The following is a 57,671-nucleotide window of genomic DNA, read 5'->3' as shown; positions in this document are numbered from 1 at the left end:
AGCGCCAGGAAGCCGACGGCGAGCAGCAGCGCCCAGGCCTGCGGGGAGTAGTAGTCCTGGCCCACCCAGTTGATGACCTCGGCGAGCATCGCGGCGGTGACGGCGGCCCGCTCGGTGAACTTCATGACTCGGGCCAAACCGTAGATGCACGCGGCGAGCACCACGTGGATCATCGGCGCGAACACGTGTGCCAGCGACAGCGTGTCGTAGCCGGTGACGTGCTGGAACCACGCCGAGACGAGGAAGAAGCTGGGCCACTCGCTGTAGATGTCGACCCCGCTCGGGGCCAGCCGGTTCAGGTCGAGGACGAATTCGGTGACGGCGACGTGCTTGTACGTCCAGTCGTAGATCGGTGCGGACGTGATAAGTGTGACGGTGAATCGTTGCACCACGATGGCGAGGCCGACCGCGACCATCATGGTGCGCAGCTGATTCCGCCGCAGTGCGATCAGGAATGCAGCGATGATCAGGACCATGCACAGCACGAGCCCCGGGCCGGTGCCGGCGGTCAGCAACCCGAACTGCGAGTACGTCGCTCGTTCGAGACCGGGCAGCATCGGCAGCCACAGAAAGAAGGCCAATGCGAGAATCAGGCCGGCAACGTTGCGGCGCAGTGTGTCTCGGTCGGTCAGCACGAACTTGGTCGACGCGAAGGCCGCGGCGCGTGACGACGGTGAGACGACCGCACGTGTGTGCACGATCCACTCGGGCAGGTCGGGACGACCGTGCTTGCGGTACCACAGCACCGACGAGCCGATCAGGGCCAGACACAGCCACAACGTCCACATCCGGGGCGACCAGCGGTATCCCCACATCGCCGCCGACACCATCAGTGTCACCACCGAGATGCTCAGAATCGGCAGGGCAGCCGGAACCGCGGTGCGGGGGATGCGAACCCACGACAGAATTGCCGCACCCGGACCGAAGAACAACAGGACGGTGAGCAGCACGACGCGAACGAGCGTGGGCAGCGCGATCATCGAGGCCAGACCGGACCCCGCTGCCAGAACGGCGATGTCGGCGTAGCGCAGTCGACTGCCCGCGCGTCGCGTCGTGCCGGCAGCGGTATCGGTTGTGCCGACGGGCCATTCGAAGGTCCAGTCGGACGGGACGAACAGCTTGTGCCGCAGGTCCCCGAGGGACCGGTGGCCGGAATCAGTCGAGGACCGGCTCACGACTCACCCCCGCCAACGGAGTGCGCTCGCGACCTTCGCGCCTGCTGCGCCGAATGGCCGCGGGGCCCTTGGCGATGGACAACAATTCCATTTGGCCGATGCCGTCCGGTAGGTCGGCTGCGAGATCGTCCGGAGGTGACGCGACCTTGCTCATTTTGGCCGACAATCGAATTGCGCTGCCGAGCCGGCGGAACGCCACCGTGGCCGCGAGCGTCGCAGATCTGCGGTTCGTGGCGACGGTGTACAGCCAGGCACCGAGGCCGAGGCCGTAACCGCGGGCCTGCACCGCCAATGCCTCCGAATCGGCGCGGTGCCGGTGCCACACGATGGCCGCGGGCTCGTACACCAGCTTGTCGCCCGCCATCAGTACTCGAAAGAACATGTCGAGGTCCTCACCGCCGTTGGTCGGGGAGCCGACTCCCAACGCCTCGTCGAATCCTCCCAGATCGAACATCCGTCCGCGGTCCACGGCGAAATTGGCCCCGGTTCCGTACATGCCGACTTGGAACGGGAACAGCGGTACGTCGTCCGGGGGGTTCTTCAGGTCGTAGACCCGAGGCGTGACCGAACTCGCCCACCCGACACGGCGGTCGAAGTACGCCTGAGCCTGGGTTCTGATCTCCCCGCTCGGCACGATCCCGGACACGCACGTCACCCGGTCGGCTCGTGCGAAACCGCGCGCGATGCTCTGCAACCACTTCGCATCCACCGCGACGTCGTCGTCGGTGAACGCGACGATGGTGTTTCTCGCCGCACGCAAACCCGTGTTCCTCGCCCTCGACAGCCCTGCCGTCGGTTCGGACACGACGCGAATGCGCTTGTCGCTCAGACCGTGGACGTACTGCTGCGTCGCATCGGTCGGAGAGGCGTTGTCGACGACGACCACCTCGAAATCCGGGTATTCCAGAGCGGACACCGATGCGAGCGCGCCCTTCAGGTGATCGACCCGATCACGGGTGCAGATCACCACCGTGATCGGGGGCAGTGACCGGCCGGGTTCCGGCAGAGCCTCGGGCATCGGAACCTGCGCGAGAGACATGGCCGCTCGTCGCGCGTCTTCTGCCGCGACCGCGCCGTCGACGACATCGAGTTCGACGAAGCCGAGCGGGTCCAGTCCACGTCGGATCAACAGCCGGGCACGCCGATAGCCGTCGGAATCGTCGAGGGCGAGAGACTCCGGAAGATCCTGCTCCAGGTCGATGTCACCGATCCACACGGCACCGTCCCATTCGGGAGACTGGAGTCTGGGGAGCGCGGGAGGTAACACGGGAGGGGATCCTTTCGGGTGACACACATAGGGCAGGTACTGCGGTCTCAATCGGTGCGATACCGCACCCAGTCGACCGCCATGGTCGCCGGGAACGGCGTCGAATTGTCGGTGGGCCCGGGCCAGTCGCCGGCAACGGCGACGTTGAACAGCAGGAAGAACGGCTTGTCGAACACCCAGTAGTCGTCTCCGCCGACGAGGTCGGCCGGGGTGACGGTAGCCAAGGTGGTGTCGTCGATGCCGGTGGTCACGCGGCCCGGTGAGCGTTCGACCCAGTAGGTGTGGAAGCCCTCCGACAGCGGCTCCGGTGGAATACCGCCTGCGTCCACTTTCTGGCTGGTGAGCGAATTCGGCTGGGGCGCATGGATTCCGGTGTGGTACTGGTCTGCCTGGTTCAGGGTCTCCATGATGTCGATTTCGCCGGAGAGGGGCCAGCCGACGGAGTCCAGATCGGTACCGAGCATCCAGAACGCCGGGTGCAGTCCGGCTCCGGCAGGCATCTCGATCCGAGCCTCGACGCGGCCGTAGGTGAACTCGAACTTGTCCTTTGTGGTCACTCGGGCCGAGGTGTAGCCGTCACCGTTGCGCATGGCGTTGATGACCATGTGGCCCTGGCCGTCGAGGGAGGAATTCTCGGTCGAGTCGGTGTAGTCCTGCTTCTCGTTGTTACCCCACCCGGTCCGACCGACGTCGTGGCTCCATCGGTCGTCCGCCAACGCATCGCCCGCCGTTCCCGAGAAGTCGTCGTAGACGGTGTATCCGGGCTTGGCTGCCGCGGTGTTCGACGCCGACGTCGTGGAGGTGGCGTCGACGCCGCCCTCGGCAGTGGATCGACCATCGGACTCGGATCCGTTCGAGCGATGCGCAATTCCGTACACGGTGCCGGTGACGACCAGTCCCAACACCACGAGAAATGCCAGCACCGACGGCCAACGGCGGCGCGGACGCTCGACGAGCAGACCGGAGCCGGGGAGCCGCGAGACCTCGACGGTCCCTGTGCCGGACTCCCCGCCCGATGCGGAGTGACGGCTCACGCGGACTCGTCGAGGGTTTTCGGCACTCGCGTCGCGTTGAACTGCGAGACCGAGAGGATCAGAACGCCCACCAGAAGGGAGTAAGTGGCGACGCGTTCCATGGAGCCGATGCCGAGTCCGAATTCGTGACCACCCATGTAGGCGAAGTACCCGGCCAGACCGACGGCACCCAGCGCAGTGACCACGATGCGGATCGTTCGTCGCAGACTCCGGTGCCCACCGGCGACGACGAGGCCGAAGTTCCCGAAGATGAAGAACACGGTGGCACCGAACGAGTGGATCGGGTAGTTCACGCCTTGGTTGACGACGCCGGCCGTGATCGCACCCGCACCGGCAACGACGAAGAACGAGGCTGCCCTGCCATCGATCCGGCGAACGATGTACCACGATCCGCCCACGGCCGCGATCGCCACACCGAACAGCACCATCGAGGCGTTCAGCAGGACGTAGAGCTGGCTGCACGGCCAATCGCCGACAGGACCGCAGAAGGGGATTCCGAGTTCGCTGATGTAATTGTTGCGGTAGCTGTAGAGCCCACGCCATGTGGCCGAGACGATGTACTCGACAAGGACGAACTGCACCACCGACAGCCCCGCCCACCGAGCGACATGGGCAACGAAGCGCGATCGTTTCGGTGCTGCGGTCGGCTCGGCCCGCGCCGTCGCGGCGTTCACTTCGGATTTCGCTTCGGTGGTCATGCGGTCTTCTCCTGAGGGGCGAGCAAGGCGAGGGGGTCGGCTGCCACGAGATCGAGTGCTGCCTGCACGGTGTGACTGTCGAAAACATTGTCGTGGAACGATGCCGAGACGAACACGACCGAATCGATGGTCTCCATCGTGATCATCACCGACTCCGGTCTACCGGGAGCCGCGATCACGAAGAACGCTCGGTCGGCAGGTTCGGCAATCCAGGAAACCGGCTCCAGCTGCCTGACTCTACCGACATCCGAGAACATGAGTTCGACGTTCGGCCGCACCGGAACGCGGTCGTCGAACACACCGGAGACAGCTCGATGCTCACGCTTGTACTTGATCGTGCTGATCGTCGCGGACGCGATCGGACGGCCCTTGTCGATGGCACCGGACAACGCGTCGTTCACCTCACCGGGCGAGGCGGGATCGATATCCGTGAAACCGATCCCAGCGGCGAAATTGCCGAGCACCGTGGTCGACGGCGGGAGGTAGCGGCGGCAGTCGAAGAGAAACCCTGCGGATCGAGCGACCGAAAACGATGTACGCACGAACGCCGTGGACACGGCCGCGCACATCACAGCACTGACACTCGCGCCGGGCAGATTGGATTCTCGCCACCGACGAATCGCGGTGGTGGTGCCCGCCGGCGTCACGGCAACGGCGACCGCGGCGGACGGTGTCCAGGGCACAGATACCGTCGGCGATGCGGTGCTGGATACCTCGGTCGATTCCTGCTTCATGCCGGGACGAACGCGGCCGTAGATCGTGTCGAGAACCTTCCGGGGATTGCGAACAGCCCAGTGCAGCAATGCCTTCCGCAAAGGATGGCCCTCCACTGCACTGCCGGCCCAGGCCGGAAGCGAAGCGTCAGGGGTGGCGTCGGCCAAGTAGGCGAACAGGTCGACCGGCAACAGAGCGTCGCCGAGGCCGTGATTGAGATCGAGGAACAGGTACCGACCGGCCAGCCGGATCCGAACGGGAACCTCGGCAGCGGACGCGTGCGAGAACTCGGTCAACTCCTCGGCCAACTGCTCGTGGTCGACGTGAGGGCTCTCGGTGATGTGCTCGACAACCCGCTCCGGCTCGAAAGCCCATGCCGCCGACGACTGTTGGGCACGCAGGCCCAGCCGAGCTGCCGGACCGATGGACGCCAACGCGAGTACGCGGCTCTGCACACGTGCGAGATCGCCGAAATCCGCAGGCCCCAGCACGGTCACGATGCGTGAATCGGACCGAAGCATGTCCAACGAACTTGCTCGATAGATCTGGGTCATGGCGCCGTCCTGTGTTGAGCGTGCACCGGAATGCGACGCGGCGACGGCTCTTCGTGTTGCCGCGGCGCGTCCTGTGGCTCGCTGTGACGAGGTCCGCGATCTCCTGTTTCACCGTGTCGGGGTTCCCGTCGACTCTCGCGGGGGGAGCCGCCGTCACGATCGTCGATCGGCCCGCGTGGACCGGGATGGTCGGGCGATCCAGCATCGGTGCCGGACTGACCGTTGCTGCCTGCCGACAGCTCACGGATCCACCGAATCAGCGGCACGATCAGCACGAGTGCGCCGAATGCCTCGGCAGCGAGGTAGGCCCAGCCCACGGCCGCGATGCCCATCGACGACGACAGCCCGATCGATCCGCCGATGATGAGCGAGGTGGCCACGACCTGCACGATCACGGCCAATCGCATGCGTCGACGGACCCGAGCCAAACCGTCGTAGAGGGAACCGACCACCGAGAGCGGAATGGTGAGCGCGGCGAGCTGCACGATGATGGTGCCCTGGTCGCGGTAACCCTGGCCGATCAAGCCGAGGCCGAACGGTGCGATGAAGGCCAGGAAGATCGACCCTCCGACAGCAACGATGCACACGAGAGTCATGAACCGTTTGGTCAGGCGGTGGAACTGTTCGGGATGTGCGGCGACCTCGGCGACATACGGGCCGATCAGCACACTGATCAGAATGTAGAGGGCGCTCACGATCGACCAGGTGAGGGAGAAGTATGCGTTCTGCTCGGCTCCTAGGGTGGCGACGACGATCATCGGCACGAGCAGTGGAGCGAGCGAACCGAGTGCGGTGATGCCGTAGGCCGAGCCGAAGTAGGCCCACATTTCGCGTCTGGGCGGCAGATCCGGCTTGCCGGCGTACCGCTGTTCGGTGCGCACGTTCTTGAAGATGGCGCGCAGGACGAAGATCGATGCCACGATCGCGGGGACCGCCCACGCAGAGATGATCGAGGTGCTGCGCTCGGTGGTGAAGAGCGCCAACAGGAGGATGAACTTCAGGACGGCGTGGAAGACGTTCTTGCCGGCCGCCCAGCGTGCGACACCGAGACCGGACGAGGTCTGATCTTGGAGCGCGAACACCGCGAGCACCGCGACGAAGAACGGGAACGTCACGATTTCGGCGGTGTTGGTGAACATCTCGTCCCTGGGAGCCACCAGGAGGAAGCCGCCGCCGAGCACGAATGCGAACGCCGTCACGGTGAGGTAACCGCGCACGATGAACGATTTCGCCAACCGGCCCGAGACCGGAAGGAATCGCTCGTACATCGAACCGAGGCTCAGGTTGGAGAGCGTCGAAAGCATCACCGCGGACGTGATGACCGCAGACGCGCTGCCGACCTCTGCCACGGGATAGAGGCGGCCTGCCGCAGCCCAGAACAGCAATCCGAGCGCCCCGGTTATGGCCGTCGAGAGCATCAGTGCCAGCGAATTGAGCGCGAGGTTACGATCGGACGCCTTCGAACCCGGACCCGATTCGGGTACCGACTTCACGTCGGCTGCGGCGAGGTGATCGGGGTTCGTATCCAACACGCGGACCGAATTGTGACGTGGCACGGTCGAAACCGGCATCGTCGGACTGTTCATCAAACCCATGTCGAACCGCGCAGGTTCGACCGGATACCACCGAAGTTGTTCGAGCTGCTCGTGTTTGGGTGGCGCGATCCTGGGAGCGCGGTGCTTCACAGCCGGACCCGCCCCACTGCGACAGGCGGCGACGGCGCGGAGATCTCGATGTCGAACGCAGCGGAGGTGGCCGCGATCAGTTCGGCTCTCACGTTCTCCCGTAGATCGCGGCCGTAGAGCGAATGATCACCGGACTCGAAAGACGTGACGGTGGGGACGGATGCTCGACGCTGCAACCGGCGCATACCTTCCGGCCCCCGGTTGGTCTCGAACCAGGTGGCGTCGGAGGGAGAGAGCAGTACCTGCGTCCGAACGCCCCGATCGCTGAGAAGGCGCAACGAGATCTCGGGCACCTGAATCAGCCCGCGCCGTCCGAGCCAGATCCAGAGGGCATAGGGAATCCGCGGCTGCAATGCATTCTTGGTCGCGACACCCCAGTGGTGCAGTCGATCGAGTACGCGCGCCCGCAGTCCTGTCTCCTCGGTGTGCATCGAAGAGCGTTTGACGAACTCGAGTCGACGAGTGGTCCAGTCCAGCGTGTTGAGAAGTACTGCCGACCGCACTCCCATCTCTCGGGCAGCAAAGCTGGAATACCATGACCCCGAGCACATTCCGGACACCAGCACATTGTCGGGGGAGGTACCCGACTGCTGGACGGCGGTGAGGGCGTCCTCGTTTCCTTCGGAACTGTAGAGCCGAGTCACCTCCCCATCGGTGACGGCACCGGACTCACCGGTGCCACGCCGATCGAAGCGCACCGTCGAGACTCCGAACCAGGGGAGCAGCCGGGCCAGTTCCACCCACATGCGCACCGGACCGACGCGATGCTCGTTCGCGGTGGGGTAGAACACCACCGTCGGCCCACCGGGTAGGCAGCGATCCGAACTGGAACGAATCGCGAAAAGCTCCTGCGCACCCAGGAATTCGATGCTCTCGGCGATTCCGTCGACCAGTGATCGCGTTCGACGCAGCACCTCGACGTCGTAGGCGGGTCGGCTCGGGAACTTCGACGCCGTCCAGGTGGCGAGAGTGGCGATGTCCGCGGCCGGGATGATGACCTCGAAGTCGCTCGGCTCGAGAAACTCGTCGTGATCGGACAACGTGTGCTCGTCGGCCGAGAGTGCGTCGACCAGTCGGCGTACCGGCTTCGAGTCACCGCGCTCGGCGCGAGTGGCGACCAGTACCGGTGCGTCGGTCGTCGTCTTCGCGGCGTCGAGTGCGGCGAAGTCTGCGACCGAATCAGGATGCAGCACAGCGCCGATGATCGACACACGGGGATCGGCGTCGGAATCGGTGGTGACGCTCACCGAATACAGTGCGCGCTGCTCGTGCAGGTACGACCGTCCGCGGACGACCGGATCCCACAGCGTCAACGAGGTCAGTGGCCCACACTCGGCGGCGACCGAACAGGCCAGGAGTGCGCCCATGCGGAGGCCCACCAGCCCGACCTCGCCCACACCGCAACTGCGCACATAGGCAACGGCCTCGACGACGCTGCGCTGCCAGTGGCCGACCGCGCCGGGCCCGTCCTGATCTCCCCACGAATCTCCGGTGCCGCGGTAGTCGAATCGCAACACCAGAAGTCCCTGCGCACAGAGCTTCTGCGCCAGCAGAGTCATGCCCCGGTACGAGTCCACTTGCTCCTTGCCGAGCGGCGGGCACAGGACGACGCCTCCGCGAGCCCGGCCGTCGGACGGCACGTGGACGGTACCGAACAGCGGTGAATCGGACGGACCGAACCACGTCGGGTACTTGCCGCCCGGGGTACGCGAGGAGGACTCGGCGGGAACGGAGCCGATGCGCCGAGGAGCGGTGCGGGAACTGTTCACTTCAAATGGTCCTTCTGCGTACACGGGTGAAGCGGAATCGATCAGGGGCGCAGTGCAGCCGGCCACGCGGAGCGATCGAGCCCGTGGGTGCGGAGCATCGCCAGCGCGATGCGTTCCATACCGAACCCGACGCATGCACTGTGAGCCGGTTCGCCGCCGACGGTGGCGATGTCGAAGGTGTGCCCGAAGTGATCGCGGTGGCAGTTGCACGAGACGACCGCGGTGCCGTCGTCCAGATCTCCGTAGAGCTTGACGACCAGTTCGGTCTTGAGGTTCTCGTTGCGCTGGTTTGCCGCGAGCATGCGTCCGGCGCGACCGAAGAATGGATCGTTGGCGATGACCGCCTCGGCTTCGAGTCCCAGATCTGCCAGCACCTGCAAGCCGCGCGGCACCCAGCGTTCGCGGTGCTCGATCGCCTCGTCGGGGGTGCCGACGCGGACGAACTCGTGCATCCGAAATGCTTGCATCCGAGCCGGATCGACCGCAGGCTCGTGCCGGAAGCAGAAGCCGTAGATGTCCATCAGGGCACCGTCGGCGGGCAGTGTTCCGGTGAGCATCGAGTACGACGGGTGGCAGGCCGCCGAGACCAACATGGTTCCGGCGGAATGCAGAAAGTGATCCCAGTCCTTGCCGTCGGATCTCTCCGCCAGCAACGCTGCGTGCTCCTTGTTGTCCCCCTCGAACGTATTGATGGCACCGGTGAGATTGGGGAACGACGCGATGTAATCGGTGCGCTCGAAGGCCTCTCGGGGGAAGACCGGAGCGAAGCGGAATCGCTTGGCCCGATAGCCGTGCTCGGTTGCCCCGGCCGCGACGACGCGAGAATCGATGAATTCGATGATGTCCTCGAATTCGCCGCTGCGCCCGTACAATCCGGGAATCGAGCTGGGCACCAACAGGCCCGCGTCGATGAGTTCGACGCGGAAAGCTGCTCGGGCTGAGTCGAGTTCGCTGAGTTCGGTCTCCGGTACGGACTGTGTGGTTGTCATCATTTTCCCTTGTAGACGAGGGAGAGCTGCGAGTTGTGGCCGAGGATGCGCTCGTTGCTCACCATGATTGCGGACCCGTGCGCATCTCGGAGGTGCCGGCCGATGCTGAGCTCACCGTCCTGTCGGTAGCCGGAGATGCCGCAGATCTGCAGGGCTTTGCCGACGATGTCGATGACGAGCGTCGACGCGGTGACCTTGACATTGTTGATCTTGAGCGCAAAACCGATGGCTCCGAGCTCGGCCGGACTGTCTGCGACGGCCTCGAACTTCGCCGCTGCGCCGAACACCGTGTCCACCAGCTGCTCGTGAACCACCATCAACTCCGCCAGACGCAGTGCGCTCGGCGGCGGTGTTCCCGGTGTCTTGCGCGCGGCCTTCTGTACGGACTTGCGCGCCTTGGTCACGGCGGCGTCGGCTATGCCGAGCCAGGCCGATCCCCACAGCACGTGTGCCACCGGAAGCATGGTCTGCGCGGAGATGTCGCCGTAGTTGTCGCCCAGAATGTTCGACGTCGTCGTGCGCGCGGCCAGCATGAAGCCGGGACTGCAGGTGCCGCGGAATCCGAGGGTGTCCCAGGTGCCGGTCTTCTCGAGCGTCACATCGGGCTTCTCGCACACCACGAGGACCTGGTCGCTCGGCGGGCTGTCGACGCTGCGTCGCGCCGTCGCCAGCACGATCTGTGCGTACTCGCCGTACGAGATGACAGGCGCGTTCTTGCTCAGGGTGATCCGCTCGCCGTCGTACTCCACCGCACAACTGCTCGAGCGGACGTCGCCGCCGATGTTGATCTCGGTAGTGGCAGAGGCCACCAGGATGCGATCGGTCACAATTCGTCGCTGCAGGTCTGCCATGGCGTCGGACTTGCCGTGGCGCACGATGCTGAGCACCTGCGACTGGTGCATGACGAAGATCATCGCCGTCGATGCGCACTCGGAGCCGAGGGCACGCGCGATGCGGGCGATGTCTGTCAGGGTTGCCCCGCCACCGCCGAACTCGCGCGGAATCCCGACACCGAGCAGCCCGGCGTCGCGCAGCGCATCCACCGATTCGGTGGGGAAACGGGCATCGCGATCGACTTCGTCGGCATAGGTCCGCAGAACGGCCAGCACGTCGGTCATCGACTGGTCGATCGAGCTCTCGTAGACGGTGGTCATGGCTTCAGTCCGTCAGCTGGGCGATGGCCGCGGCGATGGCGTTGATGCTGCCGAACGTCGACTTCTGCAGCATGGTGTCGGGGAATTCGACGTCGAACTCGTCTTCGAGGGCGATCATCACGTTGACGCTCGCGTGCGAGGTCAGGCCGCTGTCGTACAGATCGGCGGCTTCGTCGATGCCCTCCACGGGGACCGGCAGCTTTCCGAATTTCTCCAGAACAGTTCGCACCCGAACCACGTCCTGAGCATTGAGCGTCTGCATCGAAAACCTCCACCGATCGCGTTAATCACGAGACCGGACGGCCTCGTAGTCGTCTCCAGGTCCGCTGGCTGTGCGCCTTTTCGACCCAAAGTCTCCCCAGACCCTCCCAAACAATATCCTAGATTGTTTAGTAGCGTTAGTTCGATGCCCGCATCGGTCCTTCGGACCGCCGTACACTTCGAGTGGAGCGGGGGCTCGTGAGGGCGCCGGATCGGGCGCCGAATCGCAATGTGCAAAGGACTGTCTGGTCGATGAGTGGAGTCTGCGGGGTGTCCGTCGGTACCGGTGCCGTGCGCATCGCGTACATCGCGGACGGCCGCCGCGTCGAAGACTCCATCGATGCAGCGGGTGCACACGACCTGCTGCCCGGCAAGCTGGTCGACCACGGCCCGTTCGAGGACATCGTGCTCGCCGGGTGGGACACCGCAGCCGTCACGGCCCTTCTCGACACTCTGGGCGACCGAACGGTCCCGAAGGCCCGCATGGTCGAGGAATCTCAGGCCCTGATGGCCTATGCGCGCACAGTTCCGGAACTGGCCGACAAGGACTACGTGCTGGTGGTGGACCTGGGCAAGAAGGGGCTGTCGGCCACCGCGCTCGACGTCGCGGGCGACTACATCGAGTGGACCGCACGCACCGTCGACATCAGCGGCGATCGCTTCGACGAGGTGGTCCGCGGCATCGTGATGGCCAAGGGCATCCTGCCTGCACCGGTCGGCCCGGAGGGCGACGAGGAATATCAAGCGTTCTTCCGTGAACTCAAGGAACTCGTCAGCTCGTCGGCGGGTGTCCGGGCACCGAACCGCGGCCCGATGTTGCTCAGCCGCAAGGAATTCGAGCGCGAGATCACCCCACTCGTGTCCGACGCCCTGGACTGGGCGTCCAAGCAGGCTCCCGACGCGGTACTGCTCATCGGCGGCGGCGCAGCCATTCCCGCGGTGCGCACGATCATCGAAGACAAATGGAATGTGCCGGTCCATGTGCCGGACGCGCCGGCAATGGCCATCGCCAAGGGCGCAGCGCTCGACGAGAGGCCCGTTATCGGAGCCGCCGTCGACACCGATGTTCCGGATGCCGCGGATGTTTCGGACGCGGATGTGCTGGACGCGGATGTGGGAATCATCACCGTGCCGGACGACGCGTCGGAGCTTCTCGATGCGCCCCGGACCACGGATTTCGGCGCGGTCGACGAGTGGATGGTCGACGGCCTGACCGTCGATCAGCTCGCCACCGAAGAACTGGCGATCACACCGACCGTCTTCGACGCTGCCGCAGCCGACTCTTCGGTGATCGGGCCTGCGGTTGTAGAGCCTGCGGTCCATGAGCCTGAGGTTCTCGAACCCGATGTCGTCACCCAGCCGGCGCGGCGCTCGACGAGATGGTCGGTGCGGGACGCATCCGTGCTGGCGGCGGTGGCCCTGGTGATCGTCGCGGTGGCAGGTCTGGTGTTCACCCGCGGGAACACTCCGGCACCCACCCCGCTCATCGATGAGCAGATTCCGGTCGATGCCGGCTTCGCTGCCGCGCTCGCCGACGCGGCCGGTCCGGCCGAGGATGCAGCTCCCGGGCCGGCCGAGCTGCCCGTCCAGGGGCCGGTTCGCCTGTCGGACGCGGATCTGTACGAGCGGGCCTTCACCTACGACGGCGAGCTCTACCGACCGGAAATCGGTTCGGAACTGCCGGAATAGACCGCACGACGGGAACGAGCGGCTCCAACGGGGAGCGAGACCCGTATTGCCATGGCTGCTCTGGGGCGCGCGCCCCGTAGTTTCGGTCGAGGCGGTAGCCTGGCGCTCTGGACGAGGTGTACCGCGTCCGCCGTAACTGCCGAACGAAGTGAGGCCGACAACCGTGACTGTGCTGCTTGGGGTGTCCATGGGGACCCGGGCTGTGCGCACGGCGCAGCCCCGAGCCGAGCAGTTCCAGGCTCCCGTCGCCGACGCTTCCGGCCTGGTCACCGACATCGAGCGACCACTGTTCTTCCGCAACGAACTCATCGACAGCGTGGGCGGCGACCTCCCGCATCTGGCCGCCGAGTCGATCGGCGCGGCCGTCGAAACCGAGCCCGAACTCGCCACCGGTGTCGCCTACCGCGACCCTCGGCAGGCCGATGCGCTGCATGCTGCGCTCGCCGGTGCCCACCTGCACAACTACCACCTGGTGCACGAGGTGGAAGCCGTCGTCGAGTACCTCGCAGCAACCGGCGAGGCCCGCGACCACAGGTCGGTCGCGCTGTTCGATCTCGGCAGTTCCGGACTGACGGTCAGCGTCGTCGACCTGGTGCAGCGGACCGTCACCGCCTCGCAGCGATCGGGTGAGTACAGCGGCGACCTGCTCGACGCCTACGTACGTAACAACCAGCTCCAGCGCCTCGGCAAGAAGACGACGGACCCCGACATCTCGCTGTTCGAGAAGCGCTGCCGAATCGCCAAGGAACGCCTGTCCACCCAGGATGCGGTGTGCCTGCCCGATGCGAGCGGAATGATTCTGCTCTCGCGCGAGAACTTCGAGCTGTTGATCACCGACCTGCTCGACGAAGCCATCGAATTTGCGCGCGGAGTGTTGATCGGCGCGAACGTGCCCATCGACGCCGTCGTGTTGATCGGTGGAGGCGCACGCATGCCGATCGTGCAGAATCGCGTCGGGCCGCTGCTGGAACTGCCGTCGATCGTGCCGACCGAGCCCGAGACCGTCGCTGCGCGTGGAGCGGCTCTGGCCGCGCGACCTCATTCGCGCACTCGAACCGATCCGCGACGGAGCCCCGACGCGAACCGGCAGGCGGTACCGCAACCCTCGGATCGGATCGACCCCGCGACTCGCGTCGACTCGGCCCTCGCATCTGCGCCGATTCCGCAGCACCGACCGGCACCGCCGCGTCCGCCGCAGTCGCGGGTGGCGCGGCCTCGGCCCCCGCAACCTACTCCGCCGCCGGCAGCGCCGGTCCGTCCGATTCCGGCTCGCACCGAATCGATGCACGCCGCACCGGCGGTACCTGCTCCGGTGCCGACCGCAACCCGTCCGGTGCCCGCGCGTCCCTGGGTCGCGTCGGCCCCGGTCGACACCACGATCGCCGACGCGGTCGACCCCACGAGTACGGTCGGCGGGTTCGAATCCTCGAGATTCACCGATTCCCTTGTCGATTCTCCCAATTCTCTTGCTGTCGAGCCGGAGTCGTCTCCGGCCGTAGCGGATGATGTTCCCGACGACCACGTGCAGGGGGCGCGGGTCGACGGGGAGGTCGTTGCGTTGAGCACGAATGCCGGGAAGGGCACCGTCGAGGACGCGGTCGACGACTCGGAGGTGGCCGACACTGCTGTAGCGCACAGTGTCACGCAGGCACCCGAGAAGCGGGTCGACACCGAGGCGACGGTCGACGACGACGGTAAGCCGGTTCCGTTTCAGCTGAAGAACATCTACTGGCTCGATGCCGACTACGACGACGACGACGGTGAGGACGATCGAACCCGCGCTCGGCGCAGGCTTCGCACCGGTGGTGTGCTCGCGCTCGGCCTCGCCGCAGTGGTAGGCGTATCCGGGTTCATGCTCACCCACCAGAACACGCCGCAGGTGGTCGACACCTCGGTGAGCCGCACTCAAACTCAGGCTCCGGCCGTCACGACGGTTGCGCCCACGTCGGAGACACCTGCTCCGGTGTTGCCGCCTCCCGCGCCGGAAACCACCGTCGAACCGACCACCGTGCCGTCGGAGACCGAGGTCTACCAGGAGCCGTGGACGCCGGAACCGACGACGACGACCACCACTGCCGAGCCCGCACCGCCGCCGCCGGTCGAGTCCGTCCCCCCGACGACGCAACAGCCGCCGCCGCTGATTCCGGGCTTCCCGGACTTCACGCTGCCCGGCTTCCCGCCGATCGCTCCGGCTGCTCCCTGACCCGATTCACCTCTCTCCGTGAGTGTTTCGCGGTCTGATGTGTTCGAAGATCAGGATCGTCTCGGTTGCGGCGACGGCAGGGTCGGCGCTGAGATTCTCGACGACGAAATCGCGGAGCGTGGCGGTGTCGACGGTTGCCACGTGCACGAGGAAGTCGTCGGCACCGGCAATGAAGTAGATGTTCAGCGTCTCTTTTCGGGAGGCGATCTTCGATCCGAATTCGCTGATCCGCCGTCGAGCATCTGCTTGGAGCCGGACCGAAATCATGGCCTGGATGCCTTGGCCGAGGGCCTCGGGATCGATGTCTGCGTGAAAGCCACGGATGACACCGCGTTCGACGAGGGCACGAACCCGGGCCAGTGCGGTGGACGGGGCCACGCCGGCAGCGGCAGCAAGTGCATTGTTGGGTGTACGGGCGTCGCGGCGGAGCTCGTCGAGCAGGATGTGATCGATCCGGTCCAACGGGATGGGCCGAACATCGTTCGGCTGGGACCCCGTGCCACCCGTCTCGAACGAACTATTACTCACCATTCCAGGATCGTACAGAATTATATTCACTTCCGTTGCGGGTATTCCGTAGATAATTCATAGTTGGCCTACACGGATGGAGCCACGGCTTCACATCACCCACCACCGAGGAGGCCGCCATGAAGATCGGAATTCCACGCGAGATCAAGAACCACGAATACCGGGTGGCCATCACCCCGGCAGGCGTGCACGAACTGGTCTCGCGAGGACACGAAGTGATCATCGAAACCGAGGCAGGAGCCGGATCGTCGTTCACCGACACCGACTACAAGGCCGCCGGTGCACAGATCCTCACCGATGCCGCCGAGGTCTGGGAAACAGCCGAGCTGCTGCTGAAGGTCAAAGAACCTATCGCCGAAGAGTATTCACGCCTGCGCAAGGGGCAGGTGCTGTTCACCTACCTGCATCTCGCGGCGTCGAAGGCCTGCACCGATGCGCTGCTGGATTCGGGTACCACGGCCATTGCCTACGAAACGGTCACTGCCGCAGACGGTTCGCTGCCGCTGCTCGCGCCGATGAGTGAAGTTGCCGGACGCCTCGCGCCGCAGGCCGGTGCCTACCACCTGATGTCCAGCGAAGGAGGGCGTGGAGTTCTCATGGGCGGAGTGCCCGGAGTACGTCCCGCCAATGTCGTCGTCATCGGAGCCGGTGTGTCCGGAAAGAATGCCACTGCAATCGCTTTCGGTATGCACGCCGACGTCACCGTTCTCGATCTCGATGTGAAGGCGCTGCGTGCCATCGACGATCAGTACCGCGGTGCCGTCAAGACTCTGGTGTCGAATGCGTACGAACTCGAACAAGCCGTTCTCGCCGCGGATCTCGTCATCGGTGCGGTGCTGGTGCCCGGAGCCAAAGCTCCGAAGTTGTTATCCAACAGCCTGGTTCAGCGTATGAAGCCAGGTTCGGTGCTGGTCGACATCGCCATCGATCAGGGCGGCTGCTTCGAGGATTCGCATGCCACCACCCACGCCGATCCCACGTACAAGGTGCACGAGTCGGTGTTCTACTGCGTCGCCAACATGCCAGGAGCCGTTCCGCGCACGTCGACCTACGCGCTCACCAATGCCACCTTGCCGTACGTCGTTGCACTCGCCGACAAGGGTTGGGAAGCTGCCTGCGAGGCAGACGAGGGTCTGAAGGCAGGACTGAGCACGCACAACGGTGCATTGTTGTCGGAGACCGTCGCAGCTGCATTCGCCTGAGGAGCGGCTCCGCCGCACTACGCGCTGTGGCGACCCGAGCCCCGCGATCGAGCGGGCTTGGGCGTCCGCGACGACGACGCGCCTTTTCTGGACGAGCTGATCGGCCGGGCGAGCAGCACGGCGATCGCGGTGGTGAGGGGCACCGACAACGCGAGGGCTACACCGCCCACGGAGGATCTGACTATTTCGATCGACACGGCGTCGCCGGTCAACACGTCCTGAATCGACCGATCGGCGACGCTGAAGAGCAACAGCAGCGGCAGCGCGCCACCGGCGTAGGCGAGTACGAGGGTGTAGACGGTACTGGCGATGTGATCGCGCCCCACCCGCATCGCGGCGGTGAAGATCTCGCGCCGCGACGCGGTCTCGTCGACCGATGCCAACTCGAAGGCCGCCGAGGCCTGAGTGATCGTCACGTCGTTGAGCACACCGAGCGAGCCGATGATGAAGCCGGCCAACAGCAGCCCCGTGACACTGACGGTGCCGATGTACGTCTGCACCGCGGTGTTCTGTTCCTCCGACAACCCGGTCAGGTGCGTCATCCGAATCGCGACGTACGACAGGACTGCGGCCAGGCCCATCGAGGTCAGTGTGCCCAGTAGCGCCGAACTGGTGCGCAGATTCACCCCGTGCGCCAGATACAGCACGGCGTAGAGGATCACCGCACCGGCGACGAGAGCGACGGGAATGGCGGGTGCGCCGTCGAGCAGAGCCGGCAACATGAACACCACCAGCACGGCGAACGCAATGAGTAGGCCGACCAGCGCGCGGAATCCCCGCCAGCGGGCAACGACGCAGATGACCACTGCGAACACGCCGACGATCAACCCGAGCGGAAGTCCGCGGGAATAGTCGTTGAAGGAGTACCGGATTCCACCGGAAGGATCTGCCTGCAGAACCAGTCGGATGTCCTCACCGGCGCTCAGCGTCGGTTGGCCGGGACCCGGCGCGATCTCGAGCACCGTCCGCTTGCCCGCGTCCTGGCCAGAGGTGATGTCGACGATGCTGCGCTGACATTCGTACGAGTCGTTGACCGCAGGCGTCGGGTTGCCGGTGAACGCTCTGCCTGCGTCGGGACTCCCGCATGGCCCGATGCTCTGCGACGTGATGGTGCCCGCCTCGGTGGACACCGCACCTCCGCCCGAGGTCTGGAACGGCAGTGGGATGTCGATGTTCTGTTTGCTGGGCCACAGCGCGAATGCACCGGCGATGACGGCTATACCGATGACGACGAGCAGTCCGACGACGACCTTGGCGGCGACCGGGCCGAGCGGCACCGGACTGTCGCTGTGTCCGTGACCGTGGCCCACATGGGAGTCGAGGCCCGGCTTGGTGCCGTCGGGATGATTGCCGTGTGGTTCCACGGTGCAAGGCTAGTACGGGGCCATCTCGGTGGCCGATGCGAGGAGCTCGGTGGCGGGGAGCAGGGGGGGCGTCCCCCGCCACCACCTGACCGACCCGGGGGGGAGGGGACGACCAGGGCTCGCGGGCACCGAAGTGCCGTCCGCCAATCTACAGATCATTCGGCCGTGGGGCGCGCTCCCACCCAAGTTTCTTGCGTCACTTTCAACTACTCGAGCGTAACTTTCGACGTCACTGCTTGTAGGAAGCGAGAAAGTTGCCGAACCTTTCGATCGCCACAGCCAGATCTCGTGCCCAAGGCAGAGTCACGATGCGCACGTGATCGTGACCGGGCCAGTTGAAGCCGGTCCCCTGAACCACGAGGATTTTCTCCTGTAGTAACAGATCCTGCACCAGTTTTTCGTCGTCGTAGATTTCGTGCACTTCGGGATCGAGTCGCGGAAACGCGTACAGCGCTCCCCGCGGCTTGACGCACGAGACGCCATGAATCGCGTTGAGTCTCTCCCATGCGACGTCACGCTGCTCGAGCAGGCGTCCGCCGGGCAGGATCAGATCCTCGATGCTCTGGTAACCACCGAGCGCGACCTGAATGGCATGCTGCGCAGGCACATTGGGGCACAGCCGCGTCGACGCGAGCAGGTCGATTCCCTCGATGAACCCCGCTGCGTGCTTCTTCGGCCCGGTGATCGCGAGCCATCCCGCGCGGTAGCCGGCTACGCGATACGCCTTGGACAGCCCGTTGTAGGTCAGGCACAGCAGATCGGGAGCCAGGCTCGCCAGCGAGGTGTGCTGCGCGTCGTCGTAGAGAATGCGGTCGTAGATCTCGTCCGCGAGCAACAACAGCTGGTGCTTGCGCGCCAGATCGACGATGCCCTGCAGAACTTCCTTCGAGTACACCGCGCCGGTCGGATTGTTGGGGTTGATCACCAGCAGGGCGACGGTCTTGGGAGTGATCTTCGACTCGATGTCGGCCAGATCGGGATTCCACCCGTTCTCCTCGTCGCACATGTAGTGCACGGCCTTGCCACCGGACAGCGTCGTCATCGCCGTCCACAGCGGGTAGTCCGGGGCCGGGATCAGCACCTCGTCACCGTCGTCGAGCAACGCCTGCATCGTCATCGTGATGAGCTCGGACACCCCGTTACCGAGATAGATGTCGTCGACGTCGAGCTCGGGGAAACCCGGTTCGAGCTCGTAGCGGGTGACGATGGCACGTCGCGCCGACAGAATGCCCTTCGACTCCGAGTAACCCTGGGCGACGGGCAGTGCGGCGATCATGTCTCGCACGATCACGTCGGGGGCCTCGAAGCCGAACGGAGCCGGATTACCGATGTTGAGCTTGAGGATGCGGTGCCCCTCGGCTTCGAGTCGGGCGGCATGGGCGTGTACCGGTCCACGGATCTCGTACAGCACGTTCTGCAGCTTGGTCGACTGCTGCAACGTGCGGTAACGCGGCTGGGAGTTGATCTGTGGAGTGGTCACCCGTCATATCGTGCCAGGCGAGCGGTGTCGGTTTCCACAAGGTTGTTTCGGCCGGGTTGTCAGTGGCGAGTGGAACAATCGACTCATGTGCGGACGGTATGCCAGTACCCGGAGTGACACCGACCTCCAGGCGGTGTTCGACATCGCCGAAACAGTGGGCGAGGAGGTGCCGCCGTCGTACAACGTGGCCCCGACGCAGACGGTGCGGACGGTGCTCGAACGCGCACCCAAGGACGAGCCGGAGTCCGACGCCGTGCGGCAACTGCGTTCGGTGCGCTGGGGTCTGATCCCCTCCTGGGCGAAGGACGCAAAAATCGGTTCCCGGCTGATCAACGCCAGGTCGGAGACCATCACCGAGAAGCCGTCGTTCAAGAAGGCCGCGAGCCGTCGACGCTGCATCGTGCCTGCAGACGGGTACTACGAGTGGGAGAAGCGCGACGGCGCGAAGGTGCCGTACTTCCTGCACGAGGACGGCGTATTGGCGATGGCCGGCCTGTACGAACTCTGGCGAGACCCCACCAAAGCAGACGACGACGAAAACCGCTGGGTCTGGTCGGTCACCGTCCTCACCTCGCCGGCAGCCGATGCGCTCGGCCACATCCACGATCGCTCGCCGGTCGTGCTCCCACCGGATCTCCGCGCGAGCTGGCTCGATCCCACCGTGACCGACCTGGGCGCGGTGCAGGACATGTTGGCGGCAATCCCAGAACCCCGGCTCGTGCCCTACGAGGTGAGTACCGCGGTGAACAGCGTCAAGAACAACAGCCCGGAACTGTTGACGCCGGTGTGACGGTGGCTCAGGTGAGTCTCGTTCGGCAGATGTCGAGGATCGCCGCCCGCTCGTCGGGGGACAGATCCTCGGCCACCGGCGAATCGAGAATACGACGCAGCCGCTGGAAATAGGTACGCCCGTCGACACCGAATGCGACGTAGATGTCCTCGTCGCTGCCGCCGCCGTATCCCTGCCAGGTTCGGCCGAATGTCAGAATCTCGTGGTCCACCGATTGGGTAGTGGTCCGGCGCATGGTGTTCCCCCTACTGCTGCTTGTCCTCCATCATCCGGGTCACTGTTGAAGGGCCGGTGAACAACGCGTTACGGCCACGTCAGTTCACTAGGGTGGAGCTCGTGACTGCACTCGCCTTCGGATCCTGGCCTTCGCCCATCACTGCAGCAGACCTGTCGTCCGCGGGCCATCCCGTCGAGGGCGGTCGCTACGTCGGCGACGAGATCTGGTGGTCGGAACTGCGACCTGCCGAACAAGGTCGGACGGCGATCTGTCGCCACGTCGACGGAGAGGTGCAGCCGATTCTCCCCGCACCGTTCAACGCCCGCACCCGAGTCCACGAATACGGCGGCGGGGCATGGACTGCCACCGCAGACGGCGACCTGGTGTTCGCCGAGTTCTCCGATCAACGCGTCTATCGCCTCACCCCCGGCGGGTCACCCGTGCCGCTGACTCCGAAACCGGCTGTGGCGTCGAGCATCCGGTACGCCGAATTGTCGGTGGTCGGTAACGACGTCATCGCCGTCCGCGAGATGCACGACGCCGGTGCGGTATCGCGAGACATCGTGGCGATCGACCTGAGCGGCGGCGGAGTGCGCTCGTTGGTGGCGGGCTCGGACTTTCTTGCGTTCCCGCGCTTGTCGCCCGACGGCACCCGCATCGCTTGGATAGCGTGGAACCATCCGCAAATGCCCTGGGACGGAACCGAACTGCGCGTGGCTTTGCTGGCCGATCCGTCGTCCTGGACGGTGCTGCTGGGTTCGACCGATGAATCGGTGATGCAGCCGGAGTGGATCGACGACCAACGGTTGTACGTCATCAGCGACCGAAGTGGTTGGTGGAACCTGTATTCGGTGACGCTCGACGGAGCTCTAGCGCCGCTGCTGACGCTCGACGCCGATTTCGGGGCCCCGCTGTGGCGACTCGGATCGAGTTGGTACGAGGTGCTGGGCGACGGAAAGCTGCTGACCGTGCGGACCGTCGGTACCGACACCCTCGCCGTGCTCGACCCTGCATCCGGCACTCTGGACGACATCGCGCTCGAGGGTGTGACGTCGGTAGGTCTCGGTGGGCGCCGTGGATCGACCGTGTTGATCAAGGGCGGTGGCGCGCAGGTGGCGAGCGGGCTGTTCGCACTCGATCTCGAAACCCGTGAACTCACGCCTGTGCGTTCGGGTTTCGAGTCCGTCCCCGACGGTGCGTACTTGCCGGAGGGACGTCAGGTGACGTTCCGTGGACCGAACCGCGAGGTGCACGCCATTGCCTATGCGCCGCGCAACCCGTCGTACGAAGGGCTCGACGGGGAACTCCCGCCGTACGTCGCGTTCGTGCACGGCGGCCCCACGGCACACGTGGCACCCGCACTGAACCCGCTGTTCGCGTACTTCACCAGCCGCGGCATCGGCGTCGTGGATGTGAACTACGGCGGGTCGAGCGGGTACGGCCGCGAATACCGCAATCGCCTGCGCGGGCAGTGGGGCGTCGTCGACGTGGAAGACACCATCGCCGCCGTGCAGGGGCTCGCCGACAGCGGCCTTGCCGACCCGCGCCGGTTGGCCATCGAAGGTGGCTCCGCAGGTGGTTGGACGGTGTTGGCAGCACTGACGTCTTCGGATGTATTCGCATGCGGGGCTTCGTATTTCGGTGTCGCCGAGCTCGAGCTGTTCGTCGCCGAGACCCACGACTTCGAATCCCGTTACATCGACGGTCTCATCGGACCCTTGCCCGAGGCCATCGACCTGTACCGAACCCGCGCACCGGTCAACAACGTCGACGGACTCTCGTGCCCGGTGCTGTTGTTGCAAGGACTGGACGATCCGATCGTGCCGCCGTCACAGGCCGAGCGATTCCGAGACGCCATGGTGCAGAAAGGAATTCCGCACGCATACCTGGCCTACGCAGGCGAGTCGCACGGATTCCGCAAACTCGACACTCAGGTGAACGCACGAGAGTCCGAACTGTCCTTCTACGGCCAGGTCATGGGATTCACGCCGCCCGGAATCCCCGAGCTGGAGCTGTGGCGTCCCCCTAGCTGAGGGGCGGGTGTGCGCGCTTCGCCTCGAGAAACTCGAGCAGCGCGCTGGGGATGGCGCAGTACTTGCTGTTGCCCACGGACAACTTGCTGCCTGCCTCGAACGCGGCCTTCGACGGGCCGTCGTTCTCGAGGATCAGTGCGCAGAGGCGCTCGTCGGTGCGGCCCGATTCGCAACACTTCTCGACGTGAGCTCGGTCGTCGGGGGTCAACGCCGCCCACCACGCGTCGTAGCGTCGCCAGAGCTTGTCCGCGTCGTCGGTCATGCCTGCTCCTACTTGTCGGGTATGCCGTGCGTTTCCGACCATACTCACGGTGCCCGATTCGTCCACGTCGCGGGGGTACGACAGGAACTTCACGCCGCATTTGCAGGGTGCGCGCCCCTGCTCCGACGTGAGCGGGGGCGCGCAGTCGGTAGAAAAGGCGCTCACTTACGGTTTCGGGCGCGCTCGGCAGCGTCGAGAATCATCCGATCGATCAGTTCGGGACGGTCGAGGTCTGCCCAGGCGATGCGCACTACCTGACGGCCGGTTGCGCGAATGCGATCCTCGCGACGCTTCTCTTCCCACACCACGTCCGCCGCGGACCTTCCTTCCGGCACATAGCGTCCGTACTTCACCTTGCCGTCGAATTCGAGCACGGTCTCGATCGCGGGCAGGTCGAAGTCCACGCGCCCGACGAAGCCACGGGAATCTGTGATCGGTACCTGCAGCTGTGGGGTGTGACCCAGGTGATGCAGCAACACCCGGGTACGCGACTCGCCCACACTCTCGGACCGGCCGTCCATGAATCGCGCAACCGTGCGGGCCATCCGATTTCCGGGATGGTTCGGGCATGAATCCAGCACTGCAACAATCTGTTCGACGGTCACGCCTCCGGTTCGCGCGGCGACGTCCGCAATGCACACCGCCGTCTCGAACGGAAGCGTGCGAGCGCAATCGGCGACGGTTCGCGCGAGGCCCGTCACCCGCACACCGTCGAAGGTCATGACCTCCTCGTCCGTGTAGGGAGACGCGTGCAGACTTCTGACAGCGCTGCTGCGTCCACCGCCACGGGCGCGATTGCGGGTGATGTGTACCCGGCTCAGATCGGCATTCCACACATCGAGACCATGAAAGACGGCCGCGCTCACATGACTGACGACTGCGTCGGGTGAGGTGGTCGCGTCGAACACGGCCTCCGCGATGACGCGGTGCTTCTCTTCCGCTGTGAGCGAGTCGAACTGTGTCCTGCTCACGAACCGCCCGGGTCGCAGTCGACGCCAGGCCCGCGTTCGGCAGTACCGCTGCAATTCGGCGTCGGAGGTGCCGCGGGCGAGAGCGTCGGATCGCGAGACGATGCGGGTCATGCAGGAATGCTCTCCAGCGCAATCGCTTTGGACAAGCCCCCTGTGCCCGATTGTGGATAACTCGGTGCCTGTGGATAACGGTGCCCGTGTACAGCGTGGCCGGGGACCTCACACCCCTACTGACGACTGCGCGCCCCTGCTCTGAGGTGAGCGGGGGCGCGCAGTCGGTAAAAAGGGTGTGAGGTTACTTTCGGCGACCCGGAACCTTGGCTCCCGGAGCGAATCCGAGTCCACCGGCCTTCGGCTTGGGCGGAGTCCGATCATCCGAACCGCTGGACGCCGCATCGGCTGCAGTGTCCGACTCTTCTGCCTTCGGTGCCTCTGCTTCCGGTGCCTCGGCCGCTGGTGCCTCGGTAGTCGGTGCGTCGGCTACCGGTGCTTCGGCCACCGGTGCCTCGGCTTCCGGGGTCGGCTCGGCCTTCTCCGGCTCCGCCTTTGCCGGCTCGGCTGGTGTCGCCGCAGGTGCAGCGGCCGCCGCACCCGGTGTCCGCGCGCCTGGCTTCTTGAATCCGGACTTCACGGCCAGGCCCTTGGGCTGGACGGTCGGCTTGGATTCTGCTGCAGCCGTATTCGTTGCAGCGGGCTCTGCGGCGGCGGGTGCTTCCGAGGTCGCGGCCTCGGCAACAGGTGCCTCGGAAGCAGATGCCTCAGCAGCAGGTGCCTCGGCAGCCGGAGCTTTTGCCGCAGGGGCACTCGCGGTCTTGGCTCCCGGCTTCTTGAATCCGGACTTCACGGCCAGGCCCTTCGGCTGGACGGTCGGCTTGGATTCGCTTGCCGCAGCGCCTGATTCCGCCGATTCGCTCGCGGTCTCGGGGGCAGGTGCCGCAGCAGTCGGTGCAGCCTCGGCGGGCTTGCCCGGTGCCTTGGCTCCCGGCTTCTTGAAGCCCGACTTCACGGCCAGACCCTTGGGCTTGACGGTGGGGGTCGACTCGGAAGCTTCGGCTGTGGCGGGTGCGTCGGACGCCGCGGGAGCGTCGGCAGGTGCAGCTGCAGGTGCCGACGCCTTCGCGCCGGGAGTCTTGCCCTTCATCTGCAGACCCTTGCCACCGGGTGCCTTGCCTCCGGCCATCCCGAGACCCTTCGGCTTCGGAGCAGCGTCGGCGGGAGCGGCCCCTTCGGTGTCAGGCTCGGCGGTGTCGGCCTTGGCAGCGGAACCGGGTGCCTTCGCCCCTGGTGCCTTGGCCAGACCCTTCATCTTCAGTCCGCCGCCGGCCTTGGGAGCGGGAGCTGCCGGAGCGGTCTTCGCCTCGGCAGGCTCTTCGACGGGTGCGATGCGCTCGGCCTCTTCGACCTCCATCGCCTTTTCGGTTTCGAGCTTCTCCTCCGGAGTGCGCTCACGCGGGATGACCTTGATGTTCTCGGCCAGCACCGAGGACTCGACGCGGGTGATCGACTCGAGCATCAGCTGCGCGACATCGACAACCTCGACGCCCTCGTGCGCGCCGCCTTCCTGCCGGGCAGTGACACCGTCGGTGAGCATGACGCGGCAGAACGGGCAACCGGTGGCGATCTTCTTCGGGTTGGTCGCGAGTGCCTCGTCGACCCGGTCGATGTTGATGCGCTTGCCGATGTTCTCTTCCATCCACATGCGAGCGCCACCGGCACCACAGCACATGGACCGCTCACCGTGACGCGGCATCTCCTTGAGGTTGGAGCCCGACGCGGCCATGAGCTCACGCGGAGCGTCGTACACCTTGTTGTGACGGCCGAGGTAGCACGGATCGTGATACGTGATGTCCTGGCTGACCGAGGCCACCGGAATCAGCTTCTTCTGGCGCACCAGGCGGTTGAGCAGCTGCGTGTGGTGCACCACGTCGTAGTCGCCGCCGACCTGCGGGTACTCGTTGCCGAGTGCGTTGAAGCAGTGGGCGCAGGTGACGACGATCTTGCGCTTGGTCTGCTCGACGCCGTCGAATACGTTGTTCAGCGTTTCGATGTTCTGCATGGCGAGCTGCTGGAACAGGAACTCGTTGCCCGCACGGCGAGCGGAGTCGCCGGTGCAGGTCTCATCGGCACCGAGCACCATGAACTTCACACCTGCGGTGGCGAGCAGCTCGGCGACGGCCTTCGTGGTCTTCTTCGCGCGGTCCTCGTAGGCACCGGCACAGCCGACCCAGAAGAGGTATTCGTAGTCCTGGAACGAGTCGGCGTCCTGGCCGAAGACCGGGATGTCGAAGTCCATCTCGTTGATCCAGTTGAGCCGGTCCTTGGAGTTCTGGCCCCACGGGTTGCCCTTGTTCTCGAGGTTCTTGAACAGACCTGCGAGCTCGGACGGGAACTCGGATTCGATGAGCACCTGGTAGCGGCGCATGTCGATGATGTGGTCGACGTGCTCGATGTCCACCGGGCACTGCTCGACGCAGGCACCGCAGGTGGTGCAGCTCCACAGCACCTCGGGGTCGATGATGCCGCCCTCGATGGCGTCGGCGACGAGCTTGCGATCGGCCTCGTCCCGAGCGGACTGCGGAATGGCGTCGAGCGCCTTCTGGTCGACGTTGCCTTCTGCATCGACGAGTCCGACCTCGTCACCGGCCATGTCCTTCTTGCCACCGGCAAGCAGGTAGGGAGCCTTGGCGTGGCTGTGGTCGCGCAGCGACATGATCAGCAGCTTGGGGGAGAGGGGCTTGCCGGTGTTCCACGCGGGGCACTGCGACTGGCAGCGGCCGCACTCGGTGCACGTGGTGAAGTCGAGCCAGCCCTTCCAGCTGAAGTCCTCGATCTTGCCTGCGCCGAACGCGTCGACGTCGGGATCGGCCTCTTCCATCTCGAGGACCTTGCCGCCGGACATCATCGGCTTGGCCGGGCCGAGGGCCACGGTTCCGTCGTCCATGCGCTTGAAGTAGATGTTCGGGAACGCGGTGAAGCGGTGCCACGCGACGCCCCAGTTGATGCGGGTGCCCACGATGTAGAGCCAGATCATGCCGGACATCAGCTTGATCAGCGCAAAGATCGAGACCATGTTGGAGTTGGCCGGGAGCAGCTCGGCGAGGCGCATCGTGAAGAAGTCGGTGTACGGGTTCGAGTGTCCGTAGGTGGCGATCTTGCCCGCCTTGACGAACACCATGCCCAGGCCCTCGATGAGCACGACGGCCTCGACGAAGTAGGCGGCCTTGAACCCGGAGCCGGCGAAGCGCGACTGACGCTCGGGCTTACGCGGGTGGTTGAGCTGGCGAATGATGATCAGCGTGGTGATGCCGATGACCGTGCCGAGCCCGAGAATCTCGTCCATCAGGTGGTAGATCGCGGTGTCGCCGACGATGGGCCAGTGGAACTCGGGGTTGAACGTCTGTCCGTATGCCTCGAACCAGAACACGGACCCGACCATGAAGCCGATCATCACCAGCCAGTGCGCCCAGCCGACGGTACGGAACTTGACCATCTTGGTGTGGGCGGCGAACTCGATGATCATCTGCTTGAAGCGGGGGACGATCGGTCGCCAACGGTCGGGTGCCGGCTGACCCAGCCTCACGATGTTGAACATGCGCAGGGCCCCACGAATGAAGGCGTACCAACACACGAGGCTGAGCAGAGCACCGACTGTGCCCAACGTGATCGTCAGGGCGTTCATGTCGTGGCCTTTCGCTGTAGGTGGCAGCTGGGACAGCTACCGCTGGTTCAACCCGTCGAGCAGGATTACGGCCTAAGTTACTAGCCAGTAGCAATGTAACTGTACTGATGGGTAACTTAGCATCGATCGGACAAGCGACGCTGGTGGGCGTCGAAATGAGGCCATCCGACGGGCGGGCTGAACTCGTCAGTAGGTTGTCTCGTGGATCACGTTAGGCGTAGGCCTCTCACGTGCTGTCGAGAAGGCAGTCCTTACCTGTCCTTCGTGTTGCCGGATCGTCGCTGCGGTGGGCCCGATTCCGTGTTGGAGCCGGTGACCCTTTCCGGGCTGTATTCGACCGATCGAACGACATTTTTCGCGACATGGTGAGCCCCCACGGCCCCGTGTGCACCGGAAATCGAAAATGTTTGTGACAGTTGGTAACTGATAGGTGTCGGAGTAGTTGCGAAAGGACAACGAACGGTACGATTCGTGCGCTACACTTCGGTCGCACCAAAAGTCGCAAAAGGGTCATCGGGGTGACTTTGCGTTTGACGGTTGCCTAGCGGTACTGCCAAGCACTCCATGCACAGAAACGGAACAGAACTCCACATGAAACTCAGCAAACTGGTCGTCACTTCGGCCCTCGTAGCAGCGGCTATGGGTCTGGCCAGCGGAACCGCTTACGCACAGCCCGATTCCAGCTCGACGACCCCCGACACGAACTACTCCGTCGAGCTCGAAGACCGCACCATCGTCACCACCATCGATGCGGGCGTCTTCAAGGTTGCCGACGACGGCAAGACGGTCGACGTCCTCGACGCCGCCGACAAGATTCTCGTGACGCTCCCGCTGTCGTTCAACCTGGGTGGACTGAACTTCCCGTACGAGCAGAATGTCGATGACAACGGCAAGACCCTGCGCCTGATCCCGAACCTCGACTTCACGAAGGTATCGGCCAACTCGCGCAGCATCGGTGCCACGACCGTCGCATCGCCCGAGGAGAACCTCGCGGCACAGCAGAACTTCTCCTCGCAGCTCGGTATTGCAACCGCTATCGGCGGATTGACAGGAACCGCGATCGGTGCGGCGATCGGTTGCGTCGTGACTCTGGCCGCCGGTTGCATCGCGGGATTGGTAACGGGTGCAGGCGTTGGTGGAGTCATCGGCACCATCACCGCCGGCGGCCCGACTCTCGTTGTTGCAGGCATCGACTTGCTCAACACGCTGAATGCGGCACCCGGCACCACGGTCTGGGCAAAGTAGCCTCCAGCTTCACGCAGGGCCCGCACTCGTCGAGAGTGCGGGCCCTGCGTCGTTCGAAGCGCGTGTGGCTACGACGTGCGAACCGTCAGTCCGGGGTTCTCGGCCAACACATCGTTGATGGGGGTGGCGAACAGTTCGGGTCGCTGGCCCTGCAGCATGCTGAACACCATCGCGATTTCGCACGACGGTTGATCGCCGACATTCGATGCGCTGGCGATGCCGACGGCGAGGGTGCCGCTGACGATCGGTCCACCGCTGTCGCCGCGGAGAGAGCAGATGGAAGTCGAGAAGCTACGGTCCATGACGGCCTCACCCATGGCGACGTTCTGGCCCGTGGACAGGATTGTGCCGCAACTGAATCCGGTTCTGGAACCGGACTTGCACACCGGTGCACCCACGATGGGATCCACCGTTCCGGTGACGTGCAGCGGTCCCGAGCCGGGCACTCGCACCGCATTGCTCTCGAATTCTCCGACGTTGGCGTCGTCGATGTCGATCAAGGCGTAATCGTTGTGCGACTGGCTGGTTCGGTAGAACGAGCCGAACTTCGACCCGACGAGGCTCCCGTACATCGGATATGCGCCTGTCGACGCTGCGGAACCGGTGTCGGCTGCGCCCGGATTGCAATGGCCCGCAGTGATGTTGACCGAACCACGCGTCGGGTCGACGGCATTGAATCCGAGTGAGCAACGCAGACCGAGGCCGGCCGGGGTGCCCGCGAGGAAGCTGTCTCCTCCGAGATAGGAACTTGCACGAATCGGACCGGCAGTGGGCGCGAGGTCGAAGGGAAGCAACTCCAGCAGCGGGTCGACGGCGTCGCGCACTACCTGCGGGATCTCTATCCCGGGGGCGACCGTTACGAATCCGTTGGCCGATGCGGCGTCGGCCACCTCGGCGTGGGTGGGGCCGTCCGCAACCGCGACGACAGGCCGACCGTCCGCATCGAGCCAAGTACCCGTGACAGCTTCGGAACCGACGGCGGAAGCGAACTCTGCCAATCGGCGAGCCGCGTCGGCTCGGTCGAGGAACTGTTGCGGATTCAACGCGAGATCACGGGCAACGGCGTCGGCCAAGTCGGGCGGCAGCACCTGATCTGCGCTCACCACGGGCGCGGCAGTGGCGACAGGAGCAGACACCGCCATCGTGATCAGGCACGACACTGCAACCAACGACAACCCCAGCGCACGGCGACGCATGAAACCCCTCCCCCAAGGCATCCGCGATGTGATGCCGTTCACGACTATAGGGGGTGCGCAGCTGTCGACCTACTGGCTTACTCGGTTCGCAGGGTGGATTCGGTTGCGTCGACGACCTGATCGATGGGAATGCCCAGGCTCGCGGTGCCGCCGTACTGCGCCAACGCCAGGTTCGCCTCGTTGCAATCGGGCGCGCCACCGCTGTTGGATCCGCTGGTGATTCCGAGCGCGAGTGTTCCCGTCACGATGGCACCACCACTGTCGCCCGCCAGAGTGCACGCGGTACTGGCGAATCCACGAACCGTGCGGGAGGTGCCGTCCTCCATGTAGAGCTGTGTCTCGACGCGGTCGGCGGCAACAACGCCACACGTGAACGACGACGACTGACCGGACTTGCAGACCGGCGCTCCGATCACGGGTGCTGCGGTTCCGGTGATCGTGACGGTGCTGCCGTTGGCTCCGCGGACGGTGGGACGGTCGAGGCCGGACGCAATGCCGCTGTCGTTCAGGGCGATCACCGACCAGTCGAGGCCGTCCTGTGCGCCCAGGCTCGACCGATCGAACGACCCGATCTGGGTGCTACGCGCAATGTCCGCCGGATCGGGAAGGTACACCGGTGCGCCGCCGGCTCCGGTCGCCTTGTTCGGATTGCAGTGTCCAGCAGTCAAATTGACGGCTTCGCCGGACTTGTCGACGGCGTTGAATCCGAACGAACAGATGCTGATGTCGGTGGTCGGAGCATCGGCGATGGGCCCGGTGCTGGTGACATAGGTGTCGCCGCCCATGGGAGTCGGGTCGACCGGCTTGTTTCCGCCAGGGGAGAGGATGACCTTGATGTTGGCCAGCAGCGTCGGCAGGTTGAGCGCGCTACCGATCGGGCTGTTCACCAGGTCGATGACGACCTGGTTGTCGATGAAATCGATGGCCGTTCCGTTGATCTGCTCGGAGATCTCACGGGGAAGGCCGGCGATCCAGCCGTTGAGGTCTGCGAGCGATTTCTCCAGCCCGTCCGCCGACACCGGTGACTGAGCGGTGGCATATCCGTCCTTGGCCACTGCCTGTGCTGCAGCAGGGGAGGTGACGGCGACGACGGCGTTGCCGTCGGGTCCGATCCATGCGCCGGCGAAATCGGCGGGGCGGCTGGCACGGAAGTCCGATGCGTAGGCGGACAGTTCCTGCGCACGAGCGGCTCGATCGAGATACTCCTGCGGGGAGATCTTCAGATCGCGCTGCACGGCCTCGACGAGTTCTGCGGGAAGCCGATCGGCGGGAGATTGGACGACGGGCTCGGCGGCCGCTGTTCCGGAAAACGAAGCGAACAGTAGGAAAGCCGTCGAGCACAGCACTGCAGCACGCAGAGCCCCGGTGTTACGCATGAAATCCCTTCATCGGGTGCTTGGTATCAGCGCCCCACCCTAGGGCATCAGTCGCTGAACCAGTGTTTGTGCAGGTCAGGGCTGAGCTGCCGTCGTCGTTGTGGTTGTCGTCGTGGTGGTGGTAGCTGTCGTTGTGGTCGTCGCGGCCGGGGTGGTCGTCACCGGGGTCGTGGTCGGCACCGGGACGGTGGTGGCGACCACGGGCGGGGGCGTGGGGATCGGTGCCGGCGGCGGCGCAGGCAGCGGTGTGGGTTGGGGCGGGGTGTACGGCTCGTACGTCGGTTCGTCGACCTCCTCCGGCACGACGACGGCTGGAGCGGGAGTGACGGTAGTGGTCGACGGCGTGCGGGTCGAGGTGACGACCGGCGAGCCCGCGTCGGTGACGGCCGGGGGCGTCGGGGCCGGCGAACTGCCGAACACGCCGCTGACTGCCGCGATCGCCAGCACGATCACCACGCCCGCCGCAGCACCGGCAATGACGGTGGTGATGGTGCGCGAGCGTTCGCTGCGTTCTTTCTTCGCCTCGGCGGACGCGACAGCCGGGGCAAGAACAGCCGGCACGTCACCGGTGTTCGACGCGTTCTCCTCGGCCGGTTCGACCGGGTGGGACCGGAACTCCGAGGGCTCGAACATCGGTGCCACCGCAGGCAGGGCCTCGGAGAAGGCGAGGGACTTCTCCGGCGGGACAACAGGAATGGCGTCGGTGTCGAGCGAATCGGTGCCGTCGTTGCGGGTGACGATCGGCGCGGCACCGGTGACGAGAGAATTGCCGTCGACATCGTCGACCTCGGCCAGCAGCAAAGCGCCTCGGGGCGCTGCGAGTGGCTCGACAACCAGCGGGCCCGAAGTCCGTTCGGCAATCTCCGCCGCCACCGACTCCAGTTCGGCGCTGCCTCCGGTGAGCACCACGGTCCCGGTCTGCGGCACGTCGAGGGTGCGGACCGAAGGCGCGACCAGCTCGGCGAACTCGGCTCGCGTCACGGTTGTGGACTGCGACAGGCCCGGCAGATCGACCGAGATGGTGGCCTGCTCGTCCGTGCTGAGCGCATGTTTGGCTGCCTCGCAGGAGGCAACGACGCCGGTGAGGGCGGCCAGCACTGCCGCGTCGGACAGATCGATGTGCTCGCGATCGGTGACCACATGATCGAACAGTGCGTCGGTGAACACGTCTCCGCTGACGGCGGTGGTGCGAACCGTTCCGCCTCCGGGATACGTCGAGATGTCGGTGCCGGTGGCACCGATGTCGATCACCGTGGCGGCCGTGCCGGGGTTGCGCTGCGCGAAGGTGCTGGCGGCTTTCGCGTCGGGCACCAGTGCGATTGCGGTGAGACCGGCGTGATCGAGCGCATCACGCAGCAGCGCTACGCTCTCGCGCGGCCATCGCGTCGGGTACGTCATGGTCGTGACGGGTGCGTCGGCCGACTCGGTTGCCGAAGACATCATGGTGACGAGGCAATTGGCCGCGTTGGCCATCAGGTCCTCGGCGCGGTACGCGGCGGCGTCGGGTTCGAGGTTTTCCTGCTGACCGACCAGGTCCACGAACCGGGTGAAGGGCGCGGTGTCGGCGGGTTCGCCGAGATGGGCGCGACCGTCCTCGTCGAATCTCAGAGTTGTCGGTACTACGACGACCGTCGGCTCGTCGTCGGCGCGGACGCGGTGGACCGCCACCGACCTGGTGTTGCCGACGGTGATTCCGAGATGCCCCGCACCGCTCATCGAGTTCCCTCTGTCGCTGCGTCACGTGCCTGCTCGGTCACGGGTTGTGGTTCGGTCGAATCCGGTTCGGTCGTCTCGCCGGTGTCGTCGGCCGGTTCCTCGACCGGGACCTCCGGTTCGGGTTCGACCGGATCGATGGTCTCACGCGGTTCTTCGCGGTCTCTGGTCTCGGGCGCTTCGAGTGCCGGGCGGGTGTCGATCTCGGTCGGGTCCGGCTTGCTTCGAGGGTTCTCGGAGGTTTCGGCCGGGCTCGTTTCTTCGGTAGTTTCCAGCGGAAGAGGTGCGACCGGGGCGATCTCGGCGGCCGGCTCCACGACGACGGTGGGGAAATCGATCGGGCCACCGGCTCCGGTCCCGGACGACGTTGTCGGCGGTATCAGCTGGGCGTTGCCGATGGTGGGCACCGTCGTGTCGGTGGAGGTCCCCAGCTGCAGCGCGATCAGGGACGCGCCGACGATCAACGCCGAGGCGAACGCCGCCGCCGCGAACAGAGGGCGACGGTCGGATCGTGTGGGGGACAGCACCGCGATCCGTTCGGTGACGGCGTCGACGGGGAATTCCGAGGCCAGAATCGCTGCACCGCGCGCCGCGGCGACGGCTGTGTCCCTGCTCTCCAGGGTCGCTCGCACCGACGCATTCCACGCAGCGAGCGCCTCCGCTTCGGCCACCAGCGACACGTGCGCGAGGCCGTGCGCATTCATCGCCGAACGCAACGCGAAGACCTGATCGGCCGTCCAGCGGGCCGGGTAGGTGGCGGCCGCGGCGAGGTCGCCCGGTTGCAGATCGATCGACGACGCCACCTCGGTGAGCAGGCACAACAGGGCCATCGACGTCAGCTGCTCGGCCGGAAAGACGGTGCCCTTGCTGCCGGTGACGCCGACGCCGTCGGCGAGAGAGTCGAGGAAGTGCGTGTACGCCTCCGACTTCTCGTCGGGTGCGTCACCGAGCGAGACGGTGCCGTCGGGATGAGTGTTGAGCACGGTCGAGTGCAGCGACGCCAGGTGCAGCGACGGGCCGGGCGCAATGGGATGCGACACCGCGGCGACGGCGCGTTCGTCGTCCAGATGGAGGCCGACGTCCGGCGTGCCGATCCTCACACTGCCGGGCTGCTCGGTCATGGGCGTGCTGCCTGTTCTGATCGGTTACCGATGGTCGGTCGTTATGTCGCTTCGGGCCCTCACACAGTTACACTGCCGGTCGCTGCGCTGGTGGAGCCTCCGTATCCCATGGCGCGCAGCATCGAGATGAGCTCCGAACGAGACTCCGCCCCGAGCCTGCGCCGTATACGAGCCACATGATGTTCGACGGTCTTCGGGGAGATGTAGAGGCGGCTGCCCACCTCGCGGTACGTGACTCCGAGCACGAGCAACTCGGCGACCTCGGCCTCGCGTTCGCTCAGCGAACCCGTCGGTGTCGGCGTGGTTCCCGAAGCGTCGCGTCGGTGCGAGTTGGGCGGTTGCGATCCGGTTTGACGCAGCGACCTGGCGATGTGCAGCAGTGCGGTTGCGGTCGCGGTATCGCTGACGGTCAGCGCGGCCTCGCTGGCCAATCGGGCTCCGTCCCAGGGCAGTCCGAACGCCGTCAGCGTTCGTGCCGAATTCTCCACATCGGTCGGATCGGGCCTGCCCTGCAACACGCCGAGCCAGGCGCGACCGGCCGCGGCGAGGGCGGCGCTGTAGGGGTGGGTGGGAGCGGCTGCCGCGAGAGCCTTGGCGTGCGGCACCAGCGCGTCCGGAGTCTGCGCCACGATGGCCGCCTGAACCTGATACCAGTGCAGAGCCGACGCCCAGACGGGCGGATCTCCGAGCGCGGCGAGCAGATCGGAGGCCTGCCCCACAAGGTGTTCGACGCGGTCGACCTGGCCGAGTCGGGTTGCAGCCAAGAGTAATTCGCCCAGAGGTAGCAGCGCGAACAGATCTGCCGAGTATTCGGCGATGACGTTCTGTGCACCGGTCCATGCCGTCATCAGCGATCCTGCGTCACCCGATCTGCGGGCCAGGCCTACCCGGATCGCGTGCAGGAAGAGCTGATTACGCATGTGGGACAAAGGAATCCGGAGGGTATCGAGCGCAGAGCTCGTTTCGACTGCATCGCCCCGCAGCATCGACGCCCAAGCCCCCAGGAGGATCAGTCGGGTGTGTGCCTCGGATCCTGGACGCCGTTCCGGCAGCGCCCGCGCCAGGATGGAATCGACGCGAGCGAGGTCGCCGCAGTGCACCGCATGAAGGGCCGCGACGGCCGCGGCGGTGTCGGTGGCACACGAACGATCGGAGACGTTGCCGGTCAACGACATTGACCGCATCAGTGAGTGTGCGGCAGCGCTCGACTCGGCTGCACTGCGAGAATCGATGGACCCGAGGACGCCGGCCACCAGGAAGGTGCCGGACGCAGTGCTCGACGTCGGCGCAAGCGCGGACACGGCGGTCATCGACCGGTCCGCGCCGCCGCGATCACCGGCTGCGGCAGCGGACAGCGCGGCCCACACCCCATCGGGCCCGAGTCGATCCTCGCCGAGCCAGACGAACAGTTGTGCGCTGCGGGAGAGCATTCCGCGCTGCGCGGCAATCGAGGCCGAGACTCGAACCGCTGTCCGCAGATCCGAGGAGTCGCAGACGGCGGCGCTGTCGAGGATCACATCGGCGTAGCGCCCCGCCTCGTCCAGATCGCCGGCGGCGGCCGCGACCTCGGCCCGCCGGGCGGCGAGCACCGCCGGATCGAAACCGGCATCGACGGCGGCATCGTACAGCGCGCCTGCAGTCTCGACCGACGCCGAATCTGCCTGCTGTACAAGAAAATCGGCCAGACTGGCATGAACGACGCCGCGCTGCGCCAACGCACGCGCGGCGGTGGCGTCGAGCAGGCGGGATCGGGCTGCGACGTCGGTGACGGACTGGAGCAGTACGCGGCAGCGCCGATCGCCGATCAGCTCGGTCAAGGGAACCTCGGCGGCCGTAACCAATGCGCCGGTGGAGTCGAGCAAGCCGGAGCTGCAGGCGAGGTCGACGACAGATTCGACCTCGTTCGAGCGCGCGACGAGCTGCACGGCCGTCGCGGGCTCAGGAGCGATACCGAATCGAGCCGCGAGCAGCAGTGCCCGAGTGTCGTCGGCGGTGTCGAGCAACATCCGACGATGCTGTGCAGCAACGGCTTCGGAGACCGCTCGCAGGGGAGCTGGGTCGGAGAGTTCTGCGCCGAGCGCGGCAAGAGCGGCGTCGACGGCGGCAAGAATTCCCCCGGTGGACTTCGCGATCGCATTGGCCAGTGCCGCAGAGATGGGCCGTGCAGTGGCGGCTGCTCGTGCGGCGATCGACGTCTTGTCCAGCGGAACCAGAGTCAGTCGACCGGAACCGGCCGACGCGACCAACTTCTCGATGCGAGAGTCGAACTCGCGCGGAGCCGTCGCCACGACCAGCGTGATATCCGAGCGAGTTGCCGCCGCAGCGATCTCGTCCAACCTCTGCTCCGACAGCAGATGCGCGTCGTCGACGAGAACCGTCGAGCCGGACGGTGCATCGGCGATGCTGCCCGGATGCGGATCCACCGACGCCGCGATCGCGTCGAGAACAGCGGAGCGACCGGAGCCGTTCACTCCGACGACAACATGAAAACCAGTGGTGTCGAGGGCATCACGAACGAAACGATCGGCGCGTTCGACGCCGACGAGGGATGGTCGGATGCTGATCACGGTCGACTCAGCGGCCGGTCAGGCCGCCGACGACTCCGCCGAGCCCGTCGCCGACGCCACCGACCGCACCGCCGAGCCCGTCACCGACTCCGCCGACCACGCCGCCGAGCCCCTGACCCACGCCTTGACCGACATCGCCGAGAGTGGGGCCTTGGTAGCTGGGAACCTGTACGCTCGGGACCTGCACAGCAGGTGGTTGGTAGCTGGGAACCGTCGGGGCCGCGACCGACGGGATGGTCGGCACGGTTGCTGCGCCGTTGTCGGCAGCGGCCGCGGCGGGGGCAGGGGATCCCGCAACCGGTGCGCCGGTGGCCGGATCGATCTGCGTCACCGTGCCGTCGGCGTTGACGACCGTGGTGGGGGTGCCCTCGGATCCGACTGCAGCGGCGTCGTTCTCGCCGGGAGCGGCCGTCGTGGGCTGGGCGTCCGCAACTGCGGAGGTGGTTCCCGGTGTTTGGGTGCTCGAGATCTCGGCGTTGGACTCGGCCGGAGCGGTGTTGTCGGAGGTCAACGCTGTACCCACCGACAAGCCTCCGCCGGCGAGAAGCGCGAGGACGACCACGGATCCGGCGACCAGGCCGGCCTTCTTACGGCCCGACATGCCTGCGTCGGATTCGACGGCAGTAGGCGTCGGTGCCGGTCTGGGGGTTGGGCGCGGCATCGGCGCGGCCGAAACTGTGGGTGCGGCAGAGGCCACGGAGGCCGTGGGGACCGCAGCCAGGGACGCTGCGTCTTCTGCGGCGGTGGCGTCGGCGATGTCGCTTCCGAGTATCGCGGCTCCGATCGCGACGGTCAGTTCCGGACGAGGTCCGGCGACGACGGGGGCGCGCAGTTCGGACGAGATGAGTTCGGCAACGAGGGGGATGGCCGAGCTGCCGCCGACGAGCACCACCTGGTCGATGTCGGTGACCTCGAGTCCTGCGGCGGCCACGGCGTCCCGAACGACCCCCACGGATGCCAGCAGCGATGCGCGTACCAGCTCTTCGATCTCGGAGCGCACCAGGCGAACCTCGGTGTGCAGACCGGGCAGGTCGACAGTGAGCGAGGTGGACGTGTCGTAGGACAGTTGTTCCTTGGCCTGGCCACACCGGGCTCGCAGTTCCACCAGCGCACCCACGGTGTCGGGGTCGAACGGATCGAACTCGAACGACTGACTTCCCGAGACGGTATCGAGGACGTACTGCATGATCGCGTGATCGAACTGCGCACCGCCGAATTCCTGCGAATGGACACCGCTGCCGACGACTCCCGCGTCGGTGCCGGTCCGAATCAGGGTCACGTCGAGGGCGCTGGCACCCAGGTCGTAGATCACGGCGAGGCCGTCTGACTGTGTTCCGCGAGTCACTTCGAGCCAGCGCATCGTGGCAACGGACTCGGGTACCAGCGTGACATCGGCCAGTCCGGCGCGGTCCAGCGCCTCACCGAGGGCCTCCGCTGTGTACGCCGTCCAGCGGGTGGGGTGGGTGACGACGACCGTGGGGGCGGAATCGGCTCCGGCGGACACCTCGGCCACGAGTGCGCGAGCGGCTGTGGCGTACAGATCCTCGGCGCGGTGACTGCGGCCGTCGTCGTCGATGAGTTCCACCGGGTCGCCCACTCGGTCGGCGAATCCGCTGATCAGGTGGCGGGCCGATCGGTCCCACAGCTCGGCCAGGCTCGGGGCCGCGCCGGGGCGAAGGTCGAGTGCCGAACGCTTGACCACCGAGGTCACGGGGTCGGTGTCGAGTGCAGCAGCCGCTGTCACCGAACCGATACGTATGCCGAGCCCTGCGTTCATAGTGGTGTCGCCGCCTTCATCTCGCCCCAGCCGTCAGTGGTACTGCCGTCACTCGCACTGTCGGACTGCGTTCGTTGTTCGTTACGTCTCACAGCAGGTTAGAGCGCGAAACGAGTGAAATCCCCTAAAGCGCCCAGATCCCCTAACGAAAGCCCCCTGGCGACCCCCGGGGTAGTAGGGGGATCGGCCCCGTTGGGCGGGGGCTCTTCGATGCATAGCTTTGTGATCAACCACGAAGTACCACTCGTCAAGGAGACCCAGATGGCTACCAACGCCGTACTCGATTTCATTCTCAGCCTGCTGCGCGACGACCAGGCTGCAGCGGCCTACTGCGCCAACCCCGAGACGACGCTGGCCGCTGCCGGCCTCGGCGACGTGACCCACGCAGACATCGTCGCCGTGGCACCCCTGGTCGCCGAGTCGGGTCTGTTCGCCGGAGCGGGCAGCCAGCTGTCGGCCATCCTGGGCGCAGGCGGATCGGCCGGCCTCGAGGGCGCACTCGCCGGAGGCGCGAGCCTCGGCGGCGGATTGTCGGCCGGACTCGGACTGGCTGCAGGCGCAGTCGCCGGCGGCGGACTGGCTGCAGGCGGCAGCCTGACCGGCGGAATCGACGTGACGGGTGAGATCGCCGCGTCCCTGCAGGCAGCCCTCGCCGCCGCGCTGGCGGTCGGCGGCCAGATCGGCGTGGAGCTCGGCGCTGCATTCGGTGGTGCCCTCGACGCCTTGATCGGCGCAGGCGCAGGCATCGGTGGCGGAATCGGCGGCGGTGTCGGTGGAGGTCTGGATCTGGACCTCGACGGTCTGCTCGGCGGAACCGTCGGTCTCGGCGCTGCGTTGACCGGTCTTCTCGGAGCGGGCGCGGGCATCGGGGGAGCGATCGGCGGAGACATCACCGCACAACTGCAGGCCGCCCTCGACGCCGCCCTCGGCGCGACCGGTGCCGTCGACCTCGGCGCACTGGCCGACATCCAGGGTGGACTGAGCGGCGCGCTCGGCGCGATCTTCGGAGTCGGCGGAACCGTCGGAGCCGAGCTCGGCACGGCGCTCGGTGGAGTCTTCGACGCCGTCCTCGGTGCCGGAGCCGGCCTCGACATCGCAGGTGACCTCGGTGCCGCTCTGACCGCGGGCATCGGCGGCGCACTGGCAGGTCTCGGCACCGTCGGTGCAGATCTGACGACCGATGTCGGTGCAGCCCTGGACGGAGCACTCGGTGCCGGTGGCGCACTGGTCGGCGACATCGCGGGTGGCGTCGGCGCCAGCCTCGGTGGGCTGTTCGCAGCCGACGGTGCCATCGCGGGATCCATCGGAACCGCACTCGGAGCCGTCCTCGACGCCGGTGCGCTCGCAGACCTCGACGTCGACGCCCTGCTGGCTGCGGGCGGCAGCGTCGGCGCGGTCGTCGGCGGCGCACTCGGAACGGCACTGGACCTCGACACCAGCGCGATCGGCGGCCTGACCGCTGCCCTCGACACCGCAGTGGAGGGAGTCCTCGGCGCAGGTGCCGGCATCGGCGGCGACATCGCCGGCGGGCTCGCAGGTGGCCTGGCCGGTGGAGTTGCCGGTGCCGGTGGAGTTGCCGGGAACCTCGAGGGCCTCCTCGGAGCCGCATTCGGCGTCGGCGGCACCGCCGGAGCCCAGCTCGGCACCGCACTCGACACAGTGCTCGACACCGGCGCAGCCCTCGACCTCGGAGCCGTACTCGGTGCCGGAGCCGACCTGAGCGCAGGACTGTCCGGAGCGATCGATACAGCAGTAGCCGCCGGAGCCGATCTCACGGGAACCGTCGACGCAGCACTCGCCGGAGTGGGCGGAGTCGGCGCAGATCTGTCGGGCGGTCTGGCCGGAGTGGGCGGCGTGGGTGCCGGCCTGACCGGCGGGCTCGCCGGACTCGGCGGAGTGGGCGCGGGCCTGACCGGCGGACTGGCCGGACTCGGCCAGGTCGGCGCAGACGTGACCGGCGGCCTCGGAGCCGTCGGAAACGTGGGTGCGGATGTCACCGGTGGCCTCGCAGCCGTCGGGAATGCCGGTGCGGGCCTGACCGGCGGACTTGCCGGCCTGGGCGACGCGGGAGCCGGCTTGTCGGGTGGCCTCGCCGGCCTCGGCAGCCTCGGTGGCGGTCTGGCAGGCGGGGTTGCCGGCGGAGTTTCCGGCAGCGTCGACGCTGCGGCTCAGGCCGGAGCCGGACTCGAAGGAGCTGTGACCGGTGGCATCAGCACCGGAATCGACGCGGCAGCATCCGCAGGCGCAGGCCTCGAAGGAGCTGCGAATACGGCAGGATCCGTTGCCGGCGGCCTCGAAGGTGCGGCAGGCGGAGTGGTCGACGCGGGAACCTCGGTGGGCGGCGAGATCGTGTCGAACGTCGGTGGCGGACTCGACGCCGGTGCTTCGCTCGGAGGAGGCATCGCCTCCACCGTGGGTACGGGTTTGGATGCTGGTGCCGACGCTGCGGCGTCCGTGGGCGGCGGGTTTGATTCCGCTGCCGACATCGGTGGACAGGCAGCGGGCAGCGTCACCGGTGGTCTGGAATCCGGTGCGGAGGGACTGGCGAATGCAGGCGGCAGTCTTTCCTCGGCCGCGAACGGTGCAGCGTCGGGATCGTTCGAGCACTCCAGCTCCTTCGACGGCGGCGCAACCGCGTCCGGGACGGGCTGGTCGAGTGTCGACTCCAACGTCTTCGGACAGGCCGAGAGCGATTCGAGTCTGTTCAGCGACGGCAGCCTGCACGGCTCGGTGGACTCGGCAGCCGATTCTCTCGGCCACGCTGTGACGGTCGATCACGACATCGATCCGCTGCACCCCTGATTCGGTCAGCGACACCAGTGCACGGCCCCGAGTGCGTTCGTCACACTCGGGGCCGCGTCGTCGCTAGAGTTCTGTTGGGGACGTCGACGAGAACGGGTTGTGAAGCGAGAGTATGGACGGGCACACAACGGAGCTGGCCGAGCTGTTGAATCGCACCGCGGCGGTGGCGACATCGGCGGGAAGATCCGACCTGGTGGATCGAGTCGAGGCGGCACGGTCGAGAGTCCTGGATCCACGCCGACGCATCATCGTGGTCGGACCGCTCAAGCAGGGCAAGAGTCAGTTCGTGAATTCGCTGCTCAATCTGACGGTGTGCTCGGTCGGCGACGACGAGACCACGGCCATCCCGACGGTGGTGTCCAACGCCGAGAGTTTCTCCGCGCAGCTCGTTCTCGCAGATCCGGGTAGTGAGCCCATCCGCGTCGACGTGCCGGCCGAAGAAGTCACGACCGTCACCCCGGCGAGTCCCCGAGCTCAGGGTCGTGAAGTGTTGCGGCTGGACATCGGAGTGCCGAGTCCACTGCTCGCCGACGGTCTGGTGCTGGTCGATACACCGGGTGTCGGTGGGCACGGAAATCCGCACGCTGCAGGAACATTGGGACTCATTCCGTCCGCCGACGCAGTACTCGTCGTGTCCGACGCCTCCCGCGAATTCACCGAGCCCGAACTGTCCTTTCTCCGGCAGGTGCAAGGTTTGTGCCCGGCCGTAGCCGTGCTGATCACCAAGATCGATCTGTACCCGCACTGGCGGCAGATCGTCGAGGCCAATCGCGGGCACCTCGATCGCGGCGGCCTCGAAGTACAGATGCTCCCGGTATCGTCTCTGTTGCGCTCTCACGCACTGCGTTTGAACGACGAGGAGCTCAACGCCGAGTCCGGTTTTCAGCAGCTCTACGCGTTTCTGCGCGACGACGTCGTGGCACGCGCGGACGTACTGGCTCGCGCGTCGGTCTCACTCGACGTTCGCTCGGTCACCGAGCACCTGTCGCTCTCGTTCGGCAGTGAGCTTGCGGCGCTGAAGGATCCGGAGCGGGCGGCCGCGGCCGTCGCCGGTCTGCAGCGCGCCAAATCCGCTGCCGAAGAACTGCACAAGCGCTCGTCGCAATGGCAGCAGACACTCGGTGACGGCATCGCCGATCTGGCGTCCGATATCGATCACGATCTACGCGACCGGTTGCGCCGCGTCACCCGGGAGGCGGAGGAAACCGTCGACGAGGGGGATCCGGGCAAGGACTGGCCGCAACTGGGCGAATGGCTCGAGGAGCAGATCGCCGCGTCGGTGGGCGACAACTTCGTGTGGGCGCACGAGCGGGCATTGTGGCTCTCGGAGTTGGTGGCCGAGCACTTCGCGTCCTCCGGGGCGGCGGCGCTGCCGGATCTCGACCTCGGCGATCTGGACAACGTCCTCGAACCCGTCTCGTCGTTGGCCGAGCTGGAATCCGGTCGTGTCGGTATCACGCAGAAGGTTCTCGTAGGGATGCGCGGCTCCTACGGCGGTGTCCTCATGTTCGGCCTGATCACCACATTCGTCGGGTTGAGCCTGCTCAACCCGATCTCGATCGGCGCGGGTGTTCTGCTGGGCACCAAGGCATACAAGGAGGACAAGGAAAACCGCGTCAAAGCACGTCGTTCCGAGGCCAAGATGGCGATCCGCCGCTTCACCGACGACGTCAGCTTTCAGGTCGGCAAGGAGTCGAAGGACCGGCTGCGGCAGATCCAGCGGGTACTACGCGATCACTTCACCTCGATCGCCGAACAGACTCTGCGGTCGCTGAACGAGTCCCTGCGCTCGGCGCAGGAAGCTGCCGCGGCCGACAATACGAACCGTGCCGCCCGCATTGCTCAGCTGGAGCAGGACCTGCGAGTGGCAGCCGATTTGAACTCTCGGGCAATCGCTCTCGTCAAGGACACCGCGGTATGAGCGTGACGGCTCTGAACCGGGCACGTGACCTGATCTCGGCTGCTCGATCGACGTACGCGGGGGACGCCGAAGCCTCGTGGATGCTCGACGAATGTCTGTACCGCCTGGACGAGCCGCTGCGGGTGGCCCTGGCGGGATCGCTCAAGGCCGGAAAATCCACACTGCTGAATTCGCTTGTGGGGCAGGATATTGCTCCGACCGACGCCACCGAATGCACCAAGGTCGTCACGTGGTATCGCAACGGCGTCACCCCCGCCGTCACCGCCTGGTACGACGGCGACCGGGCCGCGAACGTTCCGGTGCAGCGACGGGATGGCCGATTGACCTTCGATCTGGGGTCGTTGACGGCCGCGCAGGTCGATCGCTTGGACGTCGAATGGCCCGCCAGCACTTTGGCGCAGACGACGATCATCGACACCCCGGGCACGTCGTCGCTCTCACGCGATGTCTCGGCGCGCACGTTGGCCATGCTCACCCCCGAGAACTCGTCCTCCGGTGCCGACGCCGTCGTGTATCTGCTGCGCACGCTCAACGCGTCGGACGTGTCGTTTCTCGGGCAGATCGGCGCGCACGTGGGTGGTGATTCGGGGCCACTGGGGGTGATCGGGGTGGTCTCGCGGGCCGACGAGGTCGGCTCTGGCCGGATGGACGCGATGATGTCGGCCAAGGAGGTCGCTGCGAGGTTCGCGTCCGAGCTCGAGGCCACCGGTTTGTGCCAGGCGGTGGTCCCGGTTGCGGGTTTGCTCGCACTCGGTGCGGAAACATTGCGGCAGAACGAGTTCGCTGCGTTCGAGATGCTGGCGACGGTACCGACCGAGGATCTGCAGTTGGCGATGCTCTCGGCCGATCGCTTCGCGCGACCCGAGAGCACGCTGCCCGTCGACGCGGCGCTGCGGGCCAGCATCGTGGACCGCTTCGGTTTGTTCGGAATTCGGATGGCGGTCACTCTGATTCGACTGGGGGTGCGCGATTCACCGACGCTTGCAGCCGATCTGGTCGAACGCAGCGGTTTGAGCGAACTGCGCTCGGTGATCGACGTGCAGTTCGGTCAGCGGGCCGACCAACTGAAATTGCATTCGGCTCTGGTTGCATTGCAGCGAATTCTGGAGTTCCGGCCGGAATCGCATGCCTTGCGTACCGAAGCCGGGCGGATGCTGGCGGACGTGCACGGCTTTGCCGAACTGCGTCTGCTCGGCCGATTGCGTTCCACCACACCGAAACTCCCGGAAGGTGCTCTGCTGGACCTGCAGCGCGTCATCGGCGGGTTCGGCATTTCCGCCACCGAACGCCTGAATCTGCCGGCCGATGCCGGTCGCGCCCAGCAACGCGAGGTCGCGTTGGCGGCAGTACACAAGTGGCGGGGGTTGTCCGAGCACCCACTGCTGGATCAGTTCACCTCTGGCTCGTGCGCCCTCGCCGCGCGCAGCGCCGAGGGGATACTCGCCACGATCGGTTGAGCATTCAGCTCGGATCCGGTGCCGCAGCGGATTCGGCCAGCCACGCGATGACTTCGCCCAGCGGCATCGGCCGCGCTATGTGGTGGCCCTGTGCCATATCTACGTCGCGTTCCGCGACGTAGTCCCACATAGCCTGGTCCTCGACGCCTTCGGCGATTGTGCGTGCCTCCAGGGCGTGTGCGAGTTGCACTGCAGCATCGAAGATGTTGGTCCCGCGACCGTGCTCGAGGGCATTCTGCAACAGGGTCCGATCGATCTTGATGATGCTGGGTTCGAGCCGGTCGAGGAGTTCGAGATTGGAGTAGCCGGTACCGAAATCGTCGATGCTGACACTGGCTCCGAAGCGGCTGAGGATGCCGAGCGTGTCGCGAGCCCGACCGTGTTCGTCGACCAACGAGGACTCGGTGACCTCGATGACGAGTTTCTCGAAACCGCCGGGCGGCATCCACGTGACGAGGCGGTCGATGATTTCTCGTTCGTCCAATTCGGTACCGGAGAAGTTCACCGACACCTGTGGTCGGTTGCCACCGAGCTCTCGTTCCAGGGTCGCGAGATCCGCGTCGAGCAGCGTCAGGACGATTTTTCCCAGTGCTCTCAGGTGCCCCGTCTGAGTGGCGTGATCGATGAACTCCTGTGCAGGCACTATCTTTCCGTCGAATCGCCATCGGATCAGAGCTTCGAGCATCGTGGCCCGGCCTGTGGCGACGTCGACAATCGGCTGGTAGTGAAGCTCGAAGTCGTTGTTGCGAAATGCTTCCCCCAGCCGATGGCGAATCGCCGCGCGTTTGTCCGCGACGGAGTTCATGTTCGACGCGAAGTACATGTGGCGATCACGGCCGCTCTTCTTCGCGGCGTACATGGCCGTATCTGCGTTGTGCAGCAACTCGTCCGCGGTCGAGCCGTCACCGGGGTAGACGGCTATACCGATCGATGCAGCTATGTATGCGGTCGAATCGGCCAAGGTGATGGGATTGCGTATGTCCTGGAGAATTCGGTGGGCGAGAACTTCGAGTCCGTCGAGATCCTCGGCCCGGGTGACCAGAATTGCGAATTCGTCACCACCGAGCCGGCCGACGATGTCGTGTCGACGAGCCGCTTGTTGCAGTCGGTTCGCCACCGTGGCCAGCACGATATCCCCTGCTCGATGACCGAATCGGTCGTTTATCTCCTTGAACCCGTCCAGGTCGATCCACAGCGCAGCCACACCGCGCGGCGAGGAACTGAGCAGTTCGACGGTTCGCGAGCGAAAGAACTGTCTGCTCAGCAAACCGGTGTGGCGATCGAACTGTTCTCGCGCGGCGAGGTCCGCACTGATCGCTCGAATTCGGGAGATGTCGTGCACGATGGCTACTGTGTGCGGCGCTGTGGCCGACTCGGTCGGCTTGGACACGGAATGGAATTCGATGCTGACCGGATGAGACTGGCCGTGCGCGTCGACGACGCTCCAGCTGTCGAAGGTACCGTCGTCCGGTAGTTCAATCAGGGAAGCCGACGTCCCGACATCGGTTCCGGCGCGCCGATCGATGAGCATGGACAGTGGCGTGCCGGACAATTCCGCGGAACCGAACCGGGTGATCGACGCGAAACCACTGCTCACAGTGAGGATCCGGCCCTCTCGGTCGAGAATGACGATTCCCGCGGTGATCGAGCCGGATAGGGCGTCGAGCACCGCAGTTCGTTCGGCTGCCTGGGCCTCGATGCGATGACGATCGGTCACGTCCACGGCGCTGCCGATGATCGATCGCGGACCCGAGTCGCTACGGTGGACCGACTGCGCGACCTCTTCGATCCAACGGATCGAACCATCGGGGCGGACGATTCGATACTCCGCCCGCCAGTCCCGTCCTGCTGCAGCGGAGATGGTGGCCACGCGGTCCCGATCGTCCGCGTGTACGGCGGACAGCAACAGGCTCGGGTCCGCGAGAACCTGAGCTCGGTCGAGTCCGTAGATCTCTTCTACTTTCGAGTTGATGAAGGTCAGGCGGCCGGATTCATCGCGCTGCCAGACCATTTCGCGGATGGAATCGGCGACGAGGTGGAAGTTGTTCAGCGCCGCATCTCGATCGCGCCTGGTCGAGCTGATATCGCCCACATCGGTCACGACCACGATGACGCCCTGCACTGCGCCGTCGGAGCCCACGTAGGGCTGGGTTTGCAGAAGATAGTCTGCGCTCTGGCTGGTTATCTCACGGAGCCGGGACTGCCGGTCGTCGCGGGTGGCGATCAAATCATCTGCGAGGCCGGAGATGGCGACGGTCGTCGGTATGGCTGTGAGAGGGCGGCCACGATCCTCGTCGATCAAGGAGAACAGGCGCACGGCAAGCGGGGTGAATCGGGTCACCCGCAACTCACGGTCGACGATGATCAGCCCGCTCGTCAACGATGTCTGAATGTTCGTCAGGTCGGTATTGGCGCGCAATGCCTCGTTCGTTCGGGCTTGCAACTCCTGGTTGAGGGTAGTCAGCTCCTCGTTGGTTGCTTCGAGCTCCTCGTTGGATGCCTGGGCTTCCTCTGTGGTGGCCTGGAGCTCCTCCGCGGAGGCCTGAAGCTCCTCGTTCATCGCTTGGAGTTCCTCGTTCGAGGTGCCCAGATCTGCAACGAGAGACTCGAGCGCGCGCTGTGTCGAGTCGAGCTCGGCGCTGATGTCGAGACTGTGCAGAGCGCCGTCAGTGTCCTGGTCGGAACCATCGGGACGGCCGGACGAAGGGTCTTTCTGGAACGAAATGGCCGTGCGTGTGGTCGATTCCGCGAGGATGCGGAACGCTGATATCCGAACCGGCGTCTGCTCACCGACTGTCAGTTGCGCGGTGGTCGAGCCAGTCTGACGTAGCTGACCCAGTAGCGTTCGAACTGCCAGCCGGTAGGGATCACGGAGGATCTCGATGACCGCGCCGGTTTGCCTGCCCTCGCCGAGGCTGCACCACGCGGAGACATCGCCGATCACCTCGACCAGGACTTCGCGGTCGTCGAGGATCAGCATCGGCGGAGCCATGATCTGCAGAATGCGCCGGTAGGGCAATTCGCTCGTTGCGCGCGCGGAGGTGACGGCCGGCTGGATGCCCGCCCGCGGTGTCGGGCTCTGTGGGCGTTGACCGACAGCGATCGAGAGAAGGCGGCCGGAATTGCTGCGCCGATAGATGCGGTTCGCGTAGTCGACCGCCGTGAACACTGCATCGATAGTCGAAATACGTTCGGACAAGCCGAGAACGATCAGTCCGTCGTCGGCCAACGCGTAGTGGCACAGGTCCATCACCCGGGCCTGCAATCGCGGCTCGAAGTAGATCAGTGTGTTGCGCAACGAGATCAGATGGATGCGCGGAAACGGGGGATCGTAGGCGACATTGTGCCGGGCAATGACCATGCATTCGCGTAGCTCGGGGATCACGGACCAACCCGATGGGGAATGATACATCCAGCGGTCTCGGAGTCGTTGCGGCACAGGCGCTATCGACTCGGCACTGTAGTGGCCGCGTCGCGCTACGGTCAACGCGGCCTCGTCGAGATCGGTGGCGAACACTTTCAACCGAGCCCTGAGATCGCCCCCGGTCCCGTCCAGTGCCTGGGCGGCCAGCATCGCCGCCGTATAGGCCTCCTCGCCGGTTGCGCATCCCGGAACCCACAGGCGCACCGTCTCGTGGGCGGGCAGAGATCGGGCGAGGGTGTGTAGTCGCGGCTCGAGGCTTTCCCAGACCGTACTGTCGCGAAAGAATGCCGTCACGCTCACGAGAACGGCCCGAGCCAGCGCGCCGGCCTCGCCGATATCGGCGGACAGTCCGGCGGCATAGTCGGTGAGCGACATGCCGCGGATGCGCCTGCGGCGTTCGATCTGGCGGCTCAGGGTGGAGCGTTTGTAGCCGGAGTAGTCGATGCCGGTGACCTGATGCAGGCTGTCGATGATCGGTTCGAGTTCCGCCTCGTCGAGGTCGACCCCGTTGCTCTCGGTACCCGACACGGACGGGGCCTCGGTGTCCGGTGTCGAGAGGAGCCTCGGGTCGGCAGTCGTGTCGGGTTCGGGTAACGGATCTCCGAAGAGAATTGCGTGCAGTTCGGCGGCCAACGATTCCGGTGGAGCAGTCGTGTTCACTGCACCGGTGCGTATCGCCGAGCTAGGCATCTCCTCGAAGGTTGCGGTGACTGGATCCTGGGCGGCGACGACGCCCCCCGCCGCGCGAATCGCCGCACACCCGACGCTGCCGTCGTGGCCGGTGCCCGAGAGAATGACCGCGACCGAATCGGTCCCGTATTCGTCGGCCAGCGTTGACAGTAGTCGATCGATGCTGGGCGACGGTCTACTACTTGGCCCGGGGGCTGGGAGCCTGATTGCTCCGTCCTCGACGACGATGTCGGAACCGGGAGGAGATACGTATACGACGCCGCTCTCCAGCGGGCCCCCGTCGACCGCATCGATGACTGTCAGTCTCGTGTGACGAGAAATGAGATCGACCAGCGCGCTTTCGGCTGACGGTGCGCGATGCTGCGCGAGGATGAAACACCACGGTGAGGTCGGCTGCGCGTCGGCCAGTAATCTCGCGACCGCGTCCAGGCCGCCGGCCGAGCTCCCCACACCGACGACCCGCAATCTGGGATGGTTCTTGCTTTCGTCAACCACCAGCAGGGCCTCCTCGGCATCGTGCCTTACGATGCCACACCGAGGCCGTCGGCGTTCGTCCTTCGGAGACGTGTGTCAGCGCCGCGGTGTCAGTGCAACTACCGTGCTGGCGGCCGCTGTAGTTGCCACGACGAACGGTCCCCACTGCAGAACACCGCCGAGCAGCGCGGGGGCGTCGGAGACGAAGGTCGAGAACGTCACGGCCGCGCCGACGGTGAGAATGCCGACCGCGCCCATCAGGACCTTCGAGGATGTCGCTGCGCCTCGCATCAGATTCAGCGCGACGAAGCCAAGGAGAATCAGCACCGCCGACGCGGCACCGCTCGAGAGCAGGGTGGCCGAGGCCGTGTTGCGTAGGTCGGCCGAACTTGCCGTCGAATCCTGCTGTGAGACGGCAGCTTCGACGCCGGAGAGAACGGAATCCCAGTTCAGCGCGACGGCAGCGGCCAATGCGAGGACCAGCGCCGCTGTCAAAGCCCACAAAGCAGTCGCGACCGTCGGTAAGACCGAGTGAGTCGGCTCTTCCCGCGGCCGAAGCGGCTCGACGACAACATCCGGCCGCGGCGGTTGCGGACGCGCAGGCCGAGGCCTGCGTGAGGTCGGGTCCATCTCTTCTTCGGCCACGATCCAGCAGTCTATCGGGCCGAGGCGATGGGACGCCGCCTCAGCGCAGCACCACCGCCACGCCCTCGTACGGACGCAGTGTCATCGGGAAGCTGTTCAGCTCGTCGACGGTTGCGATCTCGTTGTCGTCGTACACGTCGATGGCGCACGTGCCGGGCACCAGGTGCTTGGACTGAATGGTTGCGCTGATCTCCTCGGACGAGAAGTTGAGCACCGTGGCCTGGATGGTCCCTTGGCTGAGTTGGTGCACCATCACCAGCAGGCCCTTGTGCGAGACGGTAGGGATGTCGATCTGCTGGGCGGTGGCGATACCGAACCGCTTGCGCAGCTCGATGATTCGCGCCAGTTGGCGGGCGAACGACTGCGGGTCGGCCAGCTGCTCGGGAAGTGAGCCGTAGAGGCTGCGCCCGCGTGGGATTCCGGATTCCGAGCGCACGGCCTCGGGGAAGTACCCCATCAGATCGTGTGCGCCGCGGTTGATCCAGCGAGTGTCACCTTCCCGAATGAGGTCGTCGACCTCTGCGGCATCGATGGGCAGAATACCCAGCAGATCCCAGCCCGACAGCGCGAACACGCCCGGCTGCCACGCGTTGTACATCGCCAACAGCAGGTGGGCACGCTTGACCGTCTCGATGTCTGCCTCGTCCATTCGGTCGAGATCTCGGATACCGAGCGATGCGGTGATGACACTTGCTGTGGTGCAAGCGATTCCGTTGGTGGTGAACGTCCGGTTGTACGGTGCCCAGCGTCCGGTGAGCCGATCGGTCAGTTCGCCGCGAATGCGATCGCCCAGGTCGCAGCCTTTGACCGTCTCGCCGCCGTAGGAGAACTCGTCCTCCGCATGCAGGGTGGCGAAGTGGATGAGCTCGAACGTCATCTCGTCGTGATTCTGCAGCGCATGTACAAGAGATGCCGTGTCGACACCATGATCACGCGCCAAAGTCATGGTGAGCCTGAGGAATTCGGTGTTTCCCATGACCAGTGCATGCTGATACGCGGGGCGGTTGATGAAGTCGTACGACAGGTCGGCACCGTTGGTACCCATGGCCTTGATGTCGTCGATCGTCAGGTTCAACTCCTGGAAGGTGAACCCGCCCATCTTGCGCACCACGCTGGCGATCAGGTGGTTCGCGGCCTCGGACAGAGGATGGCCCTCGGACCAGCCCGGACCTTCCGCTCGACGCTCGACGCCGAGAAAACCGTTGGCGTCCAAGCGCAGTGCGCCTGCGCCGAGGTCGGCGATGGAGTGGCAGGCGTCGCCGATCACCAGTCGCATACCGGCGAAGGAGGGGTCGAGCCAGTTGATCGACGGCTGACCGGCCTTGAAGTAGTGCAGGTACACCCAACGACGCTCGACGCCGTCGATGCCGACGACGGGAGGTGTTGCGCTCCAGTTGGTTTCCTTCACGCCGAGCTCGTAGAAGATCACTCGCTGCAGCTGGCCGATGATGTAGCCGGCGCGAGCGAGATTGGCCTCGGCCTCGGCGTCGATGTTCTGCGAATCGGCTCCGGCGCGCACTCGGGGCAGCAGGTGCCAGTCCTGCGGTTCGATCTCCACCATGTGATAGATGCCCGGGTAATCGGCCACGGCCATCTCGGCGAGGCGGAAGTCCGCACCCTTGCCGGTGTGACCGGGCACGATGTCGTCGATGACGATGCCGTCGTATGCCGAGGCCACCACGCACAGGCGTCGGAACTCTTCTTCCGATCCGAATGCGGGGTCGATCTGCATGCCGATGCGGTCGAAGTGGCCGTCGACCGAGGGGGTCGGCCGCCAGCCGTGAATGCCGCCTGCCACCTTGACGGGGCCGGTATGCACTGCGGTGACACCGATTTCGGAGAATGCCTGCCACAGCTTCTCGTCGCCGAGGGTGCTCAGAAAACTCGTCTGCGGAGCGTTGATCACCGAGATGGGGTAAGCGGTGAACCACACCGGGGCGCGCTCGACGGCGGCGCGAGGATCGGGATCGGCATACGGGTTCTGCCACATGCTGCCCTTGCCCGAGAGCTGCTCGGCGATCAGCTTGGCGTCGCGCAGCATCGACTGTTCGGTGAGCCAGTCCACGTACTCCGGGTTCGACGCAACCGGTTCGCTGTCGGGAGTGGGACTGTTGCTCCGGTTGGCGCGGCGCACCGAGGGGCGAAGTGGTTTCGGCCGAGCCGGGTAGAACTTCTCGTCGTAGGTGATCTCGCTCGGTTCGTGCTGCACTTCGGGATCCATGTGCCTCCGTAGCCTCGCTTTTCTTCAACCCTACGTAGGGCGCGGCCGATCCGCAGGGTTGTGGTTCCCCTGATCCTCGACGGGCGAAACCTTGCCGGTCGACCGGTGAAACCTACGCCGAACTACACGAATGTCATTCGGCGGGGGCGTTTCCTTCGATATGCGAACGTCATCGAATCGAGACCGCCTGGTGTGGAATGTCTGATTCCGATAGGCCATAGTGAGTCAAGTACCAACTGCCCCTCCAGTCACATCAGACTCACGGGTCACATCCCCTCAGCTACAGGAGTTGTCCATGCGACGTCTTGCCCGCACATCGATCCTGGCCTCGACGGCCGCCCTGGCCGCCGGCATCGGTGCGGTCGTCCTCGTGCCCATGGCCTCGGCCGAACCGGAAGAGCCGGTGGGCCCGCTCGGCTCGGTCGTGCTCGAAAGCCCCGACCTGGTGGTCGCCATGTCCGCTGTCTGTGACACCACGGTGAAGGACGCCCCCGAGGGTGGCGTCGTGGCGCTGCAGGTCAAGGTCGACAACGTCGGCGCGGACGACGCGTCGAACGTCAACGTCAACTACGGCGCACTGCCGGGCGTCCAGGGTCAGAACGCCGAGACGACCATCAAGGCAGGCGAGTCGGCGACGTACACCGTGCCGTCGGTCGATCGTGAGTGGGTCGCTCGTCCCGCCGGTGCCGCGGCCTTCGCGAGCGCCCTCGACGCCGACTTCATGAACAACATCACGGCCGGGCTGCTCAGCCACAGCTGCATCCCCGCGCCGGCCGAGGAGCCTGCCGAGTAATTCTCGTCCGACTTTCCTCCCGCTGCGCCGCGACGATCCCCGTTGATCGTCGCGGCGTACTGCTGTGTGTGCCTGCGGCAGTGGGAACAAATTCGCCACACCCTCCGTTGTGCAGGTCAGCAGCCTTGAGTGGATGAGGCTCAAGTTGGAAGTTGACGGAGAAGATCCCGTTGTGCAAACTTGAGCGGAGTTCGCTCACCCAGGGACTGAACCCCAGCAATAACAGGAGGAAACATTATGGCTCGTGCGGTCGGTATCGACCTCGGGACCACCAACTCGGTCGTGTCCGTCCTCGAGGGCGGCGAACCGGTTGTCGTCGCCAACTCCGAGGGATCACGCACCACCCCGTCGATCGTCGCTTTCGCCAAGAACGGTGAAGTGCTGGTCGGCCAGCCCGCGAAGAACCAGGCGGTCACCAACGTCGATCGCACGATTCGTTCCGTGAAGCGCCACGTCGGCACGGACTGGACCGTGGAGATCGACGGTAAGAAGTACACCCCTCAGGAAATCTCCGCGCGCACGCTGCAGAAGCTCAAGCGCGACGCCGAGGCCTACCTGGGTGAGGAAATCACCGACGCGGTCATCACCGTTCCCGCGTACTTCGAGGACGCACAGCGTCAGGCCACGAAGGAAGCCGGCCAGATCGCCGGCCTCAACGTCCTGCGCATCGTCAACGAGCCCACCGCGGCAGCTCTCGCATACGGCCTGGACAAGGGCGACAGCGAGCAGACCATTCTCGTGTTCGACCTCGGTGGCGGCACGTTCGACGTCTCGCTGTTGGAAATCGGCGACGGCGTCGTCGAGGTTCGCGCGACGTCCGGCGACAACCACCTCGGTGGCGACGACTGGGACGAGCGCATCGTGACCTGGCTCGTCGACAAGTTCAAGGCTCAGAACGGCATCGATCTGACCAAGGACAAGATGGCGCTGCAGCGTCTGCGTGAGGCCGCCGAGAAGGCGAAGATCGAACTGTCCTCCGGGCAGAGCACCTCGATCAACCTCCCGTACATCACGGTCGACGGCGACAAGAACCCGCTCTTCCTCGACGAGCAGCTCAGCCGCTCGGAGTTCCAGAAGATCACCTCCGACCTGCTCGACCGCACCCGTGCGCCGTTCCAGGCAGTGGTCAAGGACTCCGGCATTGCCGTCAAGGACATCGACCACGTCGTTCTCGTCGGTGGTTCGACGCGTATGCCCGCCGTCTCCGAGCTGGTCAAGGAACTCTCCGGTGGACGCGAGCCCAACAAGGGCGTCAACCCGGACGAGGTCGTGGCCGTCGGTGCTGCACTGCAGGCCGGTGTGCTCAAGGGTGAGGTCAAGGACGTTCTGCTCCTCGACGTCACGCCGCTGTCCCTCGGTATCGAAACCAAGGGTGGCGTCATGACCAAGCTCATCGAGCGCAACACCACCATCCCGACGAAGCGTTCCGAGACCTTCACCACCGCTGACGACAATCAGCCCTCGGTGCAGATCCAGGTCTTCCAGGGTGAGCGCGAGATCGCCTCGCACAACAAGCTCCTCGGCTCGTTCGAGCTGACCGAGCTGCCCCCGGCTCCTCGCGGCGTCCCGCAGATCGAGGTCACCTTCGACATCGACGCCAACGGCATCGTGCACGTCACGGCCAAGGACAAGGGCACCGGCAAGGAAAACACGATCAAGATCCAGGACGGCTCCGGCTTGTCCAAGGAAGAGATCGACCGCATGGTCGCCGACGCGGAAGCTCACGCAGACGAGGACAAGGCTCGTCGCGAAGAGGCCGAGGTTCGCAACCAGGCCGAGTCCCTCGTCCACCAGACGGAGAAGTTCGTCAAGGACAACGAGGACAAGGTCGACGCCGAGCTCAAGGGACGCGTCGAAACCGCAATCGCCGACGCCAAGACGGCTCTCGCGGGCAGCGACATCTCGGCAGTCAAGACCGCCGTGGAGAAGCTCTCGACCGAGTCGCAGGCTCTCGGCACCGCCATCTACGAGGCTCAGGCCAAGGAGCAGGGCGGGGCAGAGGGTGGCGCCCAGGCCGCTGACGACGGTGTCGTCGACGCAGAGGTTGTCGACGAGCCCGCCGACGACACGGACAAGAAGTGACGTCGGAGAACACCGAGCAAGAACCGGTCACTTTCGTGGACAAGCGAAAGATCGATCCCGAGACCGGTGAAGTACGGGAAGGTGACGCAATTCCGGAGCCCCTCGTGGGCACCGGGGCTGCGCCCCAGCCCGACTCGGTGGACGAAGGGACCGTCGACGGAGACATCGTGGAAGACCCGCGTGACACGCAGGTCGCCGAACTCACCGCAGATCTGCAGCGCGTGTCGGCGGAGTACGCCAACTACCGGCGTCGTACCGACCGCGAGAAGCAGACCGGAGCGGAGAACGCGAAGGCGTCCGTCGTCTCGCAGCTTCTCCCGGTTCTCGACGACCTCGAGCGAGCTCGCCAGCACGGCGATCTCGAAACCGGACCGCTCAAGGCAGTGGCAGACAAGTTGGCAGGGGTGTTCTCGAACATTGGCCTGACCACCTTCGGAGCCGAGGGCGACGCCTTCGACCCGGCCATCCACGAGGCCGTCTCCCACGAGGGCGACGGCAGCAGTCCCGTCGTCGGGACGCTGATGCGTCCGGGCTACAAGCTCGGCGAACGCGTTCTGCGGACCGCGATGGTCGGCGTCGTGGACAGTGCAGCACAAGAATCGGATGCACCTGCGTCCGACGAGCAGTAAACAGAAGTAGCGCGAGAGGAGGAAACGCCCGGTGAGCCAGCGGGAGTGGATCGAGAAGGACTTCTACAAGGAGCTGGGCGTTTCCTCCAGCGCGACTGCAGAAGAAATCAAGAAGGCGTACCGAAAGTTGGCCCGGGACAACCATCCCGATGCCAATCCGGGCAACGCCTCGGCCGAGAACAAGTTCAAGGCGGTCAGCGAGGCGCACGCCGTGCTCGCAGACCCGGCCAAGCGCAAGGAATACGACGAAGCACGACGGCTGTTCGCCTCGGGCGGGTTCGGTAGCCGCGGCGGCGGTGGATTCTCGCCCGGCGCAGGCGGATTCGGCGGTGGCGGCCAGACCTTCGACGTCGGCGACATCTTCGGTCAAGGCGGCGGCGACGGCGGAATCGGCGACCTCTTCGGTGGCCTGTTCAATCGCGGTGGCGCTCAACAGCGCCCGCAGAGCAATCGGCCCCGACGCGGCAGCGACGTCGAGACCGAGACCTCGCTGCAGTTCCGTGAAGCGGCACAGGGCGTTACGGTCCCCCTGAAGTTGACCAGCCCGTCCTCGTGCACCACCTGCCACGGCAGCGGCGCAAAGCCAGGAACCAGCCCGCGGGTGTGCCCCAAATGCAACGGCCAAGGCGTCGTCAACAGAAATCAAGGCGCGTTCGGCTTCAGTGAGCCGTGTGACGACTGCCGTGGCAGCGGGTCCATCATCGACGACCCGTGCGTCGACTGCCGTGGAACCGGAGTGCAGAACCGGACCCGCACCATCACCGTGCGTGTACCGGCCGGCATCAGCGACGGGCAGAAGGTCAGGCTCGCCGGTCAAGGCGAAGCGGGTCTGCGCGGAGCGCCATCGGGCGACCTGTTCGTGACAGTACGGGTCAAGCCCGACAAGGTGTTCGGCCGCAACAACGACGATCTGACGGTGACCGTTCCGGTGAGCTACGGCGAACTGGTGCTCGGTACAACGCTGTCGGTGCCCACCCTCGAGGGTCGCGTCGGAGTGAAGGTGCCACCGGGGACCGTCGACGGCCGAGTGCTGCGGGTGCGTGGACGCGGTATCCCGAAGAAGTCCGGTACCGGCGACCTGATGGTGACCGTCAAAGTTGCCGTCCCGCAGAAACTGGACGATGCTGCCACCGACGCTCTGAAGAACTATCTGGAAGCCGAGAAGGCCAGCGGATTCGACCCGCGGGCCGGGTGGGCAGGTGTGTGATGTCGGTCCCTCCCGAGGGCGGTTCCCCGAAAAACGGTGGAGCGCAAGCTGATCCCGACGCGCAGATCTTCGTGATCTCCGTGGCGGCACAGCTGGCCGGTATGCACGCGCAGACGCTGCGTACCTACGACAGGCTCGGACTGGTCACCCCGCACCGCACCACCGGCGGCGGTCGACGCTACTCCCCGCGTGACGTCGCACTGCTCCGTGAAGTGCAGCGACTCTCGCAGGACGAGGGCGTCAACCTCGCCGGCATCAAGCGCATCATCGAGCTCACCAATCAGGTCGAGGCTCTGCAGTCGCGAATCAGCGAACTGGCTCAGGAGTTGGCAGCCGTGCACGCCAGCTATCGCCGCGACCTGGTGCCGATTCAACGCAACGCCCTGGTGGTCTGGAAGCCGAAGCACCAGCGCTAGGTTCGCCGCCTCTTTGCGGGCTCAGATCCTCGCAAACGCGCGCGCATTTGTCAGATGCGCGCATTGTCGTCCCTGATTCGCTCACTATTCCGCGCGCGCCCTCTTTGCCAAGCTTCTGGTGAGTCATTCGAGAAGCTATGGAGGGTTATCGCATGTTGAGTGCTGAGTTCACGGGGGAGCAGATTCGGGAGATGGTG

40 protein-coding genes (1 of these 40 running past the window's edge) are annotated in these 57,671 nt (G+C 65.7%); 14 read left to right on the top strand and 26 right to left on the bottom strand.

Features of this window, described 5'->3' with window-relative positions:
* The 10 genes from CH305_RS04520 to CH305_RS04475 all read right to left on the bottom strand — a co-directional run.
* Positions 1–1,175: the 5' portion of a hypothetical protein gene (locus CH305_RS04520; protein WP_094702922.1), read on the bottom strand. 1,078 nt of this gene lie to the left of the window's left edge; only the first 1,175 of its 2,253 coding nucleotides appear in the window; the start codon lies at positions 1,173–1,175; its stop codon lies off the left edge, out of view.
* The gene (locus CH305_RS04515; protein ID WP_256983534.1) at positions 1,156–2,442 is read right to left on the bottom strand and encodes a glycosyltransferase family 2 protein; all 1,287 of its coding nucleotides are present in this window, start codon (positions 2,440–2,442) and stop codon (positions 1,156–1,158) included. The genes CH305_RS04520 and CH305_RS04515 overlap by 20 nt, the downstream gene beginning before the upstream one ends.
* A 47-nt stretch (positions 2,443–2,489) precedes the next feature.
* The gene (locus CH305_RS04510; protein WP_256983532.1) at positions 2,490–3,476 is read right to left on the bottom strand and encodes a glycoside hydrolase family 16 protein; all 987 of its coding nucleotides are present in this window, start codon (positions 3,474–3,476) and stop codon (positions 2,490–2,492) included.
* A complete protein-coding gene (locus CH305_RS04505) occupies positions 3,473–4,174 on the bottom strand; it encodes a DUF998 domain-containing protein (protein WP_094702920.1) in 702 nt (233 codons plus the stop codon). The genes CH305_RS04510 and CH305_RS04505 overlap by 4 nt, the downstream gene beginning before the upstream one ends.
* On the bottom strand, positions 4,171–5,442 hold the full coding sequence (locus tag CH305_RS04500) for a hypothetical protein (RefSeq protein ID WP_143545239.1): 1,272 nt from the start codon (positions 5,440–5,442) through the stop codon (positions 4,171–4,173). The genes CH305_RS04505 and CH305_RS04500 overlap by 4 nt, the downstream gene beginning before the upstream one ends.
* A complete protein-coding gene (locus CH305_RS04495; RefSeq protein WP_179278183.1) occupies positions 5,439–7,013 on the bottom strand; it encodes a lipopolysaccharide biosynthesis protein in 1,575 nt (524 codons plus the stop codon). The genes CH305_RS04500 and CH305_RS04495 overlap by 4 nt, the downstream gene beginning before the upstream one ends.
* A gap of 110 nt (positions 7,014–7,123) precedes the next feature.
* Positions 7,124–8,896, bottom strand: coding sequence for a hypothetical protein (locus tag CH305_RS04490; RefSeq protein ID WP_242640277.1), 1,773 nt, complete (start codon positions 8,894–8,896; stop codon positions 7,124–7,126).
* A 41-nt stretch (positions 8,897–8,937) separates the two neighbouring features.
* Positions 8,938–9,885, bottom strand: coding sequence for an amino acid--[acyl-carrier-protein] ligase (locus tag CH305_RS04485; RefSeq protein ID WP_094702918.1), 948 nt, complete (start codon positions 9,883–9,885; stop codon positions 8,938–8,940).
* Positions 9,885–11,039 carry an acyl-CoA dehydrogenase family protein gene (locus tag CH305_RS04480; RefSeq protein WP_094702917.1) on the bottom strand — a complete coding sequence of 385 codons (1,155 nt, stop codon included), beginning with the start codon at positions 11,037–11,039 and terminating at the stop codon, positions 9,885–9,887. Before CH305_RS04480 ends, CH305_RS04485 begins: the two co-directional genes overlap by 1 nt.
* A gap of 4 nt (positions 11,040–11,043) precedes the next feature.
* On the bottom strand, positions 11,044–11,301 hold the full coding sequence (locus CH305_RS04475; RefSeq protein WP_032376192.1) for an acyl carrier protein: 258 nt from the start codon (positions 11,299–11,301) through the stop codon (positions 11,044–11,046).
* A 251-nt stretch (positions 11,302–11,552) separates the two neighbouring features.
* On the opposite strand from CH305_RS04475, the gene CH305_RS04470 reads away from it, so the two are divergent.
* Both CH305_RS04470 and CH305_RS29395 read left to right on the top strand, forming a co-directional pair.
* Positions 11,553–12,989 (top strand): hypothetical protein, encoded by a 1,437-nt coding sequence (locus tag CH305_RS04470; RefSeq protein WP_143545238.1) that lies wholly within the window; start codon positions 11,553–11,555, stop codon positions 12,987–12,989.
* Positions 12,990–13,152: 163 nt separating this feature from the next.
* Positions 13,153–15,192, top strand: a complete 2,040-nt coding sequence (locus CH305_RS29395) for an Hsp70 family protein (RefSeq protein ID WP_256983531.1) — start codon at positions 13,153–13,155, stop codon at positions 15,190–15,192.
* 6 nt (positions 15,193–15,198) lie between these two features.
* Here the strand turns inward: CH305_RS29395 and CH305_RS04460 are convergent, their stop codons facing one another.
* Complete coding sequence (locus tag CH305_RS04460; protein WP_037172859.1) at positions 15,199–15,723, bottom strand: Lrp/AsnC family transcriptional regulator; 525 nt, start codon at positions 15,721–15,723, stop codon at positions 15,199–15,201.
* 116 nt (positions 15,724–15,839) lie between these two features.
* On the opposite strand from CH305_RS04460, the gene ald reads away from it, so the two are divergent.
* Positions 15,840–16,922, top strand: coding sequence for an alanine dehydrogenase (gene ald / locus CH305_RS04455; protein WP_094702915.1), 1,083 nt, complete (start codon positions 15,840–15,842; stop codon positions 16,920–16,922).
* Between the two features lie 17 nt (positions 16,923–16,939).
* Here the strand turns inward: ald and CH305_RS04450 are convergent, their stop codons facing one another.
* Complete coding sequence (locus tag CH305_RS04450; protein ID WP_052057749.1) at positions 16,940–18,286, bottom strand: YibE/F family protein; 1,347 nt, start codon at positions 18,284–18,286, stop codon at positions 16,940–16,942.
* 229 nt (positions 18,287–18,515) lie between these two features.
* Positions 18,516–19,766: a pyridoxal phosphate-dependent aminotransferase gene (locus CH305_RS04445; RefSeq protein ID WP_094702914.1), complete on the bottom strand. Its 1,251-nt coding sequence runs from the start codon at positions 19,764–19,766 to the stop codon at positions 18,516–18,518.
* An 85-nt stretch (positions 19,767–19,851) separates the two neighbouring features.
* Between CH305_RS04445 and CH305_RS04440 the strand changes: the two genes are divergently transcribed.
* A complete protein-coding gene (locus CH305_RS04440) occupies positions 19,852–20,556 on the top strand; it encodes an SOS response-associated peptidase (protein ID WP_094702913.1) in 705 nt (234 codons plus the stop codon).
* Between the two features lie 7 nt (positions 20,557–20,563).
* Here CH305_RS04440 and CH305_RS04435 read toward each other — a convergent pair whose 3' ends face one another.
* Positions 20,564–20,791, bottom strand: coding sequence for a DUF3263 domain-containing protein (locus CH305_RS04435; protein WP_032405525.1), 228 nt, complete (start codon positions 20,789–20,791; stop codon positions 20,564–20,566).
* Positions 20,792–20,892: 101 nt separating this feature from the next.
* Between CH305_RS04435 and CH305_RS04430 the strand changes: the two genes are divergently transcribed.
* Positions 20,893–22,806 (top strand): prolyl oligopeptidase family serine peptidase, encoded by a 1,914-nt coding sequence (locus CH305_RS04430; protein ID WP_094702980.1) that lies wholly within the window; start codon positions 20,893–20,895, stop codon positions 22,804–22,806.
* Here CH305_RS04430 and CH305_RS04425 read toward each other — a convergent pair.
* The 3 genes from CH305_RS04425 to CH305_RS04415 form a co-directional block, all read right to left on the bottom strand.
* Positions 22,799–23,068, bottom strand: coding sequence for a hypothetical protein (locus CH305_RS04425; protein WP_141215907.1), 270 nt, complete (start codon positions 23,066–23,068; stop codon positions 22,799–22,801). The genes CH305_RS04430 and CH305_RS04425 overlap by 8 nt on opposite strands.
* 161 nt (positions 23,069–23,229) lie before the next feature.
* Entirely contained in the window at positions 23,230–24,150 is a 921-nt protein-coding gene (locus CH305_RS04420; protein WP_094702911.1) for a hypothetical protein, read from the bottom strand.
* 184 nt (positions 24,151–24,334) lie between these two features.
* The gene (locus CH305_RS04415) at positions 24,335–27,718 is read right to left on the bottom strand and encodes a (Fe-S)-binding protein (protein WP_094702910.1); all 3,384 of its coding nucleotides are present in this window, start codon (positions 27,716–27,718) and stop codon (positions 24,335–24,337) included.
* A gap of 591 nt (positions 27,719–28,309) precedes the next feature.
* On the opposite strand from CH305_RS04415, the gene CH305_RS04410 reads away from it, so the two are divergent.
* Positions 28,310–28,963 (top strand): hypothetical protein, encoded by a 654-nt coding sequence (locus CH305_RS04410; RefSeq protein WP_094702908.1) that lies wholly within the window; start codon positions 28,310–28,312, stop codon positions 28,961–28,963.
* A gap of 68 nt (positions 28,964–29,031) precedes the next feature.
* On the opposite strand, the gene CH305_RS04405 is transcribed toward CH305_RS04410, so the two are convergent.
* From CH305_RS04405 to CH305_RS04380, 6 genes are all read right to left on the bottom strand, one after another.
* A complete protein-coding gene (locus CH305_RS04405) occupies positions 29,032–30,159 on the bottom strand; it encodes a S1 family peptidase (protein WP_094702906.1) in 1,128 nt (375 codons plus the stop codon).
* A 77-nt stretch (positions 30,160–30,236) separates the two neighbouring features.
* A complete protein-coding gene (locus CH305_RS04400) occupies positions 30,237–31,535 on the bottom strand; it encodes a S1 family peptidase (protein WP_032405530.1) in 1,299 nt (432 codons plus the stop codon).
* A 75-nt stretch (positions 31,536–31,610) separates the two neighbouring features.
* Entirely contained in the window at positions 31,611–33,251 is a 1,641-nt protein-coding gene (locus tag CH305_RS04395) for an Hsp70 family protein (RefSeq protein WP_094702904.1), read from the bottom strand.
* Positions 33,248–34,369 carry a hypothetical protein gene (locus CH305_RS28925; RefSeq protein ID WP_094610923.1) on the bottom strand — a complete coding sequence of 374 codons (1,122 nt, stop codon included), beginning with the start codon at positions 34,367–34,369 and terminating at the stop codon, positions 33,248–33,250. Before CH305_RS28925 ends, CH305_RS04395 begins: the two co-directional genes overlap by 4 nt.
* Positions 34,370–34,428: 59 nt before the next feature.
* Positions 34,429–36,936, bottom strand: a complete 2,508-nt coding sequence (locus CH305_RS04385; protein ID WP_094702902.1) for a helix-turn-helix transcriptional regulator — start codon at positions 36,934–36,936, stop codon at positions 34,429–34,431.
* A gap of 7 nt (positions 36,937–36,943) precedes the next feature.
* Positions 36,944–38,713: an Hsp70 family protein gene (locus CH305_RS04380; RefSeq protein ID WP_094702900.1), complete on the bottom strand. Its 1,770-nt coding sequence runs from the start codon at positions 38,711–38,713 to the stop codon at positions 36,944–36,946.
* A 261-nt stretch (positions 38,714–38,974) separates the two neighbouring features.
* Between CH305_RS04380 and CH305_RS29685 the strand changes: the two genes are divergently transcribed.
* The 3 genes from CH305_RS29685 (at position 38,975) to CH305_RS04365 (ending at position 44,893) form a co-directional block, all read left to right on the top strand.
* Complete coding sequence (locus CH305_RS29685; RefSeq protein ID WP_094702979.1) at positions 38,975–41,515, top strand: IniB N-terminal domain-containing protein; 2,541 nt, start codon at positions 38,975–38,977, stop codon at positions 41,513–41,515.
* A gap of 112 nt (positions 41,516–41,627) precedes the next feature.
* The gene (locus tag CH305_RS04370; protein ID WP_094702899.1) at positions 41,628–43,436 is read left to right on the top strand and encodes a dynamin family protein; all 1,809 of its coding nucleotides are present in this window, start codon (positions 41,628–41,630) and stop codon (positions 43,434–43,436) included.
* Positions 43,433–44,893, top strand: a complete 1,461-nt coding sequence (locus tag CH305_RS04365; protein WP_094702898.1) for a dynamin family protein — start codon at positions 43,433–43,435, stop codon at positions 44,891–44,893. The genes CH305_RS04370 and CH305_RS04365 overlap by 4 nt, the downstream gene beginning before the upstream one ends.
* Positions 44,894–44,897: 4 nt before the next feature.
* Here CH305_RS04365 and CH305_RS04360 read toward each other — a convergent pair whose 3' ends face one another.
* The 3 genes from CH305_RS04360 to treS all read right to left on the bottom strand — a co-directional run bounded on the left by CH305_RS04360 (position 44,898) and on the right by treS (position 52,347).
* Positions 44,898–49,502, bottom strand: coding sequence for an EAL domain-containing protein (locus CH305_RS04360; RefSeq protein ID WP_094702897.1), 4,605 nt, complete (start codon positions 49,500–49,502; stop codon positions 44,898–44,900).
* A 75-nt stretch (positions 49,503–49,577) separates the two neighbouring features.
* The gene (locus CH305_RS04355; RefSeq protein WP_143545236.1) at positions 49,578–50,126 is read right to left on the bottom strand and encodes a hypothetical protein; all 549 of its coding nucleotides are present in this window, start codon (positions 50,124–50,126) and stop codon (positions 49,578–49,580) included.
* A gap of 40 nt (positions 50,127–50,166) precedes the next feature.
* Positions 50,167–52,347, bottom strand: coding sequence for a maltose alpha-D-glucosyltransferase (gene treS / locus CH305_RS04350; protein ID WP_094702893.1), 2,181 nt, complete (start codon positions 52,345–52,347; stop codon positions 50,167–50,169).
* A gap of 295 nt (positions 52,348–52,642) precedes the next feature.
* Between treS and CH305_RS04345 the strand changes: the two genes are divergently transcribed.
* The 5 genes from CH305_RS04345 to CH305_RS04325 all read left to right on the top strand — a co-directional run bounded on the left by CH305_RS04345 (position 52,643) and on the right by CH305_RS04325 (position 57,474).
* The gene (locus CH305_RS04345) at positions 52,643–53,140 is read left to right on the top strand and encodes a Pro-kumamolisin, activation domain family protein (protein WP_094702891.1); all 498 of its coding nucleotides are present in this window, start codon (positions 52,643–52,645) and stop codon (positions 53,138–53,140) included.
* Positions 53,141–53,377: 237 nt separating this feature from the next.
* A complete protein-coding gene (dnaK, locus tag CH305_RS04340; RefSeq protein ID WP_032376212.1) occupies positions 53,378–55,222 on the top strand; it encodes a molecular chaperone DnaK in 1,845 nt (614 codons plus the stop codon).
* Positions 55,219–55,851, top strand: coding sequence for a nucleotide exchange factor GrpE (gene grpE / locus CH305_RS04335; protein ID WP_094702889.1), 633 nt, complete (start codon positions 55,219–55,221; stop codon positions 55,849–55,851). The genes dnaK and grpE overlap by 4 nt, the downstream gene beginning before the upstream one ends.
* Before the next feature lie 31 nt (positions 55,852–55,882).
* Positions 55,883–57,058, top strand: a complete 1,176-nt coding sequence (dnaJ, locus tag CH305_RS04330; RefSeq protein ID WP_032376214.1) for a molecular chaperone DnaJ — start codon at positions 55,883–55,885, stop codon at positions 57,056–57,058.
* Positions 57,058–57,474, top strand: a complete 417-nt coding sequence (locus tag CH305_RS04325) for a heat shock protein transcriptional repressor HspR (RefSeq protein WP_052057737.1) — start codon at positions 57,058–57,060, stop codon at positions 57,472–57,474. The genes dnaJ and CH305_RS04325 overlap by 1 nt, the downstream gene beginning before the upstream one ends.
* Positions 57,475–57,671: the final 197 nt, after the last annotated feature.

This window comes from Rhodococcus sp. 15-649-2-2 (genome assembly GCF_002258645.1).
GTDB lineage: Bacteria > Actinomycetota > Actinomycetes > Mycobacteriales > Mycobacteriaceae > Rhodococcoides.
Note: the sequence above shows the minus strand (reverse complement) of the source record. Positions and strands in the feature narration are given on the sequence as shown.

Excerpts from the sequence above, each read along its gene's own strand:
- CH305_RS04505 (WP_094702920.1), bottom strand. The coding sequence starts at position 4,174 with ATGACCACCGAAGCGAAATCCGAAGTGAACGCCGCGACGGCGCGGGCC.
- CH305_RS04500 (WP_143545239.1), bottom strand. The coding sequence starts at position 5,442 with ATGACCCAGATCTATCGAGCAAGTTCGTTGGACATGCTTCGGTCCGAT.
- CH305_RS04495 (WP_179278183.1), bottom strand. The coding sequence starts at position 7,013 with ATGCCGGTTTCGACCGTGCCACGTCACAATTCGGTCCGCGTGTTGGAT.
- CH305_RS04485 (WP_094702918.1), bottom strand. The coding sequence starts at position 9,885 with ATGACAACCACACAGTCCGTACCGGAGACCGAACTCAGCGAACTCGAC.
- CH305_RS04480 (WP_094702917.1), bottom strand. The coding sequence starts at position 11,039 with ATGACCACCGTCTACGAGAGCTCGATCGACCAGTCGATGACCGACGTG.
- CH305_RS04475 (WP_032376192.1), bottom strand. The coding sequence starts at position 11,301 with ATGCAGACGCTCAATGCTCAGGACGTGGTTCGGGTGCGAACTGTTCTG.
- CH305_RS04470 (WP_143545238.1), top strand. The coding sequence starts at position 11,553 with ATGAGTGGAGTCTGCGGGGTGTCCGTCGGTACCGGTGCCGTGCGCATC.
- CH305_RS04460 (WP_037172859.1), bottom strand. The coding sequence starts at position 15,723 with ATGGTGAGTAATAGTTCGTTCGAGACGGGTGGCACGGGGTCCCAGCCG.
- ald (WP_094702915.1), top strand. The coding sequence starts at position 15,840 with ATGAAGATCGGAATTCCACGCGAGATCAAGAACCACGAATACCGGGTG.
- CH305_RS04440 (WP_094702913.1), top strand. The coding sequence starts at position 19,852 with ATGTGCGGACGGTATGCCAGTACCCGGAGTGACACCGACCTCCAGGCG.
- CH305_RS04435 (WP_032405525.1), bottom strand. The coding sequence starts at position 20,791 with ATGCGCCGGACCACTACCCAATCGGTGGACCACGAGATTCTGACATTC.
- CH305_RS04425 (WP_141215907.1), bottom strand. The coding sequence starts at position 23,068 with ATGACCGACGACGCGGACAAGCTCTGGCGACGCTACGACGCGTGGTGG.
- CH305_RS04420 (WP_094702911.1), bottom strand. The coding sequence starts at position 24,150 with ATGACCCGCATCGTCTCGCGATCCGACGCTCTCGCCCGCGGCACCTCC.
- CH305_RS04415 (WP_094702910.1), bottom strand. The coding sequence starts at position 27,718 with ATGAACGCCCTGACGATCACGTTGGGCACAGTCGGTGCTCTGCTCAGC.
- CH305_RS04410 (WP_094702908.1), top strand. The coding sequence starts at position 28,310 with ATGAAACTCAGCAAACTGGTCGTCACTTCGGCCCTCGTAGCAGCGGCT.
- CH305_RS04405 (WP_094702906.1), bottom strand. The coding sequence starts at position 30,159 with ATGCGTCGCCGTGCGCTGGGGTTGTCGTTGGTTGCAGTGTCGTGCCTG.
- CH305_RS04400 (WP_032405530.1), bottom strand. The coding sequence starts at position 31,535 with ATGCGTAACACCGGGGCTCTGCGTGCTGCAGTGCTGTGCTCGACGGCT.
- CH305_RS04395 (WP_094702904.1), bottom strand. The coding sequence starts at position 33,251 with ATGAGCGGTGCGGGGCATCTCGGAATCACCGTCGGCAACACCAGGTCG.
- CH305_RS28925 (WP_094610923.1), bottom strand. The coding sequence starts at position 34,369 with ATGACCGAGCAGCCCGGCAGTGTGAGGATCGGCACGCCGGACGTCGGC.
- CH305_RS04380 (WP_094702900.1), bottom strand. The coding sequence starts at position 38,713 with ATGAACGCAGGGCTCGGCATACGTATCGGTTCGGTGACAGCGGCTGCT.
- CH305_RS29685 (WP_094702979.1), top strand. The coding sequence starts at position 38,975 with ATGGCTACCAACGCCGTACTCGATTTCATTCTCAGCCTGCTGCGCGAC.
- CH305_RS04370 (WP_094702899.1), top strand. The coding sequence starts at position 41,628 with ATGGACGGGCACACAACGGAGCTGGCCGAGCTGTTGAATCGCACCGCG.
- CH305_RS04365 (WP_094702898.1), top strand. The coding sequence starts at position 43,433 with ATGAGCGTGACGGCTCTGAACCGGGCACGTGACCTGATCTCGGCTGCT.
- treS (WP_094702893.1), bottom strand. The coding sequence starts at position 52,347 with ATGGATCCCGAAGTGCAGCACGAACCGAGCGAGATCACCTACGACGAG.
- CH305_RS04345 (WP_094702891.1), top strand. The coding sequence starts at position 52,643 with ATGCGACGTCTTGCCCGCACATCGATCCTGGCCTCGACGGCCGCCCTG.
- dnaK (WP_032376212.1), top strand. The coding sequence starts at position 53,378 with ATGGCTCGTGCGGTCGGTATCGACCTCGGGACCACCAACTCGGTCGTG.
- CH305_RS04325 (WP_052057737.1), top strand. The coding sequence starts at position 57,058 with ATGTCGGTCCCTCCCGAGGGCGGTTCCCCGAAAAACGGTGGAGCGCAA.